Genomic DNA, 57,671 nt, shown 5'->3' on the forward strand with positions numbered 1-57,671 from the left:
AATTTTGACCGAGCAGGCGGTGCTATGTTTCCACAGCCCGCTTTTGATTTATTAAGAAATCACAAGAAGGGTCATAAAAGCTCCTTTGGGCAATATAAGAGTCGTGTCAGAAAGTTACCTTTTTTCAATGGTGAGTTTCCGGTTGCAACATTAGCTGAAGAGATATTAACCCCCGGTGAAGGTCAAATAAAAAGCTTAATTACGGTAGCAGGTAATCCTGTGCTTTCTTCACCGAGTGGACATAAATTAGCTGAAGCGTTTTCAGGATTAGATTATATGGTCGCCATCGATATTTATCTTAATGAAACCACTAAACACGCTAATATTATTTTACCGGCAACAACCGGTCTTGAAAATTCTCATTTTGATATTTTCTTCAATTCATTTTCAGTGAGAAATACCGTCAAATACTCTAAGCCATTGTTTGAACCAGCAGACTATCAACGCACCGATTGGCAAATACTGAAGGAGCTAGCGGCACGAATGACAGATACAGACATTGATGAATACACACCAGAAATGATCTTAGATATGGAATTGCAAAAGGGTCCTTATGGTAAACAAGGTATGAGCTTAGCAAAATTAATCGACAATCCTCATGGTATCGATATTGGACCGTTAATGCCGTGTATCGAAGCGCGGATAAAAACCGAGCAAGGTAGCGTAAACTTAGTGCCGCAACTCTATATTAATGATTTACCGCGTTTGCAAAATGTTATTATTCATCCTGCTCGTGATATTAATTATCCATTCGATTTAATTGGTCGCCGTTTAGTGAAAAGTCATAATACCTGGACACAGAATTCCGAGCGCTTAATTAAAGGCAAAAATCCTTGTACCTTAGAGGTTCATCCAGATGATGCTAAGGTATTAGGCATTAGCAATGGTCAATCTGTTATGGTGAGCTCAATGGTTGGTGAAGTGAAAATAGAGGTAGTGATCACCGACGATATTCAACGTGGGGTGGTCAGTATGCCGCAAGGCTGGGGACATAATCAAAAAGGCACCCAGATGTCGGTTGCAGCCAAGCAACCAGGTGTTAGTATTAATGATTTAACCGATGCAAGTCGAGTAGATACTTTAACCGGTAATGCTGCTTTAAATGGTACACCGGTCGCAATTAACGTTGCGTAGATGTTAGTCGAATTAGACTATAATTAAGCCCTAAAATAGGTAAAAACATGTTTAACAGTACAGAGAGTTATATTGCATCAGACGAACTTCGCTTAGCGGTAAACGCTGCGATCACCCTAGAAAAGCCACTATTGATTAAAGGTGAGCCGGGAACGGGTAAAACGCAATTAGCTGAAGAATTAGCAAAGTCACTTAATTGTAAGCTATATCAATGGCATATTAAATCAACAACTAAAGCGCAACAAGGCTTATACGAATACGATGCCGTATCAAGATTACGAGATAGCCAGTTAGGCGACGAACGTGTGCATGATATTGCTAATTACATCGTTAAAGGTAAACTTTGGCAGGCGTTTGAAGAAGAGCAACGTCCGATATTATTAATTGATGAAATAGATAAAGCCGATATAGAGTTCCCTAATGATTTACTGCAAGAACTTGATAAGATGGAGTTTTATGTTTATGAGACGCAACAAGTTATTAAAGCAAAGCAACGTCCGATCATTATTATAACGTCTAATAATGAAAAAGAGCTACCCGATGCATTTTTACGTCGCTGTTTCTTTCATTACATCAAGTTTCCAACAAAAGTAGAAATGGAACAGATTATTGCTGTTCACCACCCTGATGTAAAAAAAGAGTTATTAGCGCATACCTTAGAAGTGTTTTTTGAACTGAGAGACTTACAAGGTATTAAGAAAAAGCCTTCAACATCAGAGTTAATCGATTGGTTGAAACTACTGGTCGCAGACGATGTTGCTCAAGAGGTATTAATCGATAAGCAGTCCGGTATTATTCCTCTATTTGGTGCGCTATTAAAAAATGAACAAGATGTCTCACTACTTGAAAAACTCGCCTTTATTAGTCGCAGAAACAGGTAGTTGTTGTGTTTATAGATTTATTTATAACGTTAAGAAAACATAAAGTTCCTTGTAGTTTGCGTGAGTTATTAGACTTAATTGCACTATTAAAAAAGGGGGTTGTTTTTGCTAATGTGGAAGAGTTTTATCACCTAGCTAAAATTGTTATGGTTAAAGATGAAATTCATTATGATAAATTCGATAGTGCATTCGCTGAATATTTTGAAGGTATACAAGTAATTGATATATTTGATAAAATATTACCTGAGGATTGGCTAAGAAAAGAATTTGAAAAGCACCTAAGCCAAGAAGAAAAAGACAAGTTAAAGGCATTAGGTGGTTTAGACGAGCTAATGAAAGCGTTAAAAGAACGCCTTGAAGAACAAAAGAAACGCCATGCTGGCGGCAATAAATGGGTAGGTACTGGTGGTACATCTCCTTTTGGCGCTTATGGTTATAACCCCGAAGGTATTAGGGTAGGGCAAGATAAAAATCGTAATAATAGTGCGGTTAAAGTGTGGGATAAGCGAGAATTTAGAAACTTTGATCAAGACCGAGAATTAGGCACTAGAAATATAAAATTAGCGCTAAAAAAACTAAGAAAATTTGCCCGTACCGGTGCAAGTGAAAAGCTTGATATTAACACTACTATTACCTCAACGGCGAAAAATGGCGGTATGCTCGATGTTCATATGGAGCCTGAACGTCATAATGCAGTAAAAGTATTGATGTTCTTTGATATCGGCGGCTCTATGGACGATTACATACATACGTGTGAAGAACTTTTTTCAGCGGCACATACCGAGTTTAAACACCTTGAATTTTTCTATTTTCATAATTGTGTTTATGAAAGATTATGGAAAGACAATAGCCGACGCCGCACTGACACTATTGATTTAGAAGAAATCATTAGAACCTTTGGTTCGGACTACAAAGTTATATTTGTTGGTGATGCCACTATGGGGCCTTATGAAATAACATCACCTGGCGGCAGTGTTGAACACTGGAATGAAAAACCAGGAACCTTTCATATGCATAAAATTCTTGGTCATTTTAATAAGGTCGCCTGGTTAAACCCACAGCCAGAGACTCATTGGGATTATCATCACTCAATCTCTATTGTTAGGCAGTTAATAGCCGATAGAATGTATCCTTTAACGGTCGATGGCATAGGTCGAGCGATAAAAGCGCTCAGCTAAATATCCCACTAGTAAATTACAACCAAGGACGGTTGTAGCTTTACCTGCCTGTAATGAATGAAGGGCTAATAAAAGCCGTTTTATAGCACCTTCTCTTTTATTACATTACTTACCAATCTTTAATAATGTTAGTAATTATAGACGCGGTTGCTTCGGGTTGTTCAAGCGGAAACATATGTCCGCCATTAGCTAATTTAGTCAGTGGTATGTTATTCATTTTAGCAAATCGATTAAAGTAACTTACCGGCAATACGTCTGTTTTATCACCATAAATCAATGCAGATGGCACCGTCAGTTTATTTTTATATGTTGCTAAATTGCAAGGTAGGTGTCTAAATATATCGGCTTCAACGTCGGGTGAAAACATTAATTCCCATCTTTTATTTTTTAATGTCACGGCACTGTCTACGTAATCTTGTAGACATCGGGCATCAAAATTCTTAAAAAGTTTCTTTTGAGCAAAATTATTAACTAATTGCGTATCAGACGGCCAATGTTTTTGCCTGTTTTTAGCTCGACCCGCTGGAGATATTTTATCAATAAAAGGTGTTTTTTTAGCGAGTTTTAAAAACCAAGATAATGGCCCAGAAAATACAGGAGGGTCTAACATGACGACACCACGAAATAGTTCAGGATGCTGACAAGCGGCCATAAAAGAAATGACACCACCAAAAGAATGGCCAACACAAATGACCTTTTGGTCTTGTTTTTTAATGAAGTTAACCAGCTCATTGACCAAAAATTGCCAATTATTATGAATGGGGTAACAATCATCGTGACCATATTGTTCTAAAGCAATGGTTGAATAATCATTTGAAAACAATGATAGAAATGTGCGGTAACTTCCTGCTGGAAAACCATTGGCATGGACAAAGTTGATTACAGGTTTTGACATATACGTTTATAGACACCTATGATAAAAATTATATAAAAGATTATTACCCTTGAACTTATTGTTAAAGGGTTAAGACTAAACTGAAGAGCTTTTAAAGGTAGCGATTAAAAAAGTCAACGACACTATTTTCAGCTTTTTCAGGGTTGAGTTGCCATAGTTTAGTGTGCTCGCCACCTTCAGCTTGCCAAAATTGCTTCGGCTCATTGGCGGCACTAAATAAACGTTGTCCGTGTTTAAAGTCTACGGTTTTATCGGCTGTGCCATGCATAATGTAAACAGGTCGAGGCGAGATGTTTGCGATGTATTTTTCTGGATTAATTTCATCAATTTTTAAATCGCCGCGCCAAGCAAAAAATTTTGCTACCATTGGCATTAATGGGAAACGAGGAAGACCGTAGAGTACTTTTGCCTGTTCAGCGAGTACGTCCATCGAATTAGCATAGCTACCACTAAAAACACCCACTTTTATACGAGAGTCTTTTGCCATAACTATGATGCTAGTTGCTGCGCCCATAGAAAATCCCATTACACCAATCGAGCTAATATTTTTCTTATCAACTAAATAATTTAAAGCGGCTGTGACGTCTTTTTTCTCGTGATAGCCCATCGTTGAAATAATAGCAGGGTCTTGGCGTGGATGACGCAGATCAATAGCTAAAACATTATAACCGGCAGCAACAATAGCCTTGGCGTAGCGCATACCTTCGGACCTGTTTGCTGTTCTACCATGTACTAATAATATCGCTTTATGGGTGTCATTATCTGCAGGCATATACCAAGCCGGCAGTGTTAGGCCATCATCGGTGTTAAAAGCAACGTTTTCAAAACTGAGGCCTTGTTCACTTGGCTCTCCACAAAAGGCAAAACGGGCTTGTGTGCACTCAGTAATTGGCAGTATTAATATTTTTGAAGAAAAATACCATGCACCACTAAAGAAAACACACATAAATAATAAAACAGAAAACAGGGTGAAATTTTTTATCATACGTTAACGGCCTAATATACTGTGAGTATTCTTGTTATGTAGCGCTAAGAAAATACTTTAGTGAGACATGGTAGATTTACTATAGGCTCAAGGTCATCGTTGAATCTATTGCTATTGCCGCATCTAATGCCGTTAGTATGTCTTTTCTTTCTCTTAGTTTAGTACCATGGTGTGCTGTCATATTTAGGGTTAACAGTTGGGTAGCTGCCACTTTTGCCGTTGCCATTAATTGGTCGGGTTCAACTAATGTGTCAAGAAATCCAGCTAATACAGCTGTTTCTGGATCAAACAATTCAGCGTTTATTACCGAACGCGTTAAATAGTTAATCGGTACTCGGTTTCTAGCGAGTTCAAGGCCAGCTTGATGCATGGTCATACCAATAGCCACTTCATTGAGTCCAATTTTAAATGAACCTAATGTGCCGATGCGATAATCACAACTGAGTAATAAAAAAGCACCTTTGGCAATAGCATGGCCGGTACAGGCGCCAACAATAGGAAAGGGAAAAGATAACATACGGCGAGTAAGCGTTGAGCCTGCTGTAACTAGCGATACGGCAGAGTCAGAACTTTCTTTCATCGTTTTTAAATCATAGCCACCTGAAAATATTCCTGGTTGACTTGTTAAAATAACGGCCGCTTTTGCTGCTTCTGCTTGATCTAAAGCGCTGTTAATTTCTGTTATTACTTGATGAGAAATAGCGTTAACCTTGCCATTTTTTAGAGTTATCGTTGCAATGTTTTCATCGAGTTCAAAATCTATTAATTCCATGTTCTTTCCTATAGTTGTTAAAATTGATATCACTGGCTGTTAGCCAAATTGAGCCGCTTTTTGATATGCGGGTCTTTTTCTGATATTAACGAGATAGTCTTTAGTTTTGTCTTTGTTTTCTAACAAACCAATACTTTCTGCAATTTCGAGTATCACTGCCATCATAATATCAGCAGCACTAAAAGAATCACCAGCAAAATAACGCCTTATGGTTAAAGTATTTTCGATATATGAAAAATCGAGATGATTTTCTTTAGCAATGTAACCATCAAGAAGCTGAGTGCCTTCACGAGTTTCCATTGACATCAGCAAGGTCGTTATCACAGGTAAACTTAAGGACCCTTCTGCGAAGTGTAACCACTCTAAATAATGGTAATATTCATTACAATCAATGCTCGGCCTTAAATTACTCGCCGTTGCATGGTTAAGAATATATTCCATAACCGCGCCAGACTCACACAAAGTAACCTCACCATCTACGATAATAGGGGCTTTTGCTAGCGGATGAATTAATTTTAAACTTTCAGGCGCTAAATTTGTGAGCGGGTTACGTTGATGTTTAACAATGTTATAAGGCATATTAAGCTCTTCTAACAACCAGATAACGCGTTTAGAACGTGATTTGTTAAGGTGATGTACAGTAATCATGTTTACATTTTTCCTTGAAATTCATTGTTATCAACTTAATGAATAGGTGTCGCTTGGTAGTAAGATTAAATTTTTACCTTTTTTATAGGTACGTTAGCTTAGCATGTATTGAGTTAAGGCTTTTTTGTGTTAAATGATATTTGAACGTAACAACCTAAGTATAATATCAACGGCATATTCAGCGTTAATAACATGAAATATGTCAAACTAAAGCCAATAATAGGTAATACCAGTCAAGGATTAATTAGACCAATGGAAATAGCTAATCCCATGCCCATCGTAATTTAAAATATACCAATAGGTACATTTTTTGTCTTACAAATATAATTAATTCAGTACTATCTATACTGATTTTCAGTATTCTTTATTATCTAATGGGTAAATATTTTATATATATTTCCAATATGATTATTGAACATCGTATTGAACAAAACATGATCGCTGATGACGATTTATTAATTGTTATTGTGAGTCGTTATTTAAAGAAGCTAACCGCACTGGCAATATCTTCGCGATCAGTATGAGTTTTATTTATCGGCGCAGTTATATCAGCGTAACCAAATGACATACCAAATAAAACACCTCTTTGCTCTGGTAAGTTTAAGGATTTTTTGATTGGATCTGGGAACTGCCCCAATGCCCCTTGCATACAATTTGATAAACCGTGCTCAGCCATAATGAGCGAAAGAGTTTGCGCATAAATACCCAAGTCAACCGCACCCATAATATCGAGATATTTATCCATAGTAAAAAAGGCCACATGGGGAGCATCAAAAAAACTCCAATTGCGGATCATCGCTTTTTGACGACCCAGTTTGTCTTCGCGGGTAACACCAATAGCACTGTAAAGTGCATTAGCTGAACCAAATTGGCGGTCTCTATGGATACCCTCGTATTTAGGTAGCCAGTTAAAGTCTGGGTTTGGTGGAGTACCACTCATAACTGCTGAGAGTAGATCATTTTTCAATGATTCTTTTTTTGCGCCAGACACTACGCAAGTTTGCCAAGGTTGTACATTGCAATTTGAAGGAGCGCGTTGTGCTTGTGTAAAAATAGCTTCTAATAATGCTTGTTTGACCGGTGTTTCCAAATAAGCACGCACTGAATTACGTTTTTCTAAGAGGGTGGTTATAGACATTGAGACTCCTTTATAATTTTAAAATAGTCTCATATTAAGGGACATTGTAAATGAGACTTAGCTTAACAGCGATTAAATTTTTGGTAACGTTTAATTAACTATTAACCGTATATATCGCTTAAAAAAGTGATCTATACTTGTTACAAAAGGGTATAGATAGCCACTGTAATAAGGTTAAAAGAGATTTAAGCGCATTTCTGATGGTAGAACTGTTATCTTTATAAAACCAATGAATAATTATTATCACGCTCTATTCTAAAATCATATAGTAAGTGGTTATTTTTCACTGGGTATTTCAGAAGCGCATTAACTTTTATTATATGGATACTGAATAGTTAGGGATAAATTAAATTCATTTGACTAATTTATCTCATATCGATAATATCAGTGGTATGACCACTTGGTTAAAGCAATGTTGAATAGTGAAGTCAACGGTTAATAATAAATTTTTGGAGTCAATAGAATGCCTGAATATAAAGCCCCAGTTCGTGATATTAAGTTTGTAATGCAAGAATTATTAGACTGCGACAAACACTATAAGAAATTAGGTTACGATGATGCTAGTGAAGATATGGTGGACGCTATTATCTCAGAAGCAGCCAAGTTTACTGAACAAGTTATTGCACCCTTAAATCAAATCGGTGACGAGCAAGGTTGTACGTGGACAGACGGTGTAGTAACTACGCCAGATGGTTTTAAAGATGCTTATCAACAATACGTTGAGGGTGGCTGGCCAACATTATCTCAGAGTGAAGAGTTTGGTGGGCAAGGTTTACCTTATTCTCTTAATGCTTCCATTAGTGAAATGATGTCGTCTGCTAATCATAGTTTTGCTATGTACCCTGGTTTAAGTCATGGGGCACAAGCAACAATTGAAGCTCATGGCACCAGTGAACAAAAACTGCAGTATATGCCTAAATTAGTTGAAGGTAGCTGGACAGGCACTATGTGTTTAACTGAATCACATTGTGGTACTGATCTTGGCATGTTGCGCACTAAAGCTATATTAAACGATGATGGTAGCTATGCGATTACCGGCACAAAGATATTCATTTCGGCCGGAGAGCATGACTTATCAGAGAATATTGTACACATTGTTATCGCACGCCTACCAGGTGCTCCTGAAGGTAGTAAAGGTATCTCTTTGTTTATTGTTCCTAAGTTTAATGTCAATGATGATGGCACAAAAGCAGACCGAAATGCTGTGAGTTGTGGTTCAATTGAACATAAAATGGGTATCAATGCTAATGCCACTTGTGTTATCAATTTTGATAACGCTAAAGGGTTTTTAATTGGACAGGAGAACCGTGGCCTACACTGCATGTTTACTTTTATGAATGCTGCTCGTTTAGGTGTAGCAATGGAAGGTTCTGCAGCAGCTGAAGCGGCATTTCAAGGTTCATTAGCTTATGCAAAAGATCGTTTGCAAATGCGTTCGATTAGCGGCGTTAAAAATCCAGATGGACCAGCTGATCCTATTATTGTGCACCCTGATGTTCGTCGTATGTTACTTACGCAAAAGTCTATTTCTGAGGGGGGTAGAGCACTAATTGGTTATTTGTCGCAATTAGTTGATATAACCCACGCATCAGATGATGCTGATCTTAAAGCTGATGCAGAAAACAAATTAGCCTTACTAACGCCTGTTGCAAAAGCATTTTTAACAGAGTTAGGTTTCGAATGTACAAGTCATGGTGTACAAGTTTTTGGTGGACATGGTTTTATAAAAGAATGGGGCATGGAACAGCTTCTGCGTGACACTAAAATTAGTTGTATTTATGAAGGCACAACGGGTATTCAAGCGTTAGATTTATTAGCCCGTAAAATTTTAGGCAGTAAAGGTCAAATTTTGAAGCCATTTATGACAGACATCGCTATTTTTTCGAAAGACAATGCCGACAACCCAGCAATGAGTGAGTATGTTAGTACCCTAAACTCATACGCTAAACAATGGCAAATGATCACGGGTGATATTGGTCAAAAAGCCATGAAGAACCCGGATGAGATTGGTGGTGCTTCGGTTGATTACTTAATGTTTGCCGGTTATGTAACCTTAGGCTACTTCTGGGCAAAAATGGCCTCTGTAGCGCAAAGTAAACTAAAAGACGCGGGTGAAGATAAAGCGTTTTATCAAGCTAAAATTAAAACAGCAGCATTTTACTTTCATCGTATACTTCCTAGAGCTCAAGGTCATGCAGCTTGTATGGAAGGTGGTGTAGACTCGATGATGGCTCTAGCCAGTGAAGACTTTGCATTTTAATTAAGCACTAGCTTTACTAATAATTTTTGAAAAATAATTATTAGTAAACAGATAAATATTTAGCCACTTTTCACGGTTAAGATATTTATGATGGTCTGTTAAACTCATGCCTAATATTTAGATTTAAATCTTAATATTAGGCATTTTTTATTTTACAGTAACGTAAAATAACCCATTAACGAATTTAGCCTTGCTAAATGACTGTTTAGGCAATTAACGACGGTTAATGTAAGTACTTGGGTACGCTAATAAGTTGGGGTGCTTCGATTCGTCATTCAAGTTGACGTGACTGTATACATTATCTCCGAATATTTATGATGCGTTTTTAATTGTTTTTTGTTTTATATCGTCTTAACGTTATTGAGTCATTTTCAGCTAGAGATAATTATTTGATCTTATCTAATATTAGTATAAATTAATTACTAGTTATAACGAGGGCATCATTGAGATGTACCGATAACATATTGTTATAAAAATTAAGGAATTGGCGATGCCAACAAATAAACATAAACGAAAAGCTTCATCACATACTAAATCCAATAAAGGAAAAAATACCGAATCTACGGGTCTAATTATTTCACACCCTCAGGTTTTTATTTATGTTGGTTTATTCTGTGTTGTGTTGGGGGTATATCTATTAGCCTTTGAATCTCAAGATAACGCATTATTTGGCTTAGCAATGCTTTCTCTTGTCGCGGGGGTCGTGACTACTTTTTATGCAAACTTTACACTGTCGAAGAAAAAAGCTCAGCTTAAGTGAGGCTTTAAAGTGATTAAAGTGTCGTAAATATTCATCTGAAACTTATTCTATGGTTCAAATTTGGCCAACTGATTGGTTTTATTTGCACAAAAAAGTGTATTCTGATTTTAAAGTAATAGGATTTTTATTGCCAATAAGAATATTGGTTAAATTTTATCAAACCAAGCCTAAGCAATATAATCTAGGCTTAAACCGGTGTAATAATAGCGCATATGAGATTTTGGACGATTATTTGTATTGTACTCCTACTGAGTGCTTGTACCCATAACAACTGGCGAAGCGCGAGCAGAGAGCCTGCTGGTATTGCAACGCTACCAACTGAAGACGGTAGGGCGGTTATAGAGTTTTATGTCGCAGATGCTTTTAGTTGGCGCGGTTGGTTTGCTGTTCATCCTTGGCTTGCAATCAAAGAAGAAAAAGCAGCAAAGTATAGTGTTTATGAAGTGACTGGTTGGCAAGTAAATCGGGGGTTATCTGCAATAAGACAGTATCAAACATTAACACCAGATAGGTATTGGTATGGCTCAAAACCGGTATTATTACTTTCTATTAAAGGTGATAAAGCGGTTAAACTAATTCCTAAAATTAAGGCCGCAATTGCCCGCTATCCTTGGGTAAATGAATACAGCATCTTTCCAGGTCCTAATAGTAATACTTTTGTCGCCTGGATAGGTTTACAAGTCCCTGAGCTTGAACTCGAACTGCCATTTACTGCTATTGGCAGTGGGTATGCAAACTAGTTGCACTTTAACCAAAAAAATCAGCGGTAATTGATATTAAGTCATTGTTAAGAAAATTAAATGACTGGATTGATTAACTTCAAAAAATATTCTTTATTGGTTGATATATTATCAATTTTAATCGGGTAATGGAGTATCTGATTGAAATAATTGGCAAATTGTGAAATTTGTAGTACTAATCTTCGTGCGTCATTTATGAACATTTTACAAACTTGATTATCTTTAAGCTCTTCTCTTTTTATTTGGAATGGCTGCTGTGATGATTCTGACACCCATAATGTGCTCCTAAGTTTAGCTTGAATAAAATTCATTTCTGGGTTGTTTGCATTTAAGGTGTTTGTCCACTTTATGACTTTTGATAATTGGTCGTATAAATGGTTTCCGTAGGCTTGCTGATGGGTAACTGTTTGTATACTTTCTTGCATTATTGCTAATAGGGGCCTTTGTAAGTGATAAGAATAAATAGCCTGCGTTTTTTGACTGGTCCTAAAGTCAAATCCTTCGGCTAACAAACAAAGCTCTCCGATGGCCGTGTTAATATTTTTACTTTTTCTAGTGATCTGAGAATATTGATTTGCTATTTGTGAAATTTGAGCGTATTCGTGAATTTGTGTTAACTTTTTTGGATAACCAGAGCCATCCAATTTCTCTTCATGCTGTTCTATCGATTCTAAGACTAACTTACTCTCTAAGCCCGCAAGTCTGACTATTTCTTTACTTAAGATAGGGTGAACTAACTTTGCATCTTTCATTGTATTGTTAAGTCTTGCGTAACCAATATTTTCAAAAAACAAAACAGAGATCAGTTCAGTTAATTCGGTTGGAGAATAGTTGTTTGCTTTACCGATATGGGTGCCAAATATCAAATTGATTAAAGTATTTTGGTATGCAGAGGGGTTGAGGTGTGAAAATATACTGAGGTGATCAATAATTTTCTTTGGAATTGAACCGCCTTTTATAAAGTCGCCAATGGTTACCAGTGTTTCATTTAGCTTAAAGTTATTTATCACAGGATTTGTTTTAGCTAAGTCTAGGATCGGCGCAAATAAATTTTCATTACTGGTATCTTCTGTAAGAGAAATTACATCTTCATGGCCGATGATCCCCTCTTGTTGCAAGTTAGTTAATTTTAAACGGATTTTTTCCGTAATTTCAGTACCCGCTTTTAAAAAAACTCTTTTTCCTTGTGGGTCTGTAATATCTTGACTGATGCCGCATTCCATTCCCGAATTTAAAATATGAGTCGAAAACTGTTTGGATGTTTCTTTAATAAGTTGATTAGTCACTTGCACATTCGTTCCTTGAATTAACTGTCTACTGGCAGTTCTATGCGTTAACTGTAGGAATGATTTTAGCTATTAGCAAAGTGTCTTACTATTTTATCTGATTTGGCTTTACTCTATCCGCTTGTAACGTTGTAACTTTCTAACCAATCACATCTACTATCGCAAAAGATTAAATCATTTATTAAAACGAATGCTCACACTAATATATTCAAAGTGCTAGTATAGAATATTCGTTATTTTATTAGATTATCAAGAAAATGTTAGTTTTACTTCCTAAGATAGGATGTAGTTGAACCTAGCTCAAATAACTTACTCTGGTGGTGACTCATCACTGTTCGAGTCAATATCCAATGATATTGTTGAAAAGGGCTATAGTATCCGTCCTTATGCTTTGCCTGAAGAATTAACACATCTGTTATTAAATCATATCATTGAATTACCTACTGAAAAATTCAAACGTGCTGGAATAGGTCGTGCCAAAGATCATATGATTAATAATTTTATACGGACAGATGAAATAAGCTGGATAACCAGTAACAACCAAGCCAGTTGTGCTTGGATAACGTGGACCGAGTCACTGCAAGCTTATCTTAATCGCCGGTTGTTTCTCGGATTATTTTCTTTTGAAAGTCATTTTGCTCATTATGCTAAAGGCGACTTTTATAAGAAGCACAAAGATGCTTTTAAAGGTGAGGGTAATCGGGTGCTATCTGTTGTTGTCTACCTTAATCAGCATTGGTCCGCTGATGATGGAGGCGAGTTAGTGATTTATGATAAAAAAATACCAGCCTCCGCTGTCGTTGATAACAGTAAAATTAAAGTATTGCCCAGCTTCGGTACAATAGTTGTGTTTTTAAGCGAAGAGTTTCCGCATGAAGTATTACCCGCTAAACGCGATAGATACTCTATAGCAGGGTGGTTCCGCTTAAATAACAGCATTGATAATAATATAGATCCGCCAAATTAATGAGAAATCAATGAGTATTTATAAAGGCGTAGGCATTGTCTAAATTACCTATAAAATTGCATATCATCACTGAATTAGATGAAATTAATCAGCTAATTATCCCATTAAAAGTACTTGCTGATAGAGAGCGAGCCGCTATTTATGGTTTAACGGGCATGGTTTATACTCCTCATATAGATGATTACATGCAGACAAGTATAAAAAAAGCGGCGATATTAGCTTGTTTAAAAGAACAAGGTATATTGGCATTATCAAAGGTCGAACTCATTAGTACGGCTTTAGATAGCTTACATAAAAGAGCAAGAAATAACGCAATTGTTGAGTATGAAGGCAACCGATACCAACGTCGGTTTTCGCCATTAAAATTAAGTAAGTCAGGAAAAGTTGTTAGTAAATGGGCGAGGTATTGGTTTTTACAATCACCTAATGGTAAGGTGGATATTCAGTGGGAGTGCCAGGTACGCGAAATTTGGCCTGCTTATTTTTTAATTAGAACTATCGACCTCTAGCGAAGAGGAGCAAGCAATAAATACGCGCTCTCTATTATGCCTTTTGATTATATCAACATAGGCGCTTAATAAAGAATAAAGACTAATGGTGGTTGTGCCGATAACTACATACCAATAAAACAACTAGCCAACATGGCAACATTAATTTAGTCTTATTTATTAATATGCTCTAGGATTAAACCATCAACGTTAATGGTTTATGAATTGAATACCTTCCAATGTGTTTAGCTTAAAAATACGAGGTACCACGATTAATGAGTAGTGTTATTAGTTCTCACTTACAAAAGTTTGAAAAACAAATCTTAAGTTTGGTCCCCTATGCCAGCAATGATAGATTGGAATATTTAGTTAAAAAACTTCTACCTGATGAAAACTCTGGCCAACACCTTGCTGTTAAAAATGAAATCAAAAAACTTGCCCAACAAGCTAATAAACCAATAGATTTGCGGCTGATCTTTGCTGATTGTCAAATAGTTACACACAATAAAATTAATCATTATTTGGATATAGCGGGTAAAAAGCTATTCAATGAAAAACTTGTTGAATATCAAAACCTTTATACAACAGCACTTTACTATGAAGTTTATGAAGACGCTCAAAAGAGAGCTGCTAATAAAGATAAAGGTGTCAGCAAATATAATCTTGAAAATGAAAATGAAAGTGAATTTTCAGAATTTAAAATAGATAAAACCGAACCTAAACCCTTAGTAAATAAAAATAGAATAATTAACGAACTTAAAAAACTTAACTCTGCTTGTAAAGTTTTTATCAACCCAATTATGGGGATGACCAGCCAAGGTAAAAAAGAGGTTGGTTTTACGGCTAACATCGAAAAGATGAATAATCAAAAAGTTATTATTCAGACCTCTCACGAAATACCGGGTATTATAGCAAATAAAGTGTACCTGTGGCTATATGACCATCATACCGAAATAGATTTCACTGAAGAACTTGAACTCGGATTTGTTATTATTGATAGTCAAAAATCTTCTGTAAATAATAAGTTTGAATACTTATTGAAATTTTCAAGTCCATTAACAGATCAGCAAATGCGGGTTTTGTTTGCTCATTACCTAAGACAAAAAAAATTGGCTATTATTGGTCCTACAGAACGATTTATTACTCCTTTATTTGACTCTGTTACCTCTAAAGGTTACGAGCAACTATATCTAAATAAAACTCACGACATTCCGTTACTTTGTTATAAAAAAAATGATGCATGGCATGTGAAAGTTGCAATGAAAACATCGGGTAATGATGCGTTTTGGCGATTTTTTAGTGGTGCAGATGAAAGTTTTCATTTACCCGTACTATTGGGTAATGAAGGTATACAAAAGGCGCTAGACGAGAAGAATACGGTTGATAAATATGCTTTTATATTAAAATCTAAATATAAAGATACCTTCATTTATTCCCTTATTTGGTATGACGACTTTGTTAATAATAGAAGCGTGAAAACTGTTTTTAATAATTATTTTAAAAATAGCTTGTTTAGAGTAGTCAAAATATCCTCATCGTTTATTAATTCTGTAGAAGATGCTTATGTTCCCTCAGCTTTACCTTGTCATGTTCATCCTAAAATGGCTGTTCTAAATAGGGCAATCCCGAAAGCGGCCATAGATATGATAAGTAATTGCGATCATATGATCACCCTATCAGATATTACTAGCTTGTATGAAATAATACATAAACCGGTCAGTGAAGAAATAACTGAATTAGAAAATTTATTACCAAAACGTTTTCAACTGAGTGCGGTTGACTCACTTGATGAAACCGAAATTGTAACAGCAGAAAATGATGACTCTAGAGGTGAAGACCGCTTTGTGTTATCTTTTAAAATGGCAATTACACGCAGTAATAATGTTGTTACTCATATTCCCGGTATTACTAAAAATATCTCTATACAAGGTTTGTTAGTTAACCTAGTAAAAGAAACTAAATTTAAAGCCGGTGAAGAAATTGAAATTGAATTAACCGTGCCTTTTTTAGAACAAGATAGAACAATACAAAAACAGAAATATATTGTTTTAGGTTATGACAGCCATGGCGCTGTTCGATTGTTAATGAATACAATTGAAAGTAAACATTTAGCTTGCAGAGCGATAAGAAAGTATATTTATCAACACATTGATACCCTTGAAGCATGCGGAAAACGCGGCAGTCGTATTTATGGTCTGCAGAAAGCGATGAGGAACGTATATGCACACAATCATTTCTCTATACCATTCTACTTAAAAGCAACTAAGCACCAACAATACATTAATGCGGCGAGCTTTAGTGGTAACTCTACACTTAAGCACCTTGTCTATAAAAATGAAAATAGTGAAGAAATTATTCTTAACTTATTGAGCAATCAAAAGTTTAGAGATTCTTGCTTATCAATTATTGCGGTACTTGCTTATAAAAAATTACCTGCTCGTGCATTTTATATTCTTGTTTTACCTAAAGATAAAAATGATAAAGAAGAGTATTCCTTTTGGTATCGTGACTTATCAGTATTGAAAAAATCGGGCCAATTGAAAGAATATACCCAGAAATTATCTAATCACGGTAAACCGGCAATTTTAAAAGTTGAATTGAAAAAAAGTGATAAAGTACAAAATATGTATTACCGTGACGAGATCAGTTATTTAAAAAGTCTAGATAAAGATTTAGCTGATGAACTTGAAACTCAATTAGAAAGTACTATAGGTATCGGAGAAGTGACCGATTTAACTGATATTGCTATTAAGATGATTGCTAATGCGACATAAATTACTATCGACCTATCAATTTTTATTGAATGACCAGCAGAAAAATACTAATACAACGCTTTTGAGGTTCAGCTCACTGATAAAATTAACTTACTAATGGTTAATTTTATCGATTTTTATACTTTGAAGGGCTGGTTGACTCGGGTGTAAGTTTGACGTTAAGTCACTTAAAAGGTTATGGTCTCTGCATAGCGAATAACATGCTGTAATATTTAACTAATGTGTCTTTAAATACGGGCACCTAATTAAGCCTCTGAGGTAAAAAAGTGAATATAGATAAATTAAATATCCCAACTAAATCAATAATTACGGTCACGATTGCTGTTACCCTATTTTTCAGCTCTGTTTACACCGTCAATGAAGGACATATCGGTATTGTCAAACGATTCAGTGAAGCTAAAGAGCAAGTTAACCCTGGTTTACACTTTAAAGTACCTTTTATTGATAGCGTTGAAGAGATAGAAGTTAGAACACGGAAAAATGAAGAAAAAATGGCATCAAGCACCAAAGAGCAAATGCCAGTAACTGTTATCGTTTCAGTTAACTGGACAGTAGATAAGACAGCTGCGCTTGAACTTTTTCGCCAGTACGGTGGTTTAAAGCAATTTGAAAATAGAATTCTTGATCCTCGTTTTAGATCTGCCACTAAAGATGTTATCCCACAGTATGATGCAGAGAAATTAATACAAGATAGAGCAAGCGCCATTCAAGCAATTGAAGCAAGCTTTATCGAAGAAATGAAAGACTTTCCTGTTACTGTTGACAACATTCAAATTGAAAACATTCAATTACCGGCTAAGTATTTAACTTCTATTGAAACTAAACAAACAGAAAAAAATCTGGCTGATGCGGAGAAACATAAACTAGCACGTCAAAATTTAGAAGCGCAACGTGACGTAAATACGGCAAAAGCAAAAGCAGACGGTATTAAGCTTGTTGCTATAGCAGAAGCTGAATCTATTCGAATTAAAGGCTTAGCTGAAGCTGAAGCGATTACGGCTAAAGCTAAAGCACTGGGTAACAACCCTTTAATTGTTAAACTAACAGAAGCTCAAAACTGGGATGGCAAGCTTCCAGCAACAATTTTAGGTAGTAGTAATATGCCAATATTAGATATGAGAGCAAAATAAGTCTACTGCATAATAATATAAGCCGCTTAATTGCGGTTTTTTTATCTAGGAATAATGAAATTTTGATTGTCGAACAAGATGTTAATCATCACCTTAGTTATTCTATCTCTGTCATGACTATATTATATGAGTTAAACGCCATAGAAAGTTTATGTCATGTTAATGCTCTTTGAACTACAACAAGCCTATTGTTAAAATTGTCAGTAAACTCAATGCATATAGTTTATTAGCCATTGAAACAGTATGAAAAACCAAAGGAAATTTGCTGTCTCGATTGATCTAGAATTATAGATAAAGGCGTATTAAAATAATAATTGATAAATCGGCAAGGTCATTATGGATTCATTAACACAAGCTGTCTTGGGCGGCGCGGTAGGCTATGCGGTATTAGGTAATAAAGTTGGTCCTAAAGCGGCTATTTATGGTGCCGTTTTAGGAACATTGCCTGACTTAGATGTATTCTTGCCATATAGCGGTGATGTCGAAGCTTTTACTTACCATCGAGGATTTAGCCACTCGTTATTAGTACAGTTGTTTATTAGCCCTTTAATTGCCTGGTTAATAACTAAATGCCATCAAGCTACAGCCATTTATAAGAAACACTGGTTTTTGTTGGTGTTTTTGTGTTTATCTACTCATGGGATTTTGGACAGCTTCACTGTTTACGGTACACAATTGTTGTGGCCTATTACGGAATATCCCTTTGCAGTCTCTAATTTGTTTATCATTGACCCCATTTATACCTTACCGCTGTTGTTTGCCTTTATTGTTATTTTTCTGCCCAGAGTTAAACCGGCAAGTGCTTTAAAAATCAATACTTTTGCATTAACGATAAGTACACTTTATATCTGTTGGTCTTTGGTGGTAAAGCTTTATATAGACGATAAAGTCACCACAGCGCTGAACGAACGACAGATAAAAATACATCATTATTTGAGTACACCTGCGCCTTTTTCTACGCTACTTTGGCGGGTATTGGTTATGTCTGATGGTCAATATTATGAGGGCTATGTCTCTGTGTTTGACTCAGCATCGGAGGTAAGTTTGGAAGCTTATCAATCGTCAGACTCTCTACTTACTAACCTTAAAGATGAATGGAATGTACAACGACTACAATGGTTCACGAAAGGCTTTTATTCAGTAAAACAAGAAGAGCAGTATATTGTTTTATCTGATTTACGCATGGGTGCGGAATGCAGCTATGTGTTTAATTTTATTGTTGGTGAGCAAACAAGTATGGGTATTGTTAAGAGTCATGCTGAGAAGGTAAGTGCGAGGCCTGATTTTAGTATGCTTGGTAGTGTTTGGCAGCGAATTTGGGATCCATCAGTTTCTTTGTCACCTCGTAGAGAAAACGGTGTTTGTGCTAACAGTAAAAATTTATCTTCTAAGAAAGCTTAATCAGCTGAGTACACTTTATGTGTATGGCTCGCACCTTACTTATATTAATATTGGGCTTGTTAGTGGTGATTTATAATTAAAGTGAGTAATGAATAATATTATTAAAGTTTAACAGGATAGACAGAAAATAAGGTTGAATTTTAATTAAATCAATATGTTATTGGAAAACGTTTTAGTCGTAGAGTGACTGGGTTTTATCTAACAATGAAATTTTGATTTTGTATCAGGGGAATGTTTTTTGTAGAATTAACTGATGACCAGATTTTACATTTATATCTTAAGTTGGTTATCGGAGCCGATATCTAATTGAAAGGGACAGACGACTTTCAGTAAAAACACTCTTTATACTTGAGTTGAAGTTGGTTGCGGGAGCCAGATTTGAACTGACGACCTTCGGGTTATGAGCCCGACGAGCTACCAGGCTGCTCCATCCCGCGTCCGAATGTCCTAATACCTTTTTAGGAAAGCCAATTTTTTTAATTCAAACTTAAGAATTTGCTTTTTATACTTAAGCGTAAGTTGGTTGCGTGAGCCCATATCTTTCGAAAGGGAACTGACGACTTTCAATGCAAATACTCTTTATACTTGAGTTAAGTTGGTTGCGGGAGCCAGATTTGAACTGACGACCTTCGGGTTATGAGCCCGACGAGCTACCAGACTGCTCCATCCCGCGTCCGAATGTCCTAATACCTTCTTAGGAAAGCCAAGTTGTTTTGATTCAAACTTAAGAATTAACTCTTTATACTTGAGTTAAAGTTGGTTATCGGAGCCCATATCTTTCTAAAGTGAACTGACGACCTGATTTTATACTTATATCTTAAGTTGGTTGCGGGAGCCAGATTTGAACTGACGACCTTCGGGTTATGAGCCCGACGAGCTACCAGACTGCTCCATCCCGCGTCCGAATGGTTTAAGTATTTCCATTAAAGGTTACACATAAACAAGCCATAACTGTTTTAATTCTTGTTATTAACGAATCCATTTCAAAAGCATCAGCCCTTGAAATCGATGCGTATCTTAAGGATAGTTACATCACATTGCAAGGCGTTTCTTTAACATTTTTACATCTATTAGAAAAAGGTAGTTAATTGCCCTAATTGTAGCCTAAACGGTGGTTTTATGACCTTCAAAGTCTGCTAATACGGTTATTAAAAATATTTTAAAATATATATCAGTGAATATTGGTGTTTTATGCACGTCTCTATATAAGTAGTTAGCGTCTTTGTTTATAATTAGGTGCATAAATCGGTCTGGAAAACACTCATGCAGCAATTTTTAGCATTAACATCTCCTGGTATAGAAATTTTATTAGCTCAAGAGCTAAAAGATTTAAAAGCATCACAAGTCGTGCAAAAGCCTGAAGGCGTATATTTTATGGCAACAATTGAAGAGGCCTATAAAATCTGTCTCTATTGTCGCTTATCAACGCGAATTTTATTAAAACTTGCTGAAGGTGATGCTGAAAATAAAGATAAACTTTTTGCAACCGCGCAAAGTGTTAATTGGTCTGAACAATTTTCGAGTAACCATACCTTTGCTATTGACTTTGTCGGGTCAAGTGATGAAATCAGAAATACCCAGTTTGGTGCGCTTACAATAAAAGATGCGCTAGTTGATCATTTTCGTGACCAAGGTATGGATAGACCTTCTGTTGACAAAAGCTCGCCAGACATCAGTTTTCAAGCGCGTTTGTTAAGAGAAAAGGTTGTTATCTATCTTGATTTCTCTGGTCGTAGTTTATTTAAGCGTGGCTATCGCGAGCACTCGGGTGCTGCGCCATTAAAAGAGCATCTAGCAGCGGCTATTATTACTCGTTCAGGCTGGTTAGATGATACCACTAAACCGCTTGTTGATCCTATGTGTGGTTCTGGCACGATTTTAATTGAAGCTATAATGATGGCCGCAGGTTACGCACCGGGTATCGACAGAGTAAAATGGGGATTTGATTGCTGGCTTGGTCATCAATTATACCCGTGGCAAGCACAATTAACTCAAGCTAAACAAAAATCACATCTTGGCCTTGAAGAATTAAAAGCGAAAGTTTTTGGTATTGATATTGATAGCCGAGTGATAAATACCGCACAAGTTAATGCACGTAATGCCGGTGTTCAAAAGTTTATTGAATTTTCATGTAAAGATATAAATAATTTAAATAATGGTTTTGGCCACAATGGTACTTTTTTACTCAACCCTCCTTACGGAGAGCGTATTGGTGAATTACCAGAGCTTGTTGAAAATTTTGTTTTATTAGGTCGAAAACTAAAAGCACAATTTGTGGATTGGCGTATTGCTATTTTAACAGCGAATGTTGAATTACTTTCGATGATGAAGCTAGCCAGTAACAAACGCTATAAATTTAAGAATGGTCCATTAGATTGTCAACTTGCTCTTTATAACGTCGATGAAAAACAAGCTTCAGGGCAAAATAACGATGCAGAATTTGAAGATAAAGATTCGGATTTTGGTAATCGCTTATTAAAAAATAAGAAAAATTTAAAAAGCTGGCTGAAAAAAGAAAATATTGAATGTTATCGTTTATACGATGCCGATATTCCAGAATATAATGTCGCGGTAGACGTTTATGGTGAGTATTTGGTTATTCAAGAGTATTCAGCACCTAAAATTATCGAAGAAAGTAAAGTAGCCAAACGTTTACAAGAAGTTATCTATTTTGCTCCTAAGGTACTCGGTGTTCCTACCGATAAGGTGATATTAAAAACCCGTGCCAAGCAAAAGGGCAGTGACCAATATCAACGTGTTGATCAAAGTAAACAGTCGATGATTATCAACGAACATGGTGCAAAATTAAAAATTAATTTATGGGACTACCTAGATACAGGCTTATTTTTAGATCACCGCAAAACCAGGCAAATTGTTGCACAGAAAGCTAAAAACAAATCATTGCTTAATTTATTTGCGTATACCGGTTCTGTTTCATTGCAAGCCGCACTGCATGGCGCAACTAGTATTACTACTGTTGATATGTCTAATACTTACTTGAACTGGGCACAAGAAAACTTCGCCTTAAATAAATTGTCAGGTCATAAATACCAATTTGTACAAGCTGATTGTTTAACTTGGTTAAAAGAGCATAGGGGCACTTATGATGTTGTTTTCGTTGATCCGCCAACTTTCTCAAATTCTAAGCGTATGGAAGACAGTTTTGATGTGCAAAGTGATCACGTGGCGTTAATTACTGACGCAATGAAATGTGTTGCTGAAAACGGCGAGCTTATTTTCACGAATAATAAACGAAACTTCAAAATGGACTTTGACGCTGTTGCTGCTTTAAATTTTGAGGTGAAGTCAATTTCAGCGTTAACCCGCGATAAAGATTTTCAGCGTAATAAGCACATCCATAACAGTTGGTTAATTACCCGTAAAAAAGTTACGGCTTAATGAGTGTTTTATTTCACTTATATAGTAGTGCCGGTTGCCACCTTTGTGAGCAAGCTGCAGAGTTAATTGTTGATATAATACCCGATCACCAAATTAAGGTGGTCGATATTATTGATGATGACACCAGCAGCGAAAATAATTTAGTAAATTTATACGGTGTTCATATTCCCGTATTAGAGCGCTTGAGTGATAACACACTATTATTCTGGCCTTTCGAACAATCACAAGTAGTAGAGTTGATATAAACCATGGAATTAATCCGAATAGCTCAAGGCGAATTAGCCTTCGGTGAAGACAGTATTTTAGATAAGACAGACTTAACGATAAAAACGGGTGAACGTGTCTGTTTAGTTGGTAAGAATGGCGCAGGTAAGTCTTCATTAATGAAAGTGTTAATGGGTAAACAGAACCTAGACGATGGTCAAATTTTGATGTCGAGTAACATCAAGTTAGCGATGTTAGAGCAAGATCCGCCTGAGTCATCTGAAATGAGCGTTTTTGATTATGTTGCTCAAGGTGTTGCTGAAAATGCAGAATTGATTAAGCAATATCACCATATAATTCATATTATTGGTGAAGACCCTTCAGAGAAGAATCTTAATAAATTATCGAACGTTCAACAACAACTTGACCAAGCGAATGCTTGGCAAGATGAACAACGTATCGATAAAGTATTAACCACGCTAGCGTTAGAAGCAGACAAAATGATTTGCGATCTCTCTGGTGGTTGGTTACGTAAACTGGCATTAGCGAAAGCATTAGTCAGCGAGCCTGATGTGCTATTACTTGATGAGCCTACTAACCATTTAGACATTAGTAGCGTGTTGTGGTTAGAGCAATTTTTAAAAGACTTTAAAGGCACTATTATATTCATTAGCCATGATAGAGCATTTATTCGTGGTTTAGCGACCCGTATTTTAGACTTAGACCGTGGTCAGCTCGTTAGCTACCCTGGTAACTATGATCTTTATATCGAACAAAAAGCTCACGACTTAGAAGTTGAGTCCACACAAAATGCCCTTTTTGATAAGCGTCTAGCTGAAGAAGAAGTATGGATAAGACAAGGGGTTAAGGCTCGCAGAACGCGTAACGAAGGCAGAGTTCGTTCACTTGAAAAATTACGAGTCGAACGCCAAGAACGACGTGAAGTTAAGAAACAGGGTGATATTAATATATCAACCGGTGATCGCTCAGGTAAGTTAGTCTTTGAGTGTGAAAACTTGCATATGGCGTTTGGTGATAAAACCATTTTCAATGGTTTAGATTTACTTATAACCCGTGGTGACCGTTTAGCGCTTATTGGTGCCAACGGTACGGGTAAGTCAACGTTAATCAAATTAATCATGGAACAACAACAACCCAGCTCAGGAAAGATGCGTGTTGGTGTTAATTTAGATGTGGCTTATTTTGATCAACATCGCGATGCTTTAGACTTGAGTATGACCGTTCAGGACACCGTTGCCGAAGGCAAGCAAGAAGTCACTGTTAATGGGGTAACACGCCATGTATTGGGATATTTGCAAGATTTCTTATTCAGTCCCAAACGTGCCAGAACTCCTGTACGTGCGCTTTCAGGTGGTGAAAAAAATCGCTTGTTATTAGCACGTCTATTTTTAAGACCCAGCAACTTACTTATTCTCGATGAACCAACTAATGATCTAGATATAGAAACTTTAGAATTATTAGAAGAAGTCGTTGCAAATTATGCAGGAACCGTTATTTTAGTAAGCCATGATCGCGATTTTGTTAATAATTGTGTAAATAGTTGTCTTTACTTTGATGGCAGTGGTGAAATAACAAATATTGTTGGTGGTTATGATGATGTTGATAGTTATTTAGCATACAAAGCTGAACAGCGTAAGCAGTTAGCTGAAGGTATAAAAGCCCCCGTTAATTCAGTGAATGAGAGTAAAACCGCAGTTAATGTACCGACTAAAAAAAAATTATCGTTCAAAGATAATCGTGAATTAGAAGCGCTACCTGGGCAGGTTGATGAACTTGAAGCATTAATAAATTTATTGCAAGAACAAGTCAACGACGCTAACTTTTTTGCTCAAGATAGCGATAAAACAAAAAATATATTGAACCAGCTTGAAGAAAGTGAGTCAAAACTCGAAATCGCTTTCGCAAGATGGCAAGAGCTAGATGAATTATAACAAGAAATGAGAGTTAAGTAGTATATGAACAAATTTGTAAAATCTGTATTAGTTTTAGGAATTAGCAGTGCGTTAAGTTTATCAATGGCACAGGCAGCTAAATATGAAGTTATCGATAAAGGTGGCATTGATATAGTTAAATATAGTTATGCTCAGCAAGAAAACAACCAAAATCAAATGGCTATTTCTGGCTCAGATATTTATAATTTTCCCGTTCAATTTCAGTACTTTGATACTAATGATTTTGATAGTATTGTTAGATTTGCCAATTTACAATATGAAGATGTTGATGGCTTAGTCGATATTGAAAACGAAAACGACTTAAGGTTAGGCAATCCAACCGCTAACGATTTAGCTTGGGCTGTCCTGTATTTGACTAGTCAAAACAGCAGTAGCTCAGCTAGGTTTTATCAAAAAATTGGTAATATCTTGGCTATGCGTAACTTAACAGGTAAAGCGGGTGATACTGAAAGCTTTGCTGTATTTGACCAATATTTTCCAGATACCACAACATTGACGCGTTCAACGGTTGATTATGTAAACGGTATTACTAATGATGGCTGGATTTATGGTAACGGCTCAGCTCCATATACTGCATTGCCATTTACGGGCACTGATAATAACCCAGTTGTCTATTGGGTTCGTGATTTTACCTCAAGAGCCTTTTATTCTCCTGATGCTGGCAATACCATTATTGAGTTAAAGCCACCGACTGAAGGTGACGATGTTGCTGAAAATCTTCGCTTAGGCGGTGATTCTGCTATTTTAGACATGAGTGAATCTTTATTTGCTGTCGGTTATGCCAGTACGAGTATCGATCAAGAAGCGCTTGATTTTATTTTTGATGAAACGGGTGGCTGTGCAGACCCTGCTATTTTAGCAAATGCTCCGTTCGAAATTTGTATTCAAAATGCTGTGTCGAGTATGTATAGCACTGAAGCAATAAAGTGGACGCTAAATTTGGAAGGGGCAACAAAGACCGAGACTTTAGGACACTTAGTTACGCCAAATGTTGATGATACAAGAGAATTTCTTAACTACGCACAGGCTATTAATAATGATGGCGTTGCTGTTGGTTTTGCTCATGGTTGGGTGGATGAGAACGAAACCGAACCAAGCAGAAATGAACGTCGAAATTTATATGCGGTAGTTTATAAAAATGGCCAAGTAAAAGACTTCACCGATGATCATAGTAAGTTTTTTGATTCTCGTACTTACGGTATTAATAATGCTGGTATTGCTATCGGCCACACTAAAACTGTGGTTAATGGTAATACGCGTACAAAATTCTTTCATGTAGATACCAATGATTTTGATAGTGGTATGCAAATGATAATGCCTGATGACTTTTTCAAGGGCTCATCAAGTACTGCACGTGCTATTAACGAAAATGGTATTATTGTTGGTGAGGGTGAAGTTGAAACACATAACGATCAGCAATCTCCTCGTCGTAGACATGCTTTTATGTATGAGATTGCCAGTAAGACTTTTACCGATCTTAATGACTTTTTAACTTGTGACTCTCAGTACACAATTATCGAAGCGCGTGACATTAACGATAAAAATGAAATATCTGCTTCAGCACTTGTTAAAGCACCTCGCCGTGACGCAAAAGGTGAATTGATGTTTGATTTAGATACTGGCGAGCAGCTTGTCGAAGATGTTGTTCGTGCTGTCACATTGAGACCGTTAGCGGGTGAGATAGATGACTGTTCAGCGGTTGAGGAAAAAATAGAAAGAGAAGGCGCTGGTTTAGGCTTTATCAGTTTATTCGCTCTATTAACCTTTGGCTTTACTCGACGAGTGTTGAAAAAAAGCTAACGATGAGTTTTTAAATATATGATTAGGTCTAGGTTAATTATTAACCTAGACCTTTTTTATGCAACATTGTTATTTATTTCATTTTCCTCAAGCAAAAATTATTCAAATGCATATTTCTGAACAAGAAAGAGACGCCGTTTATAAAACTATCTTTTCACGTCGAGATGTTAGAAGCGATTTTATTAACAAATCAATCCCAGAAGATGTTTTAAAGCGGGTATTAACCGCTGCGCATCATGCCCCCAGTGTTGGTTTTATGTAACCGTGGGACTTTATCGTTATTAATGATAAAGAAACAAAACAAAAAATTAAGCATGGATTTGAGCAAGCAAATTCGGTCTCTAAAAAAATGTTTGCAGATAATAAACAACAAAGCTATCAAAAATTAAAAATTGAAGGGATTTTAGAAGCGCCGATAGGAATATGTGTCACATGTGATAGAGAAAGAAATGGCCCAGTTGTCTTAGGAAACCGATCATAGCTGAAATGGATTTATACAGTGCAGTTTGCGCTGTACAAAACTTATGGCTTGCCGCAAGAGCAGAAAATTTAGGCGTTGGCTGGGTAAGTATTATTGAAGATGAGAAGCTTAGAGATGCTTTGAATATTCCCGCAAAAATTGAAATTATTGCTTATTTATGCATCGGTTATGTCACACATTTTAAAAAAACCTAAATTAGAAAGTGCAGGGTGTCTGCCGAGACGTTCAGTTGATAACGCGATACACTATAATAAGTGGACACAAGAAGTAAACTAACATATACAACGGAGCATATCATGACAGAAGAAACTATCTTTTCAAAAATAATCAGACAAGAAATACTGACACCTTTACTCTATCAAGATGAACTCGTGACAGCATTTAGAGACATAACACCACAAGCGAGTACCCATGTCCTTATTATTCCGAATAAATTAATTCCGACGATCAATGATGTCACTGACGATGACGAACTCACTCTAGGACGTATGATCACTGTCGCTAAAAAAATAGCTAAAGAAGAGGGCATTGCTGAAAATGGCTACCGCCTTATTATTAACTGTAATGAGCATGGCGGCCAAGAGGTTTATCACATTCACATGCACCTAGTCGGTGGGCAACGTTTAGGTAAAATGATCGCGCTTTAAAGCTTTGTATTTATATTGAATACAAATGAGTTGAGTCGCTGAAATGCTACGGTCAATGGTAATGCGAGAATGGCAAAGCTACTTCATAATTATTATAAGATTTTTTATTGGTTATACTGCGTGAATTGGAAAGAATTATTAGAAAATAAGAACCGACTTTTTTGGTTAGTGCATAGCACAAGTTGGTTTGGATTTGCTTTAGTGCATTATTTAGGATCATTATTACATGATCCTCGTGATATTTTTGTCGTGATAATTTTTCTCAATGCTTATGCAGGTTGGCTGTTCACTGTGCCTTTGCGCTACCTATATCGTAGAGTCTGGAATTTTAGTCCTGCAAAAATAGCCGTTGTGGTCATAGTCGCCTCTTATTTGGTTGGCGTACTTTGGCAAGTTGTTAAAAACATTAATCATTGGGAAATATACAAGCACGGTTATCGCCCTGATTTTTGGCTGTACTACACCACTAACAGTGTTTATTCATTTTTTATTATTTTGAGCTGGAGTGGTTTATACTTTGGTACAAAATATTATCAAATGCTGCAAAAAGAAAAACAAAATGTTCTAGAGGCTAACAGCGTCGCTCACCAGGCTCAGCTTAAAATGCTGCGTTATCAGCTCAATCCTCATTTTTTGTTTAATACTCTTAATGCAATCTCTACCCTTGTTTTGGTTAATGAAAATAAAATAGCCAATGGTATGGTGACTAAATTAAGTGAGTTTCTTCGCTATTCTCTTGATAAAGATCCGATGAAAAAAGTCACCTTAAATAGTGAGTTGCATGCATTAAAACTTTACCTAGATATAGAAAAAGTTAGATTCGAAGACCGATTATGTGTAGAGTTTACCGCAGCGGATGATTGTAAAGATGCCTTAGTACCCAGTATGATATTACAACCTATTGCTGAAAATTCTATTAAGTATGCTATTGCTTCTCAAGAGAGTGGCGGTACCATTAAAGTTACGGTGACCCGCTTTGCCAATGACTTATTATTAGAACTTGCCGATGATGGTCCAGGTGCTGAAATTAAAAATGGTAATATTTATCGTGAAAATGGTGTTGGCCTCGCAAACAGCCGAGAAAGATTAGCTGCATTGTACGGTAGTGATTTTTCTTTAGTTGTTGCCAATAATACGCCAAAAGGTGTTAAAGTGAGCATTAGAATGCCCTATGAACTAGAGATAAATACATGACAAAGCTTCTGTCAACAATCATAGTTGATGATGAACCTTTAGCAAGGAAAGGCCTTGCCGTAAGATTAGCGGAACATAAAGACGTTGATATTATTGCACAATGCCATAATGGTCGTGAAGCACTTGAAGCCGTGCGAGCCTATGAACCTGATTTAATGTTTCTTGATATTCAAATGCCAGGCCTCAATGGTTTTGAAGTCGTGCAAGCTATTATTGAAAGAGGATTAAAGCTACCCATTGTTATTTTTGTCACCGCCTTTGATCAATATGCCTTACAAGCCTTTGAAGTTCACGCACAAGACTACCTGTTAAAGCCTGCTGATGAAACTCGCTTAGCTGACTCTATGGACAAGGTTAGGCAGAGCCTGATCAGCTCAGAAAATGCTGCTCATAAATCTAAACTTATTCAGCTAGTCTGTGATGTTACCGGTAATGATTGTGACAAAATTTTAGCTGAGCTCGCAAATAATCAACCGGTAAGTTTATCTTCTTACTCTGATATCTTAGCTATAAAAGATGCAGGAGAAGTGAGTAGAGTCCCAGTTAAAGACATTTTATGGATTGACGCTGCGGGAGACTATATGTGTGTTCATACCCATAGCGCTACACATATATTACGTAAAACAATGAAACAGCTTGAAGAAATATTAGACCCAAAGCAATTTGTACGCATTCATCGCTCAACCATAGTCAATAAAAATTATGTTGATAAGTTTTGTAGCCAACTTAACGGCGAATATTACTTAGTGATGAGTAATGGCAAAGAATTAAAAGTGAGTCGAAGTTACAAAGAAAAAGTTAAACAAGCTGTTGGTATCCAAAGCGTCAAAATTAGTCTTTCCGATTGAATTATTTACTTGACGCCTCTCTTATTAAGCAGCGCAGGTTTTGTTTCAATCCACCTTTTCATTGAACGCTATTCCTTAAGTAGCCATGTTTTTAATGGCTTTAGTCTTTTTTGTTAACTTTATTATTGTTATTTCACTTGGCATAGTTATTCTTCAAATGTCAGAGGATAAAATTTTAGAATCCCTTTATTGACCTTGGACTTTAATGCAGTTTCCTCATAGATTTTTACTCAACAGATAATTAAAGTTCAACTGGGGTAAATAACAGTTGGCTTTTATTGCTTTATCGCTTACTTTAAATATCAGTTACTTGCCTCTTTATCGGGCGCTATATATATATCAATTAATGGAGATTTACTATGTCTACAGCAGTACGAGCATCTGACACACCTTTTGCAGTCGACGTTGAAGAAGGTAAAAAATATTCTTGGTGTTCTTGTGGGGAAAGCCAAAAACAACCCTTTTGTGATGGCTCTCATAAAGGCTCAGAATTTTCGCCAGTAAGATATACCGCAACAGAGTCAAAAAAAGTATTTTTTTGTGGCTGTAAACAAACAGCATCTCAGCCGATGTGTGATGGTAGTCATAAAAAATCTTAAGCTAAAATTTTTTATCTGCGACTAGGTTAAGACAAACGCTGTTTTGTTTGACCCTAGTTTTATCAGTAACGTCGAGAAACCATTCTCTTCGTTATAATAACGTCTTGGTCAATGGCCATATCATTTGACACACCCGTTAGATTATAATATTTTGCCTATAACCTGCTTGGGTTACATTAGCCTGATGCAATTATGGTAATTTTTTCTCTAGTATATCCATCGCTTCTTTTTCTCCATGAACTAGCACTACGGGTGGTTTATTTTCAAACCCTTGATACCACTCAAGTAATCCTTATTGATCAGCATGAGCTGAAAAACCGCTAAGGTTGTGTATATTTGCTTCAACGTGTACTTTTTCTCCCCATAAATTAACGTGCTGACAACCCTCAATAAGAGCTTGGCCTAATGTTCCTCTTGCTTGAAAGCCGCCAATAATCACATGCGCATTTTGACACCAGATGTTATGTTTAAAATGGTGTTTAATTCTACCACCCGTACACATACCGCTACCCGCTATAATAGCTCCAGAGGACATTTTATTGATTTTCATTGAAGACTGAGTTGTTTCTGACATGTGCAGGTTCGGTAAATTAAATATTCCTTCATCATGATGAATACCAACAGCTTTTTTATCATAAACTCACGGTGTTTGGCGTAAACCTTAGTCGCTTTTATCCCCGTAGGACTGTAGAGCAAAATTTGCCAGTCTGCCAGTTGTCACGCCTTGAAGTGATGCTGAAATTCATAAATAAGCTCCTGGGTTCGTCCCACTGTAAAAACAGGTATAAGAATATTGCCTTTGCTGCTTTTTGCTTGAGCTATTATTTTACCCCTTTCTTGCCAGTTTAGGTGTGTTCTATCGCCATAGGTACTTTCCATGATAACAAGGTCAGCATGTTTAACGATAAAGGGATTGCGTAAAATAGCCGCGTCTTTATGGCCTAAATCACCACTAAAGACGATTTTTTACTCACTCCACCTTTGACAAGTGTTAATTCAAGAATGGCTGAGCCAATAATATGGCCGGCATCTCTAAGGGTTAGTTTGACACCATCACATATTTCTAATTCATCATCATAGGTAAGCCCTTTGAAGTACTGACATGCTGTTTTTGCTTCTGCCTTCGTATAAAGAGGTTCTATTAATGTTAACCCTTTACACTGACGTTTTTATTTTCCCAGCTCGCTTCTTTTTCGTGTATGTGGCCGGAGTCGATTAACATAATTTTACATAAATCTGCCGTGGTATTATGGGTATAAATAGAACCGTGAAACCCCTCCTTGATTAATATGGGTAATCGACCCGAGTGGTCAAGGTGTGCATGAGTGATCACCACGGCATCTAACTCACTAACATCAAAATGGAAGGGGTGATGGTTGTGTTTTTCATGGTGATGAGAACCTTGAAACATACCACATTCAATCAGTATGTTTTTGTTATTACCCTGTACCAAATAGCAAGAGCCAGTGACTTCTCTAGTGGTTCCAAAAAATTTAATGTTCATGTTAACTCCCATACCTTTTAATGTGGATAATATTGATATCTGGTTTGTTGATAAGGTTTTAATAAATAGTTAGGTTGTAAAAAGGATACTAAATCAATGAGTTCAGTCACAGTCATTACATCATTAAAGACTTTCATCTTTGATTCACCTTGAGGTGTTCTAAACTGTGGTGAATGTAAATTTGAAAATTTATGGGATGGATTAATAATAGAGGTAACCAATTCAGCATAAATGACAATTTTAGTTTTGTTACCACCCAGAGAAACTGAAAGGGTTTGCTGATTTGCAATACTATCATCCTTAACACCATCAAGTGTGTGGCAGGCTAAACATTGATATTTTAAGAAAGCTATTTTACCTGCTTTAATATTCCCTGTAGGCAGACTAAATCCTCTTGGCGAGTCAATTCCTTTACCACAACTGAACAGCGTTAATGACATAACGACAAGTAAACTCAATAGAAAGTAATTCATTATTATTCCTTAATCATTTTTAGGTTGAATTAATAGCCAGCTAGTTAACACTCTGCGCTATATGAAAAAATAGAGAATCGGTTCTTGCCCATTGATAATTTAAAAAATTTCTAATCATATCAGGGGTATTTCATTAAATAGTAGAATAAATTAACAAGATACTTTAGCAAAGGTAGAGGTAGTAGCTTCTACTAATCGATTGATTTTTAGTCTAGTTACCGTTGATAAAGAGCGCTAGTTTATCTGTATCAAGGTTGATACAGATCAATCAGCTTGTTGTTAGTTATGATCTCATTGATGAGTAGATAGCCAAATTTTGGCGTTTTTTATCATAGCTTAAGCAATGCAATTTATGACTTTAGATCACTTCATTAAACAATGTGTGGCAACGCACAGACACTTTGTTGATATCAATTTATGATGAATTATGGATATACATGCACTTTATCGATAGGGGAATTATTAAAATTTTCCCATCTTATTTTAATGATTAAAATATGCAATTATTTTAATAAAATACTGCAGCTCATTGCCTGTTAACATTATAGTTTTTTAGCCAGTGTAGATGCACACAGGAGCAACAAATGAAACGTATTTATTTTCTAGCCCCCGATGTTAAGGTTACATGTGAATTGGTAAACCTGTTTCGCGCTGATGGCATTAGCGATAGTCAAATGCATCTAATAGCAAACGATAAAATCGATTTAAGCGATCTCCCCAAAGCGGATGCATTGGATGATTCCGACTTGTACCCAGCGATCAAACGGGGTGTTATAGCTGGTGGGACAACTGGATTATTGGCAGGCCTGGCGGTTATAACCCTTCCGGCTACGGGTTTAGCCCTTGGTGGTGCAGCTATTTTAGGCTTTACCGTCGCAGGTGCGAGTTTTGGTGCTTGGGTCTCAGGTATGGTAGGCGCTGGTTTAAGTGATCAGGAGAAGGTTGCATGCGAAACTGCAATTAGTAATGGCGAAGTGCTGATGATGTTGGATGTTCCAGCTGATCACCAGATTGAGGTATATCACAATAAAGTAGCCAGTGTTTGTCCGCTGGTTGAGATTCGTCAAACAGAAATTACTGTATCACCGCTTTAGCCCTCCTTTTAAATAGAGACATTACCTGCACAAGTGCGTCAGTAATTATCTACTACTGGCCACATCAAGGGTTAACGTAAGCACTTATAAAAAATAAAAAATAAAAAATAAAAAATCACCATTTGAATTTCCTCAGATTCAATGGAAAGTTATCTAATAAATCTAGCCTGTGAAAACGTTATTTCAACACTCAACTTCAATCAAAATTCATTATTTGTGATGATGTTCTATCTATCACAGGCTGTATTGACTGAAATAATTTATGACGACTACGTGTGGTATCGAACAGAAAACTAATATTATTTATCGTAGAATTATCTGATGAGCCTGAGTCGGAAATTACAAAGTGTGTCTATCCAAAAACAAATAATATAATACGATTATTTAATTAAAGTTATATAATACAGTTTGATAGGATGGGCAGTTATTAATTATAAAGTTAAAACCTATTTTTCGAAAGTTAGTTAATAAATAGAGGAGCCTATGACGCCAGATAATAACAACGCTAAAAAGCCCAAATCAGAGCTACCTGATCTAAGCAAAGTAGTCTGTAAATTTTTTCAAAAGTATCAAGCATTACTGCCAACGAGTAGTGGCAAAAAACCTGGATGGATTATCCTTGCAGTTATATTGCTCACTGGTGGTATTTATACCGCGGTATACACAGTTCCTAGCGATTCTGTAGCTGTTGTACTGTGATTTGGTAAGTTTGAAGCTATTTTCCCTGCGGGTTTACATTTCAAATTACCTTTAGGTATAGAGCAAGTGAACATAGTGCCAACAAAGCGGCAGTTGAAGCAAGAGTCTGGCTTTTCAACGCCTGGTGCTAAAGACCCTGACCAAAATATCTCCATAAACAACTCGTTCAATGATTCTTTAAAGAATATAGGCCGTAGTGCTCGTGAGCGTGACTTAGCCATAGCAAGTAATCAAGTGGGAGAAACGCAAATGGTGACGGGAGATTTGAATACAGCACTGGTGGAATGGGTCATTCAGTATCGAATTGCTGATCCCAAAAATTACTTATTTGAAGTACGTGATCCAGCAGGTACGTTACGCTATGTTTCTGAATCAGTAATGCGTGAAGTGGTAGGTGATAGAACCGTTGACGAAGTGATCACTATTGGCCGTCAAGAAATTGAAGTTGAAGCACTTAAAAAAATGCAGGCTTTGGCAACTAAATATGTAATGGGCATCAGTATTGACCAAGTTCAATTAAAGAATATTAATCCGCCGAAGCCCGTTCAAGCCTCGTTTAATGAGGTAAATCAGGCTCAACAAGAAAAGGAAAAGCTGATTAATGAAGCGCGCCGAGATTACAATCGTATTATCCCATTGGCAGAAGGCGAGCGAGATCAACGTATTCGCGAAGCAGATGGCTATAGAATAAAACGAATTAATGAAGCAGAAGGTGATGTATTACGTTTTAATGCACTATATGACCAATTTAAGTTGGCGCCAGAGGTAACGCGCAGGCGCATTTACGTGGAGACCATGCAAAAAGTAATGCCAACCATAAGCAACAAAATTATCATTGATAGTGGCACAATAGATGTTTTACCTTTGCTTGATTTAACATCTATTGAAGGGAGAAAACCATGAAACGTTATTTAAGCTTATTCACGAGTATTTTGCTATTCGTTATTATTACCTTACTTTATGGCGCCTTTTACACCGTAAATGAAGTTGAACAAGTCATTATTACCCAATTTGGTCGTCCCGTTGGTGAGCCGGTTGTTGATGCAGGTATTAAGTTTAAATTACCTTATATACAACAGGTTAATTCGATTGATAAACGTGTATTGGAATGGGAAGGTACACCTTCAGATATGCCGACAAAGGACAAGTTATATATTTCTGTTAGCTTATATGCGCGTTGGCAGATAACCGACCCATTGCCGTATTTTTTACGTCTGGGGGATGAACGTAGTGCGCAGTCGAGATTAGATGATATTTTTGGTAGTGAGACACGAAACGCGGTAGCAACACATAAACTAATTGAAATTATTCGGACCACTAAAGGCCGTCAACCTCTGCGTGACCCATTGTTAACTGATGCAGAAAAAGCATTAGATATGGGCAGTTTAGTGCCGATCCATAAAGGTAGGAAACTTGTCGAACAAGACATATTTAACGCCGCGGCAGAAAAGGTTAAGGTGTTTGGTATCGAACTATTAGATATTCGTTTTAAGCGCATTAATTATAATGAAAGTGTACGACCAAAAATTTATGAGCGCATGATCAGTGAACGTCGCCAAATTGCCGAAAGGTTTCTATCTGAAGGAAAAGGTGAAGCAGCTAGGATATTAGGCAACCGCGAACGCGATTTAAATAAAATTCAATCAGAAGCTTATCGTCAAGTTGTAGAAATTCGCGGTAAAGCCGATGCTAAAGCCGCTGGAATTTATTCTACAGCACACAGCCAAAGTCAAGAATCTATTGAATTTTATGCTTTTACACGAACCTTGCAAGCCTATGAACTTGCTATTGGCGAAGATACGACATTAGTACTGTCGACTAACAGTGACTTATTTAAATATTTACACAATGCCACCCCACCAAAAAATATCATCGAAAAGTAAACGATACATTGATATGTTAAATAGCATCAATACAAATAAGTCTATATAAAAAACTGCTTTACTGGTACTCCTAATTTGCATCGTTAGATGCTAGGAGTAGCGGTGACTATCATAACGAATAATTAACGGAGTGTTATCATGGGATCTCATCATACCAATCAAAATAAACACGCTACCGTGAACTTCTCTGCTTTGAAAACTGCAATAGGAAATGGCGAAGCGTTATTAATAAAAAACTTACTAGCAAATCAATCCATGCAAGATCTTGAAAAAAACACCTCATTAATTTAGCCTATATAAACAAAAACCCCGTTATCATCAAGCTACTCGAAGGTATTCCTGTTAAGGAATAGGCCATTAGTATCGTTAATATTGACTAGGATTCAGGCATTTACATTTAAAATCTACAGTTGAATATTAACCTCTACAACAATGAATAATAAACAGGTCAACAATATGACCTGTTTATGCATTATTCTAAAAAATTTACCCTTCAAAATTAATTAAGAAGGGTAACAAAATTAGTCTGTCGATGCTAAATTTCGTAGTACATAATGTAATATGCCACCATGTTGGTAGTATTTGAATTCGTTGGGTGTATCAATACGAATTTTTACTTCAAAGGAATGTTCATTACCCTCTTCAGTTTGAACGGATATTGTCACCGTTTTCTGCCCAATACTCACGGCAGGAATACTGAATTGCTCTTCACCTGTTAGCTTTAGTGACTCGGCATTATCATCTGGCATAAATTGCAATGGTAATATCCCCATGCCGACTAAATTAGAGCGATGAATACGTTCGTAACTCTGTGCAATAACCGCTTTAACGCCCAATAAAGCTGGCCCTTTGGCGGCCCAATCACGAGAACTGCCCGTACCATACTCTTTTCCAGCTAAGACAATTGAAGCAATGTTTTGTTGTTGATATTGCATCGCCGCATCAAAAACACTCATTTTTTCACCTGATGGCATCAGTGTCGTCCAACAGCCCTCAGTGCCGGGTGCTAATAAATTACGTAAACGAACATTGGCAAAAGTACCGCGCATCATCACTTCATGATTACCGCGTCTAGAGCCATAAGAATTAAAGTCTTTGGGTGAGACGCCTTCACTTTGTAAATACTCAGCCGCGGGGCTATCTAGCGCAATCGAACCGGCAGGAGATATATGGTCAGTAGTGACACTATCACCCAGTTTTAATAAACATCGAGCATTTTTAATTGGGTTAATAGTTGGTATTTTTGCGCTAATATTATTAAAAAATGGTGGCAATTTAACGTAGGTAGAAGCTGGCCAATCATATTTTTGGCTTTGTACTATATCCAGCGCTTGCCAGTCTTTATTACCGCTATACACATCTTCATATCGGGAAATAAACATTGAACTGTCGATAACTTTTTCGATAACTTGTTTAATTTCCTGACTATCTGGCCAGATGTCATGTAAATAAACCGGTTTACCTGTAGGGTCATCACCTAGTGAGCCCGTGGTAATATCTATCTTCATATTACCCGCTAAAGCATAAGCAACGACCAAAGGAGGAGAGGCTAAATAATTAGCTTGGACTTCTGGGTGAATACGACCTTCAAAGTTACGATTACCCGATAAAACAGAGGTAACAGATAAATCACCTTGATGAATAGCGTCGCTAATTTCGGTAGGTAAAGGGCCGGAGTTACCAATACAGGTAGTACAACCGTATCCGACTAACTGAAAACCAAGGGCATCTAAATCTTCATTTAAGCCAGATTTAAGCAGATAATCAGTGACCACTTGTGAACCAGGTGCAAAACTGGTTTTTACCCAAGGTTTAACCGTTAATCCTCGCAGCCGGGCATTTCTGGCTAATAGTCCAGCGGCAATTAATACCGATGGATTTGAGGTGTTAGTGCAACTGGTAATTGCCGCTATAACGACGGATCCGTGTTTTAATACAAAGTCTTCATCAGCATACTGACAGGGAACGCCTGAATCTTCATTACTAGCAGGTAATAGCACTGAAGGTTGTCCGCCTTCACTTTCAAAGCCACTTTCACTATCGCTCGAGACTGCTTGTTTTATACCGTGTTGTAAAGCTAACCAGTCACGATACGCCAGACCGGCACGGTCCAGTGAAATTCTGTCTTGAGGACGTTTAGGACCAGCAATAGAAGGCACTACTTCATCTAGTTTTAATGATAATCGGCTATGATAAACAGCATGCTGTTGAGACTGCGTTCCCCACATATCCATCGTTTTTAAATAGGACTCTACGCGTTCAATGTGGTCACTGTCACGCCCGGTTAATTGCAGATAATCGGTAGTTTGATGATCGATGGGGAAAATTCCACACGTTGCCCCATATTCTGGCGCCATATTGGCTATGGTTGCTCGGTCAGCCAAGGTCAGTTCATTCACCCCAGTACCAAAGAACTCGACAAACTTACCTACTACACCTGCAGCACGTAATTGTTCGGTTACCGTTAAGACTAAGTCAGTCGCTGTAGTTCCTGCAGGTAATTTTCCCGTTAATTCAAAACCAACAATTTCAGGTATTAACATGGTCACCGGTTGTCCCAACATCGCCGCTTCAGCTTCGATACCGCCGACTCCCCAACCTAACACACCTAAGCCATTAATCATGGTGGTATGTGAATCGGTACCAACCAAGGTATCTGGGTAAAGTAAATTATTCTCGTCGGGCTTTTTGAATACTACGCGGGCTAAATATTCGAGATTTACCTGATGTACAATACCACGGCCCGGTGGTACCACTTTAAAATTATCAAAACTTTGCTGACCCCAGCGTAAAAACTGATAGCGTTCACGATTACGCTGAAACTCAATTGCGGTGTTTTTTTCCATCGCATCAGCTTGACCAAACACATCGACCATAACTGAATGGTCGATGACCAATTCGACTGGATTTAATGGGTTTATTTTTTCGGCTTTTCCACCCATTTTTACTATCGCATCTCGCATAGCCGCTAAATCAACTACGGCGGGTACCCCAGTAAAGTCTTGCAAAATTACGCGAGCAGGTACAAAGGCAATTTCAGTATCCTGCCAGTTGTCTACATCCCAATTGGCTAAGGTTTCAATATCCCCTTGTTGGACAAAATCACTATCTGCATGTCGTAATAAGTTTTCTAAAAGGATTTTAGCGGCAAAAGGCAAACGTGAAAGGTCATACTTATCCGCTAAACCATCAAAACTGTGGTAGTGGCAAATTTCACCATTAATTTCAAGTTGCTTTAAACGTTGTATAGAGTTGGCCATTGTCGTTATCTCCATTAAAAGTATTAATCTGATTGGTATACGCATAATGATAAACGTAGTTAATATACCCTAGCATACATGGACGAAAACATAATGTGGCAGCCAAAATAAAGGGCTGGTAACATGTATAGTTATATAACAATCAGTAGGGTGTTTATTACAAATGAGACTCGAGTCAAATAATTTATCATGATAGGTCGATTTAATAAGACAGGATAAATTAGTGATACGACCCTCGATGAACACCTGTTATGGAAAGGTAAGTCTTGCTGCAACCGATAGATAATTAACGACATTATATTAATTGCCGACTTAATTGATTGGCTCGATCACAGCAGGTTCGTTACCATCATAATATTCAAAGCAATATATTTATTGCTTAAATCAATGCTTATTGCTCTTTATAACGCACTGCCAATACATCACATTTTGCGCCGTGTAAAATGGCATTTGCGGTAGAGCCTAATAATAAACGTAAACCATGTACGCCATGGCTACCTGTTATAATTAAATCGACATTTTCGTGCTCTGCGAAAGCTAATATTTCTTCGCTAATATATCCGACCGATATACACAAGTGTTGTTCGGTGATATTCAGCCTTTTAGCTAATGGTTGAAGTATTTCTTTGGCTTGTTCTTTTAGTTTTTCTGTATTACCAAAACTGCCAACTGGGTCTGGACTCGGAACAACACCAAGTGCTCCACCATAATTAGGTATCGGCTCTACCACATGAATAATACTGAGTTTAGCATCGGTGAACTGTTGTAATTGAGCGACTTTATCTTCAATATAGTTTTTTGAATCATGAAGTTCTGTGGCAAATAAAATATGTTTATACATAACGTTTTCCTCTATTAAATCATAAGGGTCTTATTGGTGGCTGGCAAAGCATTAACTTGTTGTTTTACCTGTTTTAAAGGGTGCTACTTCTTTTACTGAAGTAAAACTTTTATGGTCTTGTCCATTCCACTAATGAATAAAATTTTATAACGCTAAGCTCTAAACACTACCTTGTACTTTACGTAAAGATATATCTGTACGCTGTCACACATAACCTAATAATTATCGTACTATTTTTCATGCGAAAGCCACTAGAACAGCAGGCTATTTCTTCGTTAGACTTTACCGTAGTGGAAAGTTTAAGTTTTTGTCTTTAAATGTTATTGTTGTTTGCTATGTTGTTATCTGAATGTAAGCGCTTCTACTTCGGGTGGTCTAAATGTTGATTAGTGCGATATATACTTTTATTACCTAAAATAAAAATGATCATCTAAAAAGAGTGTTGTGTACGGTATCGAACCGAACAGCGAAATTTTTTTTGTTAAGATATAATATTATTTAGTAGCTTGATTTAATTCTTAAGAAGGGACGCACACGATGCAAAAAATAATCGACATTCAAATTTCCCCCTTACAAAATCACTTATTAGCTGTTTTGCCTGATGAAGTAAAAGAACGACTCTTTCCTTTTGTTGAATTAGTAAAGCTAGAGTTAGGCGAGGTGATGTACGAAGCTGGTGATAAGCTCGCTAATGTATACTTTCCCGTTGACTCTATTGTTTCTTTATTATACGTAATGGAGAGTGGCGCTTCGGCAGAAATTTCTGTGGTAGGTAACGAAGGCGTTGTTGGTATTGCGTTGTTTATGGGCGGAGAAAGTACGTCCAGCCGAGCTGTGGTTCAAAGTGCAGGTTATGCTTATCGGCTTAAAGGAAAACGCTTAACCCAAGAGTTCCATCGTCATGGAAAATTGTTAGGTGTAATGCTTCGTTATACCCAATCCCTTATTACTCAAATGTCACAGACTGCAGTATGTAATCGCCACCATACGATTGATCAGCAATTATGCCGTTTTCTTTTACTGTCGCTTGACCGTTTACCCGATAATACCCTAGTGATGACTCAGGAACTTATTGGTAATATGTTAGGGGTTCGCCGAGAAGGGGTGACAGAAGCTGCGGGAAAACTGCAGAAGTTGGGTGTCATTGATTATCATCGCGGTCATATTACCGTGTTAAATAGGCAGAAACTTGAAAGCTTAAGTTGTGAATGCTACGCGGTTGTAAAAAAAGAAACCGACCGATTGCTCCCTCATGAAAACGAAAAAGTTTATTATCACTCAAAAAACGTTATTAATCTTTAATTAACGGTATTTATCCTAGTGAGTAAGACTGTCTTTTATCTTCATAAGCATATGATTATTAATGTTTTTTAATTAATTTGTAATGTTCAGTACAATAATAGCTATTGCGCTAAATAAGGCTGTCACGCCATTGACTTTTATCAAAAATTTTCCTGCAATATCCGCATCAAAACGTTAAGACTTTAGCGCTGGCATTGAAGAAAACCTCGCGACATCTCGCGACATCTCGCGACATTATAGACACCGCTATTGCTTAGTGAACTAATCATTTTAAATATGTAAGTTATAAAGTCATATAAGTAAGTAATGTTTGCCAGCGCACAGATCCTCTATTTTATAACGCTTACACTTGACTATTGCTGCTATAAATTAAATTTTAATTATTTAAGGCAATATTATTTTTCTGTATCAGAGAGCAAACATATGCGATCAAAAGAAAAGCAAGAAGTCACCAATGAGTTGTTAGATGGGCTACCAAATAAACTCAGAAAAACTATTCTAGCGCAATGCGAGCAGGTTCATTTAACCTCCGGTGATATATTGCATGAGCGTGGGCAAGGCATTGAGTACATATTTTATCCTTTAACAGGGTATATTTCACTGGTCACTACAGGTACGAGACACCCACCGCTTGAATTGTGTATTATTGGTAATGAAGGTATGTTGGGTATTTCCAATATTTCAGGGGTACAATCGGCTCCTGATAGAGCTGTTGTTCAGGGGTCTGGAACGGCGCTGCGCTTATCTGTTAAGCAATTTCAGTATCAACTGAAAAACTTTCCATTACTGTTAAAAAGATTGAATGATTACCTTTATATTTTGTTTGTGCAAGGTTCTCAATCATTAGTCTGCATGCGATTTCATCCCATAGCATCTCGTCTTGCTCGTTGGTTACTCATGACTGATGATAGGGCACATTCTACTCATTTAAATCTAACACATCAATTTCTTGCTGATATGCTTGGCGTTCGAAGAAGCGGTATAACAGTAGCCGCTTGCTTATTAAAAGATAAAAAGTTAATTAGCTATACACGAGGTACCATTCAGATACTTAATCGTAAGGGCTTAGAGCGGGAAGCTTGTGAGTGTTATCAGCTGATGAAAGGTAATTATACCCATAGGTTAAACTAGACCACTTTAGCTATTCGTTTGTTTTAAATAATCGTTAATAAAGACTTTTTTTATAACCTCAAACAGTATTTTACACTATTTTTAGTCTGTTAATCAGCGCTAAGACCACTTTAAAAACCCTCTGTTTCAACTTACCAGCATTAGTTTTAAGCCGTTTAGGTAAAAGCCATTTTTTAGACAGTACGCTAACGTACAGAGCCTTCCCCCTTGTCATCGTATAATATTTTTAGATTTAGCTTAATAAATCAAATCTAACTGTTTTTATGTTAACTGTCTTAGCCGTCTCTAAAAACAGATCACCGTTGAATACATTTAATCGGAGAAAATTAGCATGCAAAGTGAAAAGCATTTACAGAGAGAGATCTCACATATTCAAAAGCTCATTAATATAGGTGATGTAGCAATGCTCGTTTCTAGGTCTGCTGATGGAGTAATGAAAAGTCGACCGATGGAAACCGTTGAAGTTAGTGCTGAAGGAGAACTCTTCTTTTTTACAACGCTATCTTCAGAGTTGATTGGTGAATTGACTGAAAACAGCTTCGTCAATCTTAGTTTTATCAAAGAAGATAACCATTTTATTTCGGTATCTGGGATCACTCAGGTAATTAAAAGTAAAGCTATGTTGATTAAATTATGGGAGTCACGTTATGAAACATGGATTCAAGATGGATTGGATAACCCAGACATTGCTTTATTGAAAGTGAGTTTAGTGCGAGCAGAGCATTGGAAACATAACACGATGTTAAGCAGCATCAGACAACTATTTACTCCGGGAGTTTCAGCAGTAAATAATGTTCATGAATCAATTGAGCCTGATGAAAGTCGTTAATAGTGAGTAAATATAATAGTTAAATTCATAACGCTATGAGCGTTGTGCTTTATTAAAGTAAATATCGATGAACTTATTTGAAATTGAAAGGGGAATACATGTCTACAATCAAAAAACGTAAAGTTGTCGACCACATTGTAGAGACACTTTACAAATATGGTGTCCGCCATGTCTTTGGTATTCCAGGTGATGCGATTAATGATTTGATGGATGCTATACGCCGCAATGGAAAGATAGAATTCATCCAGGTCCGTCATGAAGAAAGTGGGGCGTTTGCCGCATCAGCCCAAGCAAAATTAACCGGAAAGCTTGCCGTTTGTGTCGGTACTGCTGGAGGTGGAGCCATACATTTACTCAATGGGTTGTACGACGCTAAGCTCGACCATGCTCCTGTCCTAGCGATAACGGGGCAGTTACCGCGTTCTGAAATAGGTAATAACTCACATCAAGAAATCAATTCATCCGCTCTTTTTTCTGATGTCGCTGTGTTTAATCAAACCTTGTTTGCTGCTGATCGTGTCCCTGAGATCATCCAGCAAGCGTGTAATAGTGCGATTACTGAAAGTGGAGTTGCTCATATTGCCCTACCTGTAGATGTAGCCACGGAGCAAATAGAAGCAGGTATTACTTGTCATCCAATCGCTGGCACTGAAACGGGTAGTGCAAAACCTTTAGCATCAGCATTAAACAATACACTTAGCCTAATTGAGCAAGCTAATAAAATTGTAGTTCTTGCGGGTGTAGGGGCTATTCCAGCGCGTCAACAGCTACTTACTTTGTTGAAAAAATGCAATGCACCACTTATTAGAACATTAAAAGCAAAAGTATTACTGCCAGATGAGCATGAATATTCCTTAGGAGGACTTGGCTTACTTGGTACGGGACCATCAATTGAGGCAATAAATAATTGTGATTTACTTATTATGCTCGGTACTGATTTTCCCTACAAAGAATATTACCCTGGAAAAGCCAAAGTCATTCAAGTGGACAAGGATATTCGACACATAGGTCGACGTTGCCCTGTCGATGTATCGATAGTTGGAGAGGTAAGTGGCGTGCTAGAGCAATTAATTATTGATTTACCCCAAAAAGATGACAAAAATTTTCTTGATGAATGTCGTCACCAGAAAATAAAATGGTCAAGAGAACAAGGCGAAAAAGAAAGCTCGCAAGTAGCGCCAATAAAACCTCAGTTTCTAGCACGAACAATCGGCGAACTTGCCAATAAAGATGCTATTTTTCTTTGTGATACTGGCACGGTGACTGCTTGGGCTGCACGTCATTTACCCGTAACTGAACACCAACTATTTACCCTTTCAGGTAACTTGGCCACGATGGCCTTTAGCATGGCTGGCGCGATAGGCGCACAATTAAAATTTCCTGATCGCCAGATAATAGTACTTATCGGGGATGGTGGTTTTAGTATGTTAATGCAAGAATTTATTACCGTGGTCAATCGGAAATTACCGATAAAGGTTATTATTTTTAACAATGCCAAATTGGGACTAATTCAACTGGAACAAGAAAGCAGCGGTTACCCCAATTATAAAACGGCATTAAAAAATCCAGATTTTGCTGAATTTGCTCGATTATGTGGTGGTGAGGGTTGGAGTGTAGAACGCCCTGAAATGCTAGTCGACGCATTGAAAGAGGCATTTACTCGTACTGAGGCCTGTGTGCTTGATGTCCATGTCGATCCAAATGAATTGGTTATGCCGCCCAAACTTGAACTGTCACAAGCCGTAAATTATTCGATTGCTAAAGCTAAAGAGTTTTTAAATTAAAAGGACAGACTTTGTTACGTATCTTGTCGGCGATGATTGACAAAGAGCTAACAAAGCATTCGTAGCATAAATTAAATTGTAATCACTTAAGTGATTATAAAAGACTATTTAATAATTTTTTAAGGATAACTATATGCTTTTCAATGGTTCGTTTAATACAGACTGTCCTTTTCGTCAGAAAATTCGTGAGTTTTACCGTATCGATGAAAAAATCGCGGTAGATCATATCTTACCATTGGCAGAAGTAAATGTTGGAGCCAGAAGTCGAGCGTGGGAAAGAGCGCGTAAAATGGCTGTTCAAATTCGTAAAGTCGAGTCAGGTAATGGTGCAATAGACGCCTTATTAAAAGAATACACACTCTCAAGTGAAGAAGGTGTGGTTTTAATGTGTTTGGCCGAAGCCTTGTTACGAGTACCAGACAAACATACTCAAGATGCTTTAATTCGTGACAAAATTTCTCAAGGGCAATGGAACAGTCATTTAGGCAGCAGTGAATCATTGTTCGTTAATGCCTCTTCATGGGGCTTGTTAATTACCGGCACTATGGTGAATTATGCCGATAAACGCAAAAAGGAAAGCTTTGGGTTATTGAAAAAGATTGTCGGTCGTTTAGGTGAACCAGTTATTCGTAAATCAATGAACTACGCCATGAAAATTATGGGTAAGCAGTTTGTGATGGGCGAAACAATCATTGCCGCAACTGAGCGTGCTGCCGATAAAGAGCAGCAAGGCTATGTCTATTCATTTGACATGCTCGGTGAAGGTGCCCGTACGATGAATGATGCTGATAAGTATTTTAAAGCTTATCAAGAGGCAATAGACGCGATTGGGAATGTAGCGCGTGCTACGGATAAAAATGATCCTCGTAAAGTTCCGGGTATTTCAGTGAAGCTTTCTGCTATTCATCCTCGTTATGAATTTAACCACAAAGAACGCGTTATGGCTGAAGTTGTGCCAAAACTTAAGGCGCTTTGTTTACAAGCTAAAAGCTACAATATTGGTTTAACCGTTGATGCCGAAGAGTCTGAACGCTTAGATATATCACTTGATATTATTGAAGCGGTTTTTAGTGATAGTGATTTAGCAAATTGGACTGGCTTTGGTATGGCATTACAAGCTTATCAAAAGCGGGCTATCTTTGTCGTTGATTGGTTACGTGAATTAACGGTGCGAGTTGACCGAAAAATGATGGTCCGCTTAGTAAAAGGCGCTTATTGGGATACTGAAATTAAAAATGCTCAAAAAGATGGCCATCAGCATTTCACTGTATTTACGCGAAAATCTTCTACTGATGTTTCTTTCCGCGCTTGTGCAAAGAAATTATTAGCCTACAGAGATACCATTTATCCACAGTTTGCTACGCATAATGCATACACTGTTGCCGCCATTCTTGAACTCGTTGATGGCAATAAAGAGGGGTTTGAATTTCAATGTTTACATGGCATGGGGAACTCTTTGTATGATCAAATAGTTTCTAGTGAAAATATTCAATGTCGCATCTACGCCCCAGTTGGTCATCATGAAGAGCTATTAGCTTATTTAGTGCGGCGTTTGCTAGAAAATGGAGCTAACTCTTCATTTGTTAATGCCATTGTTGATGAGACTCAACCGGTTGAATCTTTACTGAGAGATCCCGTTGAAAAAACGCAGCGTTTAAAAGATAAATATAACAACAAAATCACCAAACCCATAGCCTTATACCATGATGAAAAAGGTCTTGGTCGTGATAATTCTAAAGGCGTCGATTTAGCTGATATTAATACAATCACACCCTTAAAGTCGTTTTTAGATAGCTGGTTTACTGATCATCTACTCTCTGAAAGTAACGTTCCAGAAGGCGCTGTAGCCGTTAAAAATCCTGCCAACCAAACTGAAATAATAGGCTTTTATCTTCATCACAACGAAGATGAAATGCTGGCAATGATAACGTTGGCTAAAACAGCATTTTCATCATGGTCACAAACACCAGTATCTGAACGCGCAGCGTTATTGTGCCGCGTTGCCGATATTCTTGAACATCATATGGACGAGCTTATCGCCTTATGTATTAAAGAAGCGGGTAAAACAGCTCAAGATGGCATCGATGAAGTACGTGAAGCGGTTGATTTTTGTCGTTATTACGCTGAAAAAGCTATTATTCTTGCAGAAGACGAACGTTTCGAAGCTCGTGGTGTAGTGCTCTGTATCAGCCCATGGAATTTCCCATTAGCGATATTTTTAGGGCAGATCGCTGCAGCCATTGTTACGGGTAATACTGTATTGGCAAAACCCGCTGAACAAACCAGTTTGATTGCACTGCGCACCATTGAACTGATGAAATCTGTTGGACTACCTGAAGGCGTTGTGCAAGAGGTTATTGCCCGTGGTAGTAAAGTGGGTAGTGTGATTATTACAGATGATCGTATTAAAACCGTTATTTTTACTGGCTCTAGTGACACAGCGACAATAATTTCGCAAACCTTGGCTGTTAGAGGTGGCGATCAGGTGCCTTTTATCGCTGAAACGGGTGGACAAAATTGTATGATAGTTGACTCAACTGCCTTGCCTGAGCAAGTTGTTGACGATGTTATTTCTTCAGGATTTCAATCGGCAGGTCAACGCTGTTCTGCGCTTAGGGTATTATTTTTACAAGAAGATATTGCTGATAATGTGATTTTAATGCTTAAAGGCGCCTTAGCAGAATTACATGTCGGTAATCCAGCGTACTTAAGCACTGACGTAGGGCCCGTTATAGATAAAAAAGCACTCGGCGTTTTAAATGCACACAGCGATTATATGAAAACACATGGTCAGTTATTATATCAATGTGAAATATCTGCCGAGGTAGAGAATAATGAGCATTTCTTTTTTGCCCCGCGTCTTTATGAAATTGAAGATATTAGTGTGTTAGAAAAAGAAGTCTTTGGTCCTTGTGTGCACATTGTACGTTTTAAAGGTAAAGAGATAGAAGGGGTTATCGATAAAATTAATGGTACAGGTTTTGGTTTAACCATGGGTATTCATACGCGTATAGAACACCGTGCCTTTGATTTAGCTAAGCGGTCACGTGCCGGTAATGTTTATATCAACCGTAATATCATTGGCGCCATTGTTGGTGTCCAACCTTTTGGTGGTCGAGGTCTTTCGGGGACGGGGCCAAAAGCAGGGGGTCCCAATTATTTAACGCGCTTAGTGAAAGAAAAATCTACCCCTGATGCGGCGAAACTTAATATATCGCCATCACAAGAGACAGTGTTAGAGGGAGATGAAAAAGCTGAAAAAGAGGCGGTTTTACTTATGGATAAGGCCGATGTTGCGCAAAAATGCTGGCGTTTAACAGAGTTAAATACGCGTATTTCTTGCGTGCGTCAATTGTTAGCCAAAATTGCTGATGTTGATATTGTTGATGATTTATTTGATGACCTAAATCTTACGTTAACAGCGGCTCGTGAACAATTAATACGTATTGAAAAGCACCTGAAAAAACCACTAACTCTGCCTGGGCCAACAGGTGAGTCTAATATGTTGTATTTAGAAAACCGCGGTAATATTATTTGTTTTGCGGATAAAAATGTCAGCTTTCAGTTTTTGTTGATGTCTATTATAACGGCGTTGGCAACGGGTAATACGGTTATTACGGTTGTCTCTGATTTATTTTATCAGGAAGCTTTAGCCTTTAGAGATAAGTTTGTTGCAACAGGCGAAGATGAAAATGTTTTTCAAGTTGCCAAGTTATGTCATTTATCAGCGCTGTTAGCGCATCCTGCTTTGTCAGGTGTTGTTGTTGATAGTCATTGCGACCGAAAACATTATATCAGTGAGAAGTTAGCGGAACGTCAAGGCGCAATATTACCGGTGATCAGTTCTGAATATTTGGATAATTTAATTCAGCGTTTATTAACAGAAAAATCAGTTAGCATTGATACTACCGCTGCTGGTGGTAACACATCGCTTATGACTTTAGAGGAAGAATATTAGTTAATAACCCATTGTTAGCCGTTAGATATTGTTATAAATCTACAATAACTATCGGCAGGCAACCTAAAGCCAATAGAGTTATTCAACGTATACTCATCAGCCAAACGTTTTTTGGTTCGATATCGCACAGAGCCTAAATCGATAAAGTCGTACACTATGTTTTTGGTGGAGCGGTAAAAATCGCCTCCCTATACTGATTTTTTTAATGAAAAAAGGAAAAGTAATTATGAGCATCATTGATATTGGTATTGATGAAAAAGATAGAAGTAAAATCGCTGAAGGATTAAAAAAATTACTAGCAGACTCTTATACGCTTTATTTACAAACACATAACTTTCACTGGAATGTTACGGGGTTGAGGTTTAGAGAGTTACACTTAATGTTTGAGGATCAATATACAGAATTGGCAATTGCTGTAGACGACATTGCTGAACGTATTAGAACGCTTGATGTTGCCGCGCCAGGCACTTATAAAGAATTTTACAGATTAAGCTCAATCCACGAGGTGGATGGTGTTCCTAATGCCACGGAAATGATTGCAGTATTAACTGTTGGGCATGAAACAATTATAAAGACCGCACGTGACGTTTTAAAAGTGGCTCATCAATTAGACGATGAATCAACGGTATCGCTTGTTTCTGACCGAATGCGAATTCATGAAAAAACATCGTGGGTGCTAAGAGCTTCAAATAAGTAGGTTGAGTATTCACTCTTCAATTTTCTGAAATTAAACTCGTTATATATTTCAACGTTATTCACCTATTTTACTCAAAAGGATATCACCAGAATGGGCACTTTTTCACGCTTTGCAATGGCTATAGTTTTACTGCTTGTTTTGCTTGGTGGCGTATTTGGCTACAAGTTCTATCAACTAGAGCAAATAAAGGCGAAGTTCTCTCAGCCACGATCACCTGCGGTTGTTGAAGCCACAGAGGTTGTTATTGCTAACTGGCAAACGAGCATTCAATCAATTGGCAGTATTAGGGCTATAAATGGTGTCCGGATCGCCAATGAGATGCCTGGCGTTGTGACTGAGGTTTTATTCGAATCGGGTCAGCGTGTTGAAAAAGGTGACATCCTTATTCGACTGAATAGCGAAATAGAACAAGCCGTACTTAAAAAAAGTAGGGCTGAGGAACAGCTTGCATCGAAAGAATTTCAACATCACGTCGAGCTGATTTTCACACGAGCTGTTTCACAGTTAGCCTATGATAAAGCTAAGGCTGCGGAAGATTCTGCCAGAGCGAGGGTGCAAGAGGCAGAGGCACAACTTGGCAAAAAAGTCATTACAGCACCATTCAATGGTGTTCTCGGACTCCGTTTAGCCGACATTGGCCAATATCTATTCGTAGGTACGCCTATCGTTGAAATCAATATGCTTAACCCAATTCTTGTCGAATATACACTTTCTGAAATAGAGCTGTTCAGTGTTGATATCGGAGATCCTGTTGAAGTCACTGTTGCGGCAAAAGGTTCTGAGGTATTTAAGGGGTCTGTTACCGCTATCAACAGTTCGGTCACACCTGAAACACGGACCGTTAAATTACGTGCTCAGCTTCTTAATTTACAACAAGGACTCAAACCTGGAATGTTTGCTACTGTCAGAACCTTCGCAGAAGGTCCTCGAGAGGTGGTAGCGATCCCAAACACGTCAATATCATTCAACACCTACGGTAACTTTGCCTATGTATTAACAGAAAATTCAGCGGGTCAACTAGTTACTGAGCGCCGAACATTAGAAACAGGTTTTAAACGAGTAAGTATGACAGAAGTTAGGCAAGGACTTGAAGCTGGAGAGCGTATTATTGCCTCAGGCCTCTTGCGCCTCAGGGCTGGCCAGCAAGTAAAAATCAAGCAGAACGACTCCTCACGCGACCCTGCTTCTGTTAGCACAGGAGTAAAATAGCCATGCGTTTTACAGACATATTCATAAAACGGCCCGTTTTATCCACGGTAGTAAGCTTGCTGATATTACTGGTTGGTGTACGGTCCATCATGGAAATGGAGATCCGCGAATATCCTTTGCTAGAAAGCACTAAAGTCACGGTTACGACTGCATATCCAGGTGCTAGCAGCGAACTAATTCAGGGGTTTATCACCCAACCTTTGCAGCAGGCCATCGCCGAAGCTAAAGGCATCGACTTCTTAAGCTCTTCGAGCACGCAGGGGTTTTCAACTATCGAAGCACAGATGGAACTTAATTATGATGCTAATGACGCGTTAGCCGAGATCCAATCTAAAGTCGCTAGTCAGCGGAACGCATTACCTGTAAACGCTCAAGACCCTGTTATTAATTCGACAACAGGTGAAGGTCGCGCGCTTATGTACATTGCTTTCTTCAGTGAGACTATGCGGGTACCAGAAATCACCGATTATCTTGCTCGTGAAGTACAGCCAAAACTACAGGCACTATCGGGTGTGGGTAAAGCTGAACTTTTAGGACGGCGTTTTGCTCTGAGAGTTTGGTTAGACCCCCAAAGACTTGCTGCGGTTAATCTTACCTCGACCGAGATTGTTCAGACCCTGCGCGAAAACAATTATCTCTCTGGTGTTGGACAAACAAAAGGAGAGTTAATAAAGATTAGTCTTACCAGTAACACTGACGTTTCTAACACTGAACAGTTCAAGAATCTTGTTATCAAATCAACTGAAGACACGATTATTCGTCTCAAGGATGTTGCGAGGGTGGAACTTGGATCGCAAACCTACGAGAACATTGCATTATACAAAGGAAAACCATCGACCTACGTGGCTATTAGCCTCTCTCCTGGCTCAAATCCGCTGTCTGTGGCAGAACGGGTAAAAGAACTTCTTCCTGATATTAAGTCTCAGCTACCGTCTGGTTTGCAGGTTGAGCTGCCTTACGATGCATCAGAATTTATCGACGATTCAATTAATGAGGTCATTAAAACGTTGATCGAGGCAATAGGTATTGTGCTTGTTATTGTGTTTTTGTGTCTTGGCTCCCTTCGCGCTGCCATCATTCCATCACTAGCGGTTCCACTCTCACTGATTGGTAGTGCCTTTATAATGCTTGTACTGGGTTTCTCACTCAATTTACTGACATTACTTTCACTTGTTTTGGCCATTGGCTTAGTCGTCGACGATGCGATTATTATTGTCGAAAATATCCATCGTCACATCGTTAATGGTAAGTCAAAGAAGGAGGCTGCGATCATTGGCGCGCGAGAAATGGCAAGTCCAATCATTGCGATGACAATCACGCTGGTTGCTGTTTATGCACCTATTGGCTTTATGGGAGGGTTAGTTGGCTCGCTATTTACTGAGTTTGCTTTCACCCTTGCAGGCGCGGTCGTTATTTCAGGGATCATCGCCTTGACCTTATCGCCTATGCTAGCTAGCAAGGTACTGAAACCTCATGGAGAGTCGTCGCGTTTTGAAAGTGCTGTAGAAGGCTTGTTTGAAAAGCTCGCCAACGTTTATCAGCGCTCATTGACTATCGTTGTTAAGGCAGTGTCACCTGTGATCATGTTTGCATTGGTTGTTCTCGTGTCGATATTTTTTATGGTCATGTTAAGTGAAAAAGAGCTGGCACCCACTGAAGACCGTGGCATTATTCTATTTCAGGGCAAAGGGCCACAGACTGCTACCCTTGAATACTTGCAAAAGTATGGCGCTGAAATGCAGACAGCGTTTGAGCAGGTGCCAGGTTACGACGAGACATTTATGCTGGTGGGTATGACAAGCTCAGATGCTGTATTTGGTGGTTTCAAAATGAAACCTTGGAGCGAACGTGATATATCGCAGTTCGACATAATGCCTCAACTACAGGCATCTGTGGCAAATATTACTGGTTTAAAAACAGCATTATTCCCGATCCCCTCCTTGCCTGGTTCCAGTGGTGGTTTACCTTTTCAGTTTGTAGTGACTTCAGGGAGTGATTTTAATCAGCTTAACCAGGTGGCAGATGAATTGGTTGGAGCCGCCATGCAAAGTGGCAATTTTACCTTCGTGCAAAAATCAATCGATATCGACAAGCCAGTTACTCGGGTAAAGGTTGACAGAGATCGCGCTGCAGATTTAGGTTTGTCGATGGAGGAAATTGGCCAGGAGCTCAGTAGTATGCTTGGCGGTGGCTATATTAATCGTTTTAATATGGAAGGGCGCTCCTACGAAGTTATTCCTCAGATTGAGCGTTACGCTAGAGATAGTGAGCTGGCAATAAACGATTATTACATCCGGGCTGACTCTGGCGAGTTGGTTCCACTTGGCTCGGTCGTTAATTTCGAACATGATGTAGAACCCTCGTCAAGGACACAATTTAATCAGCTAAATTCGATCACAATTGAAGGTATTCCTGTGCCATCAGTACCCATGGGAGATGCTGTTGGTTTTATGAAAGCCAAGGCTGCTGATATCTTGCCACGGGGCTTTAGCTACGATTTTAAGGGCGAGTCTAGGCAATTCGAAAATTCTGGTAGCGCACTAATCGTTACCTTCTTTATATCGTTACTCGTTATCTACCTTGTGCTGGCGGCACAATTTGAGAGTTGGCGCGATCCCCTTATTATACTGGTGTCTGTACCTATGTCTATTGCCGGCGCTATGGCTTTTATTATGCTTGGTTTTGCTTCAATGAATATTTATACGCAAGTGGGCCTGATCACTCTAATTGGTGTAGTCGCAAAAAATGGTATTCTCATCGTGGAATTCGCGAATACTCTTCAACAGCGAGGGCGTGATAAACGCGAGGCGGTAATTGAAGCGGCTGCGATTCGCTTGAGACCCATTATTATGACGTCGCTGGCACTTATTGTGGCTATGATCCCACTATTAATTGCCGTTGGTCCAGGCGCACAGTCGCGCTTTGCGATTGGTATTACTATTGTTGCAGGGCTTGGTATTGGCACTATATTAACATTGTACGTGTTGCCAGCGTTCTACATTGTGCTAGCAAAGAAAATTCAGACGTCAAATCAGGAAGAATAAGGACCTCAAACGACAAAGCTACCACTATGCAAGAGTGAACTTTCTTTATAAGAAAGTTCACGTTGATTGAATTTGCCATTATTTATATCTATATCGAGCAGAACAAGCGTATAAATCTCCATATTTGGGAATGAAAATATCAGCCTTAAGTGCGTTGACGTACATACGAAAAATAACTGACCGAGTATGATAAAAGTCATGACTTTCGACAATTAAAGTTTAATTAATATAGAAGGGTAGGACAATGTTACGAAGTCTCAATGAACTTATGCGTTTTCAATTACAAGGTATTGACACAAAAATAGGTCTTTGCAAAGATTTCCTCTTTGACGATAAATTATGGGTAATACGTTACATAGTTCCTGATACTAAAAAATGGCTCTGTGGAGAACGAAAAATATTAATCAGCACAATCTCACTGCAAGAACCTCAGTGGGAACAGTACAAATTCCCTGTTGATTTAACTCAACAAAAAATTAAAAATAGTCCTCCACTTGAAGAACACCAACAAATATCTCATGAATATGAAACTACATTATTTCAATTCTATGGTTATGCTTACTATTGGATGAACGAAGGATTATGGAGAACTTCTCCTAGTCCCAAACCCTTAGTTGATACAAGGTTATCTAAGGATAATACTCAAATAAAATCAGAAGATTGGCATTTACACTCAACCAATGACGTTAAGAAATTTGAGATCTATGCGAAAGATCAAAAAATTGGCCATATTGAAGACTTTATTTTAAATGACGATAATTGGACTATTTCGTATATCGTCATAGATACGCGTAATTGGGCACCTGGTGGTCGCAAGGTTTTGATTAGTCATAAATGTATTGAGGCAGTCAATTGGACTGACTGTTCTATAACCGTTAATGTAAATGCTGAGAAAATAATGGAAAATCCACCATTCGATCTGGAACGGTTTATTGACCCTGAATATGAAAACGAGCTCCGTAAGTATTATTAAAAGTTATTAAACTTTGTTAAGGGTTACCGTTAGCCAAGGTAAATAAGCGTTGGCTAACAAAAATGGATAATATATTACGATACCTTCCCCATTCTTAAACTCTAACGTAGTAATAGGTTAAGTTGCGCGACTATTTAAGACGATAAAGCTTTTTCGTATCGCTTAACATTCTTGCCTATAGCCGCATTGTTATCAATAGAATGAAGTAATCAATAATATAGAGACTAGCCTTTCTTGTTGCTTCCCAGCCCTGTAAGTTAAAAGTAATTCCATTGAATGCTTGGTGTTTGTATTTGGCACTCGTTAACTTGTGATGTTAATTTTTTAATACATTTATTTTCTTATTGGACTCTCTTTAATCAGTTCTATTATAGTGGGGTTGTTATTTAACAACGCCAAATCAATAAGATAGCTTTTCTCAAGTGCTTGTATTGGCTGCTTTGCTAATAATTCTTTTACTGATTGTACTTCACCATTTGCTATGCAAGTTTTTAAAGCCGCAAAAGTCGCGATACTGTGTTCGTTTTCATTACTCATATTAAATCCCAATAGTTACGTTCAGTTAAATTAGTTAAGTTTTAGGTTATGGCTTTTATTTTGCACGGAATGTGATAATAAATATGTACGCCATCACACAAAACTTAACGGTTTTTTTATTTACAAAGCTTATTACCCCTATATTGTAATATTTTCAGTAGTTTAGGTTATATCTAAATATGTATGTTGGCGGTATAAGTAACATCTCCCCCTTTAGGCTTTTTATAATGCTAAAAATTGATTTTTGTTCTACTACATCAATTAAGTATGTGCGCTAGCGCACATCTAGCAGGCTGATATTTTGTTACTTTAAGTTGTAAAAATAAATCCTACATGACTAAATTATTCATAAGCAGAAAATTCAAGTGGCGTTGTTTAATTTATAAGTTGATCGTTAGGTTCTTCGAAAATAGGCTCACAAAAATTTAGAATAGGAAGGAAAGTTATGCGTTATCACCAGTTAAGTGAAGTATTTGAACACCTAATAACATTGAATACCGCAACGCTAGCGTTTTATGAGAGAAGTCTTAAAGTGACAGAGCAAGAGCGAGCTAGAATGTTTTTACATTATTTAACAGACAAGCAAAAAGTCAGAAATCAATATTTAATCACCTCATTGACAGAGGCGCCTATTAAAACATTTGAAATGTGGTTCGATGACGATATTGACGAGCAGTTATTAGTTTATATAGAAACACTAGCGTTAGCTCCTAATGCAAACAGTGGAAAAATAACCACTGTAATGCTAGAGGTAAATGAGAAGATAGAAATGTGGTTAAGATCTATTTTACCCTTGATAATTAACAATTATAGTAAAGAGTATCTTATGGATTTGATCAATAATTTACATCAAAAAAATCAGCAAATAATGCATGGCCTTCAAAGGATGAATGATGTGTGACCCTACCTTTGTTATCCTTTATATCGACGATGTAGTGATGCTTTCAAAGCCGTAACAAGTTAAATTTGCCTATTGCTTTACCCATCACGATGACGGTTCTTCACCTAATCTATGAATAACAAAACATGAGGTACTTAAATGAAACGGACAAAAAATGCCAATCCGGGTTTATTACTTGCCTTGACGCCTGTCGTGTTAACTCTGCTTCTTCTTGGGACACAAATATTTTACTTTGGCGTTTTCGAACCACACATTCCCCTTGCCATTGGTTTAGCCATTACCAGTATTGTTGGCATTAAGTTAGGGCTGAAATGGAAAGATATTGAAAGAGGAATTTTTCACGTTATTCACGTCGCTTTACCTTCAGTGTCTGTTTTAATAACGGTTGGGATGATTATTGGGGTCTGGATTGCTAGCGGTACGGTACCCAGCATTATTTATTATGGCTTAAAGGTCCTTTCGCCTGAAATATTTCTGGCTGCGGGTATGGTCATTTGTGCTGTTGTTTCACTTTCTCTTGGCACTAGTTGGGCGAGTGTCGGTACGGTTGGTTTGGCCTTAATGGGCATTGGCGAAGGTTTTAACATTCCTGCATATTGGACAGCTGGCGCTGTAGTTTCTGGTGCTTTTTTTGGTGATAAAATTTCACCACTTTCCGACACAACTAATTTGGCCCCTGCAGTGACTGGAACCGATGTTTTTTCTCATATAAAAAATATGATGGCAACGACCATCCCAGCTATGCTCATCGCTCTTATCATCTATTTGTTGGTTGGATTTTTCGTCATCAACACTCAAAGCATTTCATTTGAAAGAATTGACGCTATTACTAACACCTTAGACGAAAACTTTTATATTTCAGGATGGGTATTATTACCTGCTTTGGTTGTCATGGGTTTAGCGATAAAAAAATATCCCCCTATGCCATCATTATTCGCTGGCGTTGTTGCGGGTGGTGCAACGGCAATGG

At 37.7% G+C, this 57,671-nt stretch carries 47 protein-coding genes, 3 tRNA genes and 2 pseudogenes (2 of these 52 cut by a window edge); 36 read left to right on the forward strand and 16 right to left on the reverse strand.

Annotated elements, in window-relative coordinates:
• The 3 genes in view from H4J67_RS12250 to H4J67_RS12260 are tightly spaced (at most 47 nt apart) and all read left to right on the forward strand, a layout consistent with a single transcriptional unit that may run on beyond the window.
• Window positions 1–1,134, forward strand: the 3' portion of a protein-coding gene (locus H4J67_RS12250) for a molybdopterin-dependent oxidoreductase (protein WP_182203894.1). The gene continues 969 nt to the left of window position 1, outside the view; 1,134 of the gene's 2,103 nt are visible here — the last part of the coding sequence; the start codon falls outside the window, past its left edge; the stop codon is at window positions 1,132–1,134.
• A gap of 47 nt (window positions 1,135–1,181) precedes the next feature.
• Window positions 1,182–2,015: a MoxR family ATPase gene (locus H4J67_RS12255; protein ID WP_182173449.1), complete on the forward strand. Its 834-nt coding sequence runs from the start codon at window positions 1,182–1,184 to the stop codon at window positions 2,013–2,015.
• 5 nt (window positions 2,016–2,020) lie between these two features.
• Window positions 2,021–3,193, forward strand: a complete 1,173-nt coding sequence (locus tag H4J67_RS12260; RefSeq protein WP_182173447.1) for a VWA domain-containing protein — start codon at window positions 2,021–2,023, stop codon at window positions 3,191–3,193.
• A 109-nt stretch (window positions 3,194–3,302) separates the two neighbouring features.
• Here H4J67_RS12260 and H4J67_RS12265 read toward each other — a convergent pair whose 3' ends face one another.
• From H4J67_RS12265 to H4J67_RS12285, 5 genes are all read right to left on the reverse strand, one after another.
• Window positions 3,303–4,088: an alpha/beta fold hydrolase gene (locus tag H4J67_RS12265; protein WP_182203895.1), complete on the reverse strand. Its 786-nt coding sequence runs from the start codon at window positions 4,086–4,088 to the stop codon at window positions 3,303–3,305.
• 91 nt (window positions 4,089–4,179) lie between these two features.
• Complete coding sequence (locus H4J67_RS12270) at window positions 4,180–5,073, reverse strand: alpha/beta hydrolase (protein ID WP_182173443.1); 894 nt, start codon at window positions 5,071–5,073, stop codon at window positions 4,180–4,182.
• A gap of 79 nt (window positions 5,074–5,152) precedes the next feature.
• Window positions 5,153–5,845, reverse strand: a complete 693-nt coding sequence (locus tag H4J67_RS12275) for a crotonase/enoyl-CoA hydratase family protein (protein WP_182173440.1) — start codon at window positions 5,843–5,845, stop codon at window positions 5,153–5,155.
• Between the two features lie 39 nt (window positions 5,846–5,884).
• Entirely contained in the window at window positions 5,885–6,493 is a 609-nt protein-coding gene (locus tag H4J67_RS12280; protein ID WP_182173436.1) for a glutathione S-transferase family protein, read from the reverse strand.
• Between the two features lie 475 nt (window positions 6,494–6,968).
• Complete coding sequence (locus H4J67_RS12285) at window positions 6,969–7,631, reverse strand: nitroreductase (protein WP_182173433.1); 663 nt, start codon at window positions 7,629–7,631, stop codon at window positions 6,969–6,971.
• Between the two features lie 463 nt (window positions 7,632–8,094).
• Between H4J67_RS12285 and H4J67_RS12290 the strand changes: the two genes are divergently transcribed.
• The 3 genes from H4J67_RS12290 (at window position 8,095) to H4J67_RS12300 (ending at window position 11,391) form a co-directional block, all read left to right on the forward strand.
• Window positions 8,095–9,891 carry an acyl-CoA dehydrogenase C-terminal domain-containing protein gene (locus tag H4J67_RS12290; protein WP_182173430.1) on the forward strand — a complete coding sequence of 599 codons (1,797 nt, stop codon included), beginning with the start codon at window positions 8,095–8,097 and terminating at the stop codon, window positions 9,889–9,891.
• Window positions 9,892–10,381: 490 nt separating this feature from the next.
• Complete coding sequence (locus H4J67_RS12295; RefSeq protein WP_182173427.1) at window positions 10,382–10,651, forward strand: hypothetical protein; 270 nt, start codon at window positions 10,382–10,384, stop codon at window positions 10,649–10,651.
• A 212-nt stretch (window positions 10,652–10,863) separates the two neighbouring features.
• On the forward strand, window positions 10,864–11,391 hold the full coding sequence (locus H4J67_RS12300; protein WP_182173424.1) for a DUF3750 domain-containing protein: 528 nt from the start codon (window positions 10,864–10,866) through the stop codon (window positions 11,389–11,391).
• Between the two features lie 56 nt (window positions 11,392–11,447).
• Here the strand turns inward: H4J67_RS12300 and H4J67_RS12305 are convergent, their stop codons facing one another.
• On the reverse strand, window positions 11,448–12,677 hold the full coding sequence (locus H4J67_RS12305) for an HD domain-containing phosphohydrolase (protein ID WP_182173421.1): 1,230 nt from the start codon (window positions 12,675–12,677) through the stop codon (window positions 11,448–11,450).
• A 289-nt stretch (window positions 12,678–12,966) separates the two neighbouring features.
• Here H4J67_RS12305 and H4J67_RS12310 point away from each other — a divergent pair, with 289 nt between their 5' ends.
• The 5 genes from H4J67_RS12310 to H4J67_RS12330 all read left to right on the forward strand — a co-directional run bounded on the left by H4J67_RS12310 (window position 12,967) and on the right by H4J67_RS12330 (window position 19,437).
• Window positions 12,967–13,644: a 2OG-Fe(II) oxygenase gene (locus tag H4J67_RS12310; RefSeq protein WP_220463258.1), complete on the forward strand. Its 678-nt coding sequence runs from the start codon at window positions 12,967–12,969 to the stop codon at window positions 13,642–13,644.
• A 35-nt stretch (window positions 13,645–13,679) separates the two neighbouring features.
• Window positions 13,680–14,153, forward strand: coding sequence for a hypothetical protein (locus H4J67_RS12315; RefSeq protein WP_182173418.1), 474 nt, complete (start codon window positions 13,680–13,682; stop codon window positions 14,151–14,153).
• A 254-nt stretch (window positions 14,154–14,407) separates the two neighbouring features.
• Window positions 14,408–16,906 (forward strand): hypothetical protein, encoded by a 2,499-nt coding sequence (locus H4J67_RS12320; RefSeq protein ID WP_182203897.1) that lies wholly within the window; start codon window positions 14,408–14,410, stop codon window positions 16,904–16,906.
• Window positions 16,907–17,208: 302 nt separating this feature from the next.
• On the forward strand, window positions 17,209–18,036 hold the full coding sequence (locus H4J67_RS12325) for a prohibitin family protein (RefSeq protein WP_404842793.1): 828 nt from the start codon (window positions 17,209–17,211) through the stop codon (window positions 18,034–18,036).
• Between the two features lie 336 nt (window positions 18,037–18,372).
• The gene (locus H4J67_RS12330; protein WP_182173410.1) at window positions 18,373–19,437 is read left to right on the forward strand and encodes a metal-dependent hydrolase; all 1,065 of its coding nucleotides are present in this window, start codon (window positions 18,373–18,375) and stop codon (window positions 19,435–19,437) included.
• A gap of 360 nt (window positions 19,438–19,797) precedes the next feature.
• Here H4J67_RS12330 and H4J67_RS12335 read toward each other — a convergent pair.
• The 3 genes from H4J67_RS12335 to H4J67_RS12345 all read right to left on the reverse strand — a co-directional run bounded on the left by H4J67_RS12335 (window position 19,798) and on the right by H4J67_RS12345 (window position 20,337).
• Window positions 19,798–19,874: transfer RNA gene (locus H4J67_RS12335), tRNA-Met, on the reverse strand.
• Window positions 19,875–20,033: 159 nt separating this feature from the next.
• Window positions 20,034–20,110 (reverse strand) — tRNA-Met (locus tag H4J67_RS12340).
• Window positions 20,111–20,260: 150 nt separating this feature from the next.
• Window positions 20,261–20,337 (reverse strand) — tRNA-Met (locus H4J67_RS12345).
• Between the two features lie 363 nt (window positions 20,338–20,700).
• On the opposite strand from H4J67_RS12345, the gene rlmKL reads away from it, so the two are divergent.
• The 10 genes from rlmKL to H4J67_RS12390 all read left to right on the forward strand — a co-directional run bounded on the left by rlmKL (window position 20,701) and on the right by H4J67_RS12390 (window position 30,582).
• Window positions 20,701–22,836: a bifunctional 23S rRNA (guanine(2069)-N(7))-methyltransferase RlmK/23S rRNA (guanine(2445)-N(2))-methyltransferase RlmL gene (rlmKL, locus tag H4J67_RS12350; RefSeq protein ID WP_182173407.1), complete on the forward strand. Its 2,136-nt coding sequence runs from the start codon at window positions 20,701–20,703 to the stop codon at window positions 22,834–22,836.
• Window positions 22,836–23,081 carry a glutaredoxin family protein gene (locus H4J67_RS12355; protein WP_182173404.1) on the forward strand — a complete coding sequence of 82 codons (246 nt, stop codon included), beginning with the start codon at window positions 22,836–22,838 and terminating at the stop codon, window positions 23,079–23,081. The genes rlmKL and H4J67_RS12355 overlap by 1 nt, the downstream gene beginning before the upstream one ends.
• Window positions 23,082–23,084: 3 nt before the next feature.
• Entirely contained in the window at window positions 23,085–24,992 is a 1,908-nt protein-coding gene (locus H4J67_RS12360; protein ID WP_182173401.1) for an ABC transporter ATP-binding protein, read from the forward strand.
• Between the two features lie 24 nt (window positions 24,993–25,016).
• Window positions 25,017–26,813, forward strand: a complete 1,797-nt coding sequence (locus H4J67_RS12365) for a DUF3466 family protein (RefSeq protein ID WP_182173398.1) — start codon at window positions 25,017–25,019, stop codon at window positions 26,811–26,813.
• Between the two features lie 106 nt (window positions 26,814–26,919).
• Window positions 26,920–27,075 (forward strand): nitroreductase family protein, encoded by a 156-nt coding sequence (locus H4J67_RS20690; RefSeq protein ID WP_259368591.1) that lies wholly within the window; start codon window positions 26,920–26,922, stop codon window positions 27,073–27,075.
• Between the two features lie 224 nt (window positions 27,076–27,299).
• Entirely contained in the window at window positions 27,300–27,488 is a 189-nt protein-coding gene (locus tag H4J67_RS20695) for a nitroreductase family protein (RefSeq protein WP_259368592.1), read from the forward strand.
• Between the two features lie 102 nt (window positions 27,489–27,590).
• On the forward strand, window positions 27,591–27,941 hold the full coding sequence (locus H4J67_RS12375; RefSeq protein ID WP_182173395.1) for an HIT domain-containing protein: 351 nt from the start codon (window positions 27,591–27,593) through the stop codon (window positions 27,939–27,941).
• 120 nt (window positions 27,942–28,061) lie between these two features.
• The gene (locus H4J67_RS12380; RefSeq protein WP_310650644.1) at window positions 28,062–29,135 is read left to right on the forward strand and encodes a histidine kinase; all 1,074 of its coding nucleotides are present in this window, start codon (window positions 28,062–28,064) and stop codon (window positions 29,133–29,135) included.
• Window positions 29,132–29,983, forward strand: a complete 852-nt coding sequence (locus H4J67_RS12385) for a LytTR family DNA-binding domain-containing protein (protein WP_182173389.1) — start codon at window positions 29,132–29,134, stop codon at window positions 29,981–29,983. Before H4J67_RS12380 ends, H4J67_RS12385 begins: the two co-directional genes overlap by 4 nt.
• 359 nt (window positions 29,984–30,342) lie before the next feature.
• Complete coding sequence (locus H4J67_RS12390) at window positions 30,343–30,582, forward strand: CDGSH iron-sulfur domain-containing protein (RefSeq protein ID WP_182203899.1); 240 nt, start codon at window positions 30,343–30,345, stop codon at window positions 30,580–30,582.
• Window positions 30,583–30,772: 190 nt separating this feature from the next.
• Here H4J67_RS12390 and H4J67_RS21245 read toward each other — a convergent pair.
• The 4 genes and pseudogenes from H4J67_RS21245 to H4J67_RS12400 all read right to left on the reverse strand — a co-directional run.
• Window positions 30,773–30,862: pseudogene (locus H4J67_RS21245) on the reverse strand (MBL fold metallo-hydrolase RNA specificity domain-containing protein); the annotation flags it as partial.
• Window positions 30,863–30,874: 12 nt separating this feature from the next.
• Window positions 30,875–31,198, reverse strand: a complete 324-nt coding sequence (locus tag H4J67_RS20345; protein ID WP_404842794.1) for a hypothetical protein — start codon at window positions 31,196–31,198, stop codon at window positions 30,875–30,877.
• A gap of 531 nt (window positions 31,199–31,729) precedes the next feature.
• Entirely contained in the window at window positions 31,730–32,086 is a 357-nt protein-coding gene (locus H4J67_RS20350) for an MBL fold metallo-hydrolase (RefSeq protein WP_220471647.1), read from the reverse strand.
• Between the two features lie 17 nt (window positions 32,087–32,103).
• Entirely contained in the window at window positions 32,104–32,559 is a 456-nt protein-coding gene (locus H4J67_RS12400; RefSeq protein WP_182173383.1) for a cytochrome C, read from the reverse strand.
• A gap of 584 nt (window positions 32,560–33,143) precedes the next feature.
• On the opposite strand from H4J67_RS12400, the gene H4J67_RS12405 reads away from it, so the two are divergent.
• The 4 genes and pseudogenes from H4J67_RS12405 (at window position 33,144) to H4J67_RS12420 (ending at window position 36,526) form a co-directional block, all read left to right on the forward strand.
• Entirely contained in the window at window positions 33,144–33,653 is a 510-nt protein-coding gene (locus H4J67_RS12405; RefSeq protein ID WP_182203901.1) for a DUF1269 domain-containing protein, read from the forward strand.
• Window positions 33,654–34,136: 483 nt separating this feature from the next.
• Window positions 34,137–35,255: pseudogene (gene hflK, locus H4J67_RS12410) on the forward strand (FtsH protease activity modulator HflK).
• On the forward strand, window positions 35,252–36,235 hold the full coding sequence (gene hflC, locus H4J67_RS12415; protein ID WP_182173377.1) for a protease modulator HflC: 984 nt from the start codon (window positions 35,252–35,254) through the stop codon (window positions 36,233–36,235). The pseudogene hflK and the gene hflC overlap by 4 nt, the downstream one beginning before the upstream one ends.
• A 138-nt stretch (window positions 36,236–36,373) precedes the next feature.
• Window positions 36,374–36,526 carry a hypothetical protein gene (locus H4J67_RS12420; protein ID WP_310650643.1) on the forward strand — a complete coding sequence of 51 codons (153 nt, stop codon included), beginning with the start codon at window positions 36,374–36,376 and terminating at the stop codon, window positions 36,524–36,526.
• A 230-nt stretch (window positions 36,527–36,756) separates the two neighbouring features.
• Here the strand turns inward: H4J67_RS12420 and acnA are convergent, their stop codons facing one another.
• Both acnA and H4J67_RS12430 read right to left on the reverse strand, forming a co-directional pair.
• Window positions 36,757–39,495, reverse strand: coding sequence for an aconitate hydratase AcnA (acnA, locus tag H4J67_RS12425; RefSeq protein ID WP_182203903.1), 2,739 nt, complete (start codon window positions 39,493–39,495; stop codon window positions 36,757–36,759).
• 391 nt (window positions 39,496–39,886) lie between these two features.
• Window positions 39,887–40,336 (reverse strand): universal stress protein, encoded by a 450-nt coding sequence (locus tag H4J67_RS12430; RefSeq protein ID WP_182173371.1) that lies wholly within the window; start codon window positions 40,334–40,336, stop codon window positions 39,887–39,889.
• Between the two features lie 537 nt (window positions 40,337–40,873).
• Here H4J67_RS12430 and H4J67_RS12435 point away from each other — a divergent pair.
• The 9 genes from H4J67_RS12435 (at window position 40,874) to H4J67_RS12475 (ending at window position 55,263) form a co-directional block, all read left to right on the forward strand.
• Window positions 40,874–41,638, forward strand: a complete 765-nt coding sequence (locus H4J67_RS12435; RefSeq protein ID WP_182173368.1) for a Crp/Fnr family transcriptional regulator — start codon at window positions 40,874–40,876, stop codon at window positions 41,636–41,638.
• A gap of 423 nt (window positions 41,639–42,061) precedes the next feature.
• Window positions 42,062–42,769 carry a Crp/Fnr family transcriptional regulator gene (locus tag H4J67_RS12440; protein WP_182173365.1) on the forward strand — a complete coding sequence of 236 codons (708 nt, stop codon included), beginning with the start codon at window positions 42,062–42,064 and terminating at the stop codon, window positions 42,767–42,769.
• A 331-nt stretch (window positions 42,770–43,100) separates the two neighbouring features.
• The gene (locus tag H4J67_RS12445) at window positions 43,101–43,598 is read left to right on the forward strand and encodes a pyridoxamine 5'-phosphate oxidase family protein (protein WP_182173362.1); all 498 of its coding nucleotides are present in this window, start codon (window positions 43,101–43,103) and stop codon (window positions 43,596–43,598) included.
• Window positions 43,599–43,696: 98 nt separating this feature from the next.
• The gene (locus H4J67_RS12450) at window positions 43,697–45,382 is read left to right on the forward strand and encodes a thiamine pyrophosphate-dependent enzyme (protein ID WP_182203905.1); all 1,686 of its coding nucleotides are present in this window, start codon (window positions 43,697–43,699) and stop codon (window positions 45,380–45,382) included.
• Between the two features lie 133 nt (window positions 45,383–45,515).
• Complete coding sequence (gene putA, locus H4J67_RS12455) at window positions 45,516–49,340, forward strand: bifunctional proline dehydrogenase/L-glutamate gamma-semialdehyde dehydrogenase PutA (RefSeq protein ID WP_182173357.1); 3,825 nt, start codon at window positions 45,516–45,518, stop codon at window positions 49,338–49,340.
• A 226-nt stretch (window positions 49,341–49,566) separates the two neighbouring features.
• Window positions 49,567–50,037 carry a Dps family protein gene (locus tag H4J67_RS12460; protein ID WP_182173354.1) on the forward strand — a complete coding sequence of 157 codons (471 nt, stop codon included), beginning with the start codon at window positions 49,567–49,569 and terminating at the stop codon, window positions 50,035–50,037.
• A gap of 90 nt (window positions 50,038–50,127) precedes the next feature.
• Window positions 50,128–51,246, forward strand: coding sequence for an efflux RND transporter periplasmic adaptor subunit (locus H4J67_RS12465; RefSeq protein ID WP_182173351.1), 1,119 nt, complete (start codon window positions 50,128–50,130; stop codon window positions 51,244–51,246).
• Window positions 51,247–51,248: 2 nt separating this feature from the next.
• Window positions 51,249–54,290, forward strand: a complete 3,042-nt coding sequence (locus tag H4J67_RS12470; RefSeq protein WP_182173348.1) for an efflux RND transporter permease subunit — start codon at window positions 51,249–51,251, stop codon at window positions 54,288–54,290.
• Between the two features lie 244 nt (window positions 54,291–54,534).
• The gene (locus H4J67_RS12475) at window positions 54,535–55,263 is read left to right on the forward strand and encodes a PRC-barrel domain-containing protein (RefSeq protein ID WP_182203907.1); all 729 of its coding nucleotides are present in this window, start codon (window positions 54,535–54,537) and stop codon (window positions 55,261–55,263) included.
• A 333-nt stretch (window positions 55,264–55,596) separates the two neighbouring features.
• Here H4J67_RS12475 and H4J67_RS12480 read toward each other — a convergent pair whose 3' ends face one another.
• A complete protein-coding gene (locus H4J67_RS12480; RefSeq protein WP_182173342.1) occupies window positions 55,597–55,800 on the reverse strand; it encodes a hypothetical protein in 204 nt (67 codons plus the stop codon).
• A gap of 445 nt (window positions 55,801–56,245) precedes the next feature.
• Between H4J67_RS12480 and H4J67_RS12485 the strand changes: the two genes are divergently transcribed.
• Window positions 56,246–56,701, forward strand: a complete 456-nt coding sequence (locus H4J67_RS12485) for a hypothetical protein (RefSeq protein ID WP_182173339.1) — start codon at window positions 56,246–56,248, stop codon at window positions 56,699–56,701.
• A 138-nt stretch (window positions 56,702–56,839) separates the two neighbouring features.
• A protein-coding gene (gene nhaC / locus H4J67_RS12490; protein WP_182173336.1) for a Na+/H+ antiporter NhaC crosses the window boundary here: on the forward strand, window positions 56,840–57,671 show its 5' portion. It continues 704 nt past the right edge of the window; only the first 832 of its 1,536 coding nucleotides appear in the window; its start codon is at window positions 56,840–56,842; its stop codon lies beyond the right edge, outside the window.

This window comes from Colwellia sp. BRX10-4 (assembly GCF_014077465.1).
Lineage (GTDB): Bacteria > Pseudomonadota > Gammaproteobacteria > Enterobacterales > Alteromonadaceae > Colwellia_A.

Excerpts from the sequence above, each read along its gene's own strand:
- acnA (WP_182203903.1), bottom strand. The coding sequence starts at position 39,495 with ATGGCCAACTCTATACAACGTTTAAAGCAACTTGAAATTAATGGTGAA.
- H4J67_RS12390 (WP_182203899.1), top strand. The coding sequence starts at position 30,343 with ATGTCTACAGCAGTACGAGCATCTGACACACCTTTTGCAGTCGACGTT.
- H4J67_RS12290 (WP_182173430.1), top strand. The coding sequence starts at position 8,095 with ATGCCTGAATATAAAGCCCCAGTTCGTGATATTAAGTTTGTAATGCAA.
- H4J67_RS12385 (WP_182173389.1), top strand. The coding sequence starts at position 29,132 with ATGACAAAGCTTCTGTCAACAATCATAGTTGATGATGAACCTTTAGCA.
- H4J67_RS12275 (WP_182173440.1), bottom strand. The coding sequence starts at position 5,845 with ATGGAATTAATAGATTTTGAACTCGATGAAAACATTGCAACGATAACT.
- H4J67_RS12375 (WP_182173395.1), top strand. The coding sequence starts at position 27,591 with ATGACAGAAGAAACTATCTTTTCAAAAATAATCAGACAAGAAATACTG.
- H4J67_RS12400 (WP_182173383.1), bottom strand. The coding sequence starts at position 32,559 with ATGAATTACTTTCTATTGAGTTTACTTGTCGTTATGTCATTAACGCTG.
- H4J67_RS12485 (WP_182173339.1), top strand. The coding sequence starts at position 56,246 with ATGCGTTATCACCAGTTAAGTGAAGTATTTGAACACCTAATAACATTG.
- H4J67_RS12365 (WP_182173398.1), top strand. The coding sequence starts at position 25,017 with ATGAACAAATTTGTAAAATCTGTATTAGTTTTAGGAATTAGCAGTGCG.
- H4J67_RS20695 (WP_259368592.1), top strand. The coding sequence starts at position 27,300 with ATGGATTTATACAGTGCAGTTTGCGCTGTACAAAACTTATGGCTTGCC.
- H4J67_RS12285 (WP_182173433.1), bottom strand. The coding sequence starts at position 7,631 with ATGTCTATAACCACCCTCTTAGAAAAACGTAATTCAGTGCGTGCTTAT.
- H4J67_RS12255 (WP_182173449.1), top strand. The coding sequence starts at position 1,182 with ATGTTTAACAGTACAGAGAGTTATATTGCATCAGACGAACTTCGCTTA.
- H4J67_RS12360 (WP_182173401.1), top strand. The coding sequence starts at position 23,085 with ATGGAATTAATCCGAATAGCTCAAGGCGAATTAGCCTTCGGTGAAGAC.
- rlmKL (WP_182173407.1), top strand. The coding sequence starts at position 20,701 with ATGCAGCAATTTTTAGCATTAACATCTCCTGGTATAGAAATTTTATTA.
- H4J67_RS12450 (WP_182203905.1), top strand. The coding sequence starts at position 43,697 with ATGTCTACAATCAAAAAACGTAAAGTTGTCGACCACATTGTAGAGACA.
- H4J67_RS12475 (WP_182203907.1), top strand. The coding sequence starts at position 54,535 with ATGTTACGAAGTCTCAATGAACTTATGCGTTTTCAATTACAAGGTATT.
- H4J67_RS12320 (WP_182203897.1), top strand. The coding sequence starts at position 14,408 with ATGAGTAGTGTTATTAGTTCTCACTTACAAAAGTTTGAAAAACAAATC.
- H4J67_RS12300 (WP_182173424.1), top strand. The coding sequence starts at position 10,864 with ATGAGATTTTGGACGATTATTTGTATTGTACTCCTACTGAGTGCTTGT.
- H4J67_RS12460 (WP_182173354.1), top strand. The coding sequence starts at position 49,567 with ATGAGCATCATTGATATTGGTATTGATGAAAAAGATAGAAGTAAAATC.
- H4J67_RS12465 (WP_182173351.1), top strand. The coding sequence starts at position 50,128 with ATGGGCACTTTTTCACGCTTTGCAATGGCTATAGTTTTACTGCTTGTT.
- H4J67_RS12445 (WP_182173362.1), top strand. The coding sequence starts at position 43,101 with ATGCAAAGTGAAAAGCATTTACAGAGAGAGATCTCACATATTCAAAAG.
- putA (WP_182173357.1), top strand. The coding sequence starts at position 45,516 with ATGCTTTTCAATGGTTCGTTTAATACAGACTGTCCTTTTCGTCAGAAA.
- H4J67_RS12265 (WP_182203895.1), bottom strand. The coding sequence starts at position 4,088 with ATGTCAAAACCTGTAATCAACTTTGTCCATGCCAATGGTTTTCCAGCA.
- H4J67_RS12405 (WP_182203901.1), top strand. The coding sequence starts at position 33,144 with ATGAAACGTATTTATTTTCTAGCCCCCGATGTTAAGGTTACATGTGAA.
- H4J67_RS12470 (WP_182173348.1), top strand. The coding sequence starts at position 51,249 with ATGCGTTTTACAGACATATTCATAAAACGGCCCGTTTTATCCACGGTA.
- H4J67_RS20350 (WP_220471647.1), bottom strand. The coding sequence starts at position 32,086 with ATGAACATTAAATTTTTTGGAACCACTAGAGAAGTCACTGGCTCTTGC.
- H4J67_RS12430 (WP_182173371.1), bottom strand. The coding sequence starts at position 40,336 with ATGTATAAACATATTTTATTTGCCACAGAACTTCATGATTCAAAAAAC.
- H4J67_RS12270 (WP_182173443.1), bottom strand. The coding sequence starts at position 5,073 with ATGATAAAAAATTTCACCCTGTTTTCTGTTTTATTATTTATGTGTGTT.
- H4J67_RS20690 (WP_259368591.1), top strand. The coding sequence starts at position 26,920 with ATGCATATTTCTGAACAAGAAAGAGACGCCGTTTATAAAACTATCTTT.
- H4J67_RS12330 (WP_182173410.1), top strand. The coding sequence starts at position 18,373 with ATGGATTCATTAACACAAGCTGTCTTGGGCGGCGCGGTAGGCTATGCG.
- H4J67_RS12280 (WP_182173436.1), bottom strand. The coding sequence starts at position 6,493 with ATGATTACTGTACATCACCTTAACAAATCACGTTCTAAACGCGTTATC.
- H4J67_RS12420 (WP_310650643.1), top strand. The coding sequence starts at position 36,374 with ATGGGATCTCATCATACCAATCAAAATAAACACGCTACCGTGAACTTC.
- H4J67_RS12435 (WP_182173368.1), top strand. The coding sequence starts at position 40,874 with ATGCAAAAAATAATCGACATTCAAATTTCCCCCTTACAAAATCACTTA.
- hflC (WP_182173377.1), top strand. The coding sequence starts at position 35,252 with ATGAAACGTTATTTAAGCTTATTCACGAGTATTTTGCTATTCGTTATT.
- H4J67_RS12440 (WP_182173365.1), top strand. The coding sequence starts at position 42,062 with ATGCGATCAAAAGAAAAGCAAGAAGTCACCAATGAGTTGTTAGATGGG.
- H4J67_RS12355 (WP_182173404.1), top strand. The coding sequence starts at position 22,836 with ATGAGTGTTTTATTTCACTTATATAGTAGTGCCGGTTGCCACCTTTGT.
- H4J67_RS12480 (WP_182173342.1), bottom strand. The coding sequence starts at position 55,800 with ATGAGTAATGAAAACGAACACAGTATCGCGACTTTTGCGGCTTTAAAA.
- H4J67_RS12295 (WP_182173427.1), top strand. The coding sequence starts at position 10,382 with ATGCCAACAAATAAACATAAACGAAAAGCTTCATCACATACTAAATCC.